The sequence below is a fragment of the Pseudomonas sp. Fl4BN1 genome (assembly GCF_009908285.1).
Classification (GTDB): Bacteria; Pseudomonadota; Gammaproteobacteria; order Pseudomonadales; family Pseudomonadaceae; genus Aquipseudomonas.
This window is the reverse complement of record NZ_JAAARM010000030.1, coordinates 1-57671: the sequence shown is the minus strand read 5'-3', so window position 1 is coordinate 57671 and position 57671 is coordinate 1. Positions and strand designations below refer to the sequence as shown.

General features: G+C 61.2%; 49 protein-coding genes, 1 tRNA gene and 2 pseudogenes. 29 read left to right on the top strand and 23 right to left on the bottom strand.

Annotated elements, in window-relative coordinates:
* Positions 1 to 146: 146 nt before the first annotated feature.
* The 6 genes from GV818_RS26120 to GV818_RS26095 all read right to left on the bottom strand — a co-directional run bounded on the left by GV818_RS26120 (position 147) and on the right by GV818_RS26095 (position 7410).
* A complete protein-coding gene (locus tag GV818_RS26120; RefSeq protein ID WP_161777893.1) occupies positions 147 to 1721 on the bottom strand; it encodes an ABC transporter ATP-binding protein in 1575 nt (524 codons plus the stop codon).
* 14 nt (positions 1722 to 1735) lie between these two features.
* Positions 1736 to 2758, bottom strand: coding sequence for an ABC transporter permease (locus GV818_RS26115; RefSeq protein ID WP_161759363.1), 1023 nt, complete (start codon positions 2756 to 2758; stop codon positions 1736 to 1738).
* On the bottom strand, positions 2758 to 3822 hold the full coding sequence (locus GV818_RS26110; protein ID WP_161777892.1) for a microcin C ABC transporter permease YejB: 1065 nt from the start codon (positions 3820 to 3822) through the stop codon (positions 2758 to 2760). Before GV818_RS26110 ends, GV818_RS26115 begins: the two co-directional genes overlap by 1 nt.
* Complete coding sequence (locus tag GV818_RS26105; RefSeq protein WP_161777891.1) at positions 3822 to 5684, bottom strand: extracellular solute-binding protein; 1863 nt, start codon at positions 5682 to 5684, stop codon at positions 3822 to 3824. The genes GV818_RS26110 and GV818_RS26105 overlap by 1 nt, the downstream gene beginning before the upstream one ends.
* A gap of 136 nt (positions 5685 to 5820) precedes the next feature.
* Positions 5821 to 6102 carry a peptidylprolyl isomerase gene (locus GV818_RS26100; protein ID WP_161759360.1) on the bottom strand — a complete coding sequence of 94 codons (282 nt, stop codon included), beginning with the start codon at positions 6100 to 6102 and terminating at the stop codon, positions 5821 to 5823.
* 216 nt (positions 6103 to 6318) lie between these two features.
* Positions 6319 to 7410 (bottom strand): 3-deoxy-7-phosphoheptulonate synthase, encoded by a 1092-nt coding sequence (locus GV818_RS26095; protein ID WP_161759359.1) that lies wholly within the window; start codon positions 7408 to 7410, stop codon positions 6319 to 6321.
* Positions 7411 to 8048: 638 nt separating this feature from the next.
* Between GV818_RS26095 and GV818_RS26090 the strand changes: the two genes are divergently transcribed.
* Positions 8049 to 8804, top strand: a complete 756-nt coding sequence (locus GV818_RS26090) for a carbon-nitrogen hydrolase family protein (protein ID WP_161777890.1) — start codon at positions 8049 to 8051, stop codon at positions 8802 to 8804.
* Positions 8804 to 9265 carry a GNAT family N-acetyltransferase gene (locus tag GV818_RS26085; protein ID WP_161759357.1) on the top strand — a complete coding sequence of 154 codons (462 nt, stop codon included), beginning with the start codon at positions 8804 to 8806 and terminating at the stop codon, positions 9263 to 9265. The genes GV818_RS26090 and GV818_RS26085 overlap by 1 nt, the downstream gene beginning before the upstream one ends.
* Before the next feature lie 18 nt (positions 9266 to 9283).
* Here GV818_RS26085 and GV818_RS26080 read toward each other — a convergent pair whose 3' ends face one another.
* Complete coding sequence (locus GV818_RS26080) at positions 9284 to 9514, bottom strand: DNA-binding protein (protein WP_161777889.1); 231 nt, start codon at positions 9512 to 9514, stop codon at positions 9284 to 9286.
* An 81-nt stretch (positions 9515 to 9595) separates the two neighbouring features.
* On the opposite strand from GV818_RS26080, the gene GV818_RS26075 reads away from it, so the two are divergent.
* The 6 genes from GV818_RS26075 to GV818_RS26045 all read left to right on the top strand — a co-directional run bounded on the left by GV818_RS26075 (position 9596) and on the right by GV818_RS26045 (position 14439).
* A complete protein-coding gene (locus GV818_RS26075) occupies positions 9596 to 9961 on the top strand; it encodes a helix-turn-helix domain-containing protein (RefSeq protein ID WP_161759355.1) in 366 nt (121 codons plus the stop codon).
* Between the two features lie 145 nt (positions 9962 to 10106).
* Positions 10107 to 10748, top strand: coding sequence for a response regulator transcription factor GacA (gacA, locus tag GV818_RS26070; protein WP_011061841.1), 642 nt, complete (start codon positions 10107 to 10109; stop codon positions 10746 to 10748).
* 1 nt (position 10749) lies between these two features.
* Positions 10750 to 12573, top strand: coding sequence for an excinuclease ABC subunit UvrC (gene uvrC, locus GV818_RS26065; protein ID WP_161777913.1), 1824 nt, complete (start codon positions 10750 to 10752; stop codon positions 12571 to 12573).
* Positions 12574 to 12605: 32 nt separating this feature from the next.
* On the top strand, positions 12606 to 13166 hold the full coding sequence (gene pgsA, locus GV818_RS26060) for a CDP-diacylglycerol--glycerol-3-phosphate 3-phosphatidyltransferase (RefSeq protein ID WP_161759354.1): 561 nt from the start codon (positions 12606 to 12608) through the stop codon (positions 13164 to 13166).
* Between the two features lie 64 nt (positions 13167 to 13230).
* Positions 13231 to 13306: transfer RNA gene (locus GV818_RS26055), tRNA-Gly, on the top strand.
* Positions 13307 to 13947: 641 nt separating this feature from the next.
* Positions 13948 to 14439, top strand: a complete 492-nt coding sequence (locus tag GV818_RS26045; RefSeq protein WP_161777887.1) for a phosphopantetheine-binding protein — start codon at positions 13948 to 13950, stop codon at positions 14437 to 14439.
* 92 nt (positions 14440 to 14531) lie between these two features.
* Here GV818_RS26045 and GV818_RS26040 read toward each other — a convergent pair whose 3' ends face one another.
* Positions 14532 to 15305 carry an alpha/beta fold hydrolase gene (locus GV818_RS26040; protein ID WP_161777886.1) on the bottom strand — a complete coding sequence of 258 codons (774 nt, stop codon included), beginning with the start codon at positions 15303 to 15305 and terminating at the stop codon, positions 14532 to 14534.
* 737 nt (positions 15306 to 16042) lie between these two features.
* Here GV818_RS26040 and GV818_RS26035 point away from each other — a divergent pair.
* The 4 genes from GV818_RS26035 to GV818_RS26020 all read left to right on the top strand — a co-directional run bounded on the left by GV818_RS26035 (position 16043) and on the right by GV818_RS26020 (position 20164).
* On the top strand, positions 16043 to 17050 hold the full coding sequence (locus tag GV818_RS26035) for a 2-keto-3-deoxygluconate permease (RefSeq protein ID WP_161759351.1): 1008 nt from the start codon (positions 16043 to 16045) through the stop codon (positions 17048 to 17050).
* Positions 17047 to 18327 carry a four-carbon acid sugar kinase family protein gene (locus GV818_RS26030; protein ID WP_161759350.1) on the top strand — a complete coding sequence of 427 codons (1281 nt, stop codon included), beginning with the start codon at positions 17047 to 17049 and terminating at the stop codon, positions 18325 to 18327. Before GV818_RS26035 ends, GV818_RS26030 begins: the two co-directional genes overlap by 4 nt.
* Positions 18324 to 19322, top strand: a complete 999-nt coding sequence (gene pdxA / locus GV818_RS26025) for a 4-hydroxythreonine-4-phosphate dehydrogenase PdxA (RefSeq protein ID WP_161759349.1) — start codon at positions 18324 to 18326, stop codon at positions 19320 to 19322. Before GV818_RS26030 ends, pdxA begins: the two co-directional genes overlap by 4 nt.
* Positions 19323 to 19396: 74 nt before the next feature.
* On the top strand, positions 19397 to 20164 hold the full coding sequence (locus GV818_RS26020) for a DeoR/GlpR family DNA-binding transcription regulator (protein WP_161759348.1): 768 nt from the start codon (positions 19397 to 19399) through the stop codon (positions 20162 to 20164).
* 170 nt (positions 20165 to 20334) lie between these two features.
* Here GV818_RS26020 and abaF read toward each other — a convergent pair whose 3' ends face one another.
* The 15 genes and pseudogenes from abaF to GV818_RS25945 all read right to left on the bottom strand — a co-directional run bounded on the left by abaF (position 20335) and on the right by GV818_RS25945 (position 35204).
* Positions 20335 to 21732 (bottom strand): fosfomycin efflux MFS transporter AbaF, encoded by a 1398-nt coding sequence (abaF, locus tag GV818_RS26015; RefSeq protein ID WP_161759347.1) that lies wholly within the window; start codon positions 21730 to 21732, stop codon positions 20335 to 20337.
* 53 nt (positions 21733 to 21785) lie between these two features.
* A complete protein-coding gene (locus GV818_RS26010) occupies positions 21786 to 22814 on the bottom strand; it encodes a trans-3-hydroxy-L-proline dehydratase (protein WP_161777885.1) in 1029 nt (342 codons plus the stop codon).
* Between the two features lie 9 nt (positions 22815 to 22823).
* Complete coding sequence (locus GV818_RS26005) at positions 22824 to 23546, bottom strand: amino acid ABC transporter ATP-binding protein (protein WP_161777884.1); 723 nt, start codon at positions 23544 to 23546, stop codon at positions 22824 to 22826.
* Complete coding sequence (locus GV818_RS26000) at positions 23539 to 24189, bottom strand: amino acid ABC transporter permease (protein WP_161759344.1); 651 nt, start codon at positions 24187 to 24189, stop codon at positions 23539 to 23541. Before GV818_RS26000 ends, GV818_RS26005 begins: the two co-directional genes overlap by 8 nt.
* A 10-nt stretch (positions 24190 to 24199) precedes the next feature.
* Positions 24200 to 24865 carry an amino acid ABC transporter permease gene (locus GV818_RS25995; RefSeq protein ID WP_161759343.1) on the bottom strand — a complete coding sequence of 222 codons (666 nt, stop codon included), beginning with the start codon at positions 24863 to 24865 and terminating at the stop codon, positions 24200 to 24202.
* On the bottom strand, positions 24858 to 26636 hold the full coding sequence (lhpI, locus tag GV818_RS25990) for a cis-3-hydroxy-L-proline dehydratase (protein WP_161777883.1): 1779 nt from the start codon (positions 26634 to 26636) through the stop codon (positions 24858 to 24860). Before lhpI ends, GV818_RS25995 begins: the two co-directional genes overlap by 8 nt.
* 14 nt (positions 26637 to 26650) lie before the next feature.
* Complete coding sequence (locus GV818_RS25985; protein WP_161759341.1) at positions 26651 to 27469, bottom strand: ABC transporter substrate-binding protein; 819 nt, start codon at positions 27467 to 27469, stop codon at positions 26651 to 26653.
* A gap of 243 nt (positions 27470 to 27712) precedes the next feature.
* Positions 27713 to 28009 (bottom strand): annotated as a pseudogene (locus GV818_RS25980) (helix-turn-helix domain-containing protein); the annotation flags it as partial.
* Positions 28002 to 29282 (bottom strand): NAD(P)/FAD-dependent oxidoreductase, encoded by a 1281-nt coding sequence (locus tag GV818_RS25975; protein WP_161777882.1) that lies wholly within the window; start codon positions 29280 to 29282, stop codon positions 28002 to 28004. The gene GV818_RS25975 and the pseudogene GV818_RS25980, both read right to left, overlap by 8 nt.
* Positions 29279 to 29515, bottom strand: a complete 237-nt coding sequence (locus GV818_RS25970; RefSeq protein WP_161777881.1) for a (2Fe-2S)-binding protein — start codon at positions 29513 to 29515, stop codon at positions 29279 to 29281. Before GV818_RS25970 ends, GV818_RS25975 begins: the two co-directional genes overlap by 4 nt.
* Entirely contained in the window at positions 29508 to 30623 is a 1116-nt protein-coding gene (locus GV818_RS25965) for an NAD(P)/FAD-dependent oxidoreductase (protein WP_161777880.1), read from the bottom strand. Before GV818_RS25965 ends, GV818_RS25970 begins: the two co-directional genes overlap by 8 nt.
* Entirely contained in the window at positions 30620 to 31552 is a 933-nt protein-coding gene (locus tag GV818_RS25960; RefSeq protein ID WP_161777879.1) for a 4-hydroxyproline epimerase, read from the bottom strand. The genes GV818_RS25965 and GV818_RS25960 overlap by 4 nt, the downstream gene beginning before the upstream one ends.
* Before the next feature lie 111 nt (positions 31553 to 31663).
* Positions 31664 to 32338 (bottom strand): GntR family transcriptional regulator, encoded by a 675-nt coding sequence (locus tag GV818_RS25955; RefSeq protein ID WP_161777878.1) that lies wholly within the window; start codon positions 32336 to 32338, stop codon positions 31664 to 31666.
* A gap of 203 nt (positions 32339 to 32541) precedes the next feature.
* Positions 32542 to 34122 (bottom strand): aldehyde dehydrogenase (NADP(+)), encoded by a 1581-nt coding sequence (locus GV818_RS25950; RefSeq protein ID WP_161777877.1) that lies wholly within the window; start codon positions 34120 to 34122, stop codon positions 32542 to 32544.
* Positions 34123 to 34256: 134 nt separating this feature from the next.
* Positions 34257 to 35204 carry a dihydrodipicolinate synthase family protein gene (locus tag GV818_RS25945; RefSeq protein WP_161777876.1) on the bottom strand — a complete coding sequence of 316 codons (948 nt, stop codon included), beginning with the start codon at positions 35202 to 35204 and terminating at the stop codon, positions 34257 to 34259.
* A gap of 357 nt (positions 35205 to 35561) precedes the next feature.
* On the opposite strand from GV818_RS25945, the pseudogene GV818_RS25940 reads away from it, so the two are divergent.
* From GV818_RS25940 to GV818_RS25860, 17 genes and pseudogenes are all read left to right on the top strand, one after another.
* Positions 35562 to 35850: pseudogene (locus GV818_RS25940) on the top strand (aldehyde dehydrogenase family protein); the annotation flags it as partial.
* A 934-nt stretch (positions 35851 to 36784) separates the two neighbouring features.
* On the top strand, positions 36785 to 38341 hold the full coding sequence (gene tssA / locus GV818_RS25935) for a type VI secretion system protein TssA (RefSeq protein ID WP_161777875.1): 1557 nt from the start codon (positions 36785 to 36787) through the stop codon (positions 38339 to 38341).
* Between the two features lie 33 nt (positions 38342 to 38374).
* Positions 38375 to 38878, top strand: a complete 504-nt coding sequence (gene tssB / locus GV818_RS25930) for a type VI secretion system contractile sheath small subunit (RefSeq protein ID WP_161759331.1) — start codon at positions 38375 to 38377, stop codon at positions 38876 to 38878.
* Positions 38879 to 38905: 27 nt separating this feature from the next.
* A complete protein-coding gene (gene tssC / locus GV818_RS25925; RefSeq protein ID WP_161759330.1) occupies positions 38906 to 40381 on the top strand; it encodes a type VI secretion system contractile sheath large subunit in 1476 nt (491 codons plus the stop codon).
* A gap of 14 nt (positions 40382 to 40395) precedes the next feature.
* Positions 40396 to 40803, top strand: a complete 408-nt coding sequence (gene tssE, locus GV818_RS25920) for a type VI secretion system baseplate subunit TssE (RefSeq protein ID WP_161759329.1) — start codon at positions 40396 to 40398, stop codon at positions 40801 to 40803.
* A 197-nt stretch (positions 40804 to 41000) separates the two neighbouring features.
* Positions 41001 to 42788: a type VI secretion system baseplate subunit TssF gene (tssF, locus tag GV818_RS25915; protein WP_161759328.1), complete on the top strand. Its 1788-nt coding sequence runs from the start codon at positions 41001 to 41003 to the stop codon at positions 42786 to 42788.
* Positions 42752 to 43759, top strand: a complete 1008-nt coding sequence (gene tssG, locus GV818_RS25910) for a type VI secretion system baseplate subunit TssG (RefSeq protein WP_161759327.1) — start codon at positions 42752 to 42754, stop codon at positions 43757 to 43759. The genes tssF and tssG overlap by 37 nt, the downstream gene beginning before the upstream one ends.
* A gap of 6 nt (positions 43760 to 43765) precedes the next feature.
* Entirely contained in the window at positions 43766 to 46426 is a 2661-nt protein-coding gene (gene tssH / locus GV818_RS25905) for a type VI secretion system ATPase TssH (protein WP_178125120.1), read from the top strand.
* Positions 46427 to 46436: 10 nt separating this feature from the next.
* Entirely contained in the window at positions 46437 to 47954 is a 1518-nt protein-coding gene (locus GV818_RS25900; protein WP_161759325.1) for a sigma-54 interaction domain-containing protein, read from the top strand.
* Between the two features lie 89 nt (positions 47955 to 48043).
* Positions 48044 to 48184, top strand: coding sequence for a type VI secretion protein (locus GV818_RS25895; RefSeq protein ID WP_161759324.1), 141 nt, complete (start codon positions 48044 to 48046; stop codon positions 48182 to 48184).
* 17 nt (positions 48185 to 48201) lie between these two features.
* The gene (gene tagH / locus GV818_RS25890; protein WP_161777874.1) at positions 48202 to 49398 is read left to right on the top strand and encodes a type VI secretion system-associated FHA domain protein TagH; all 1197 of its coding nucleotides are present in this window, start codon (positions 48202 to 48204) and stop codon (positions 49396 to 49398) included.
* A gap of 5 nt (positions 49399 to 49403) precedes the next feature.
* Positions 49404 to 49910, top strand: a complete 507-nt coding sequence (gene tssJ / locus GV818_RS25885; RefSeq protein WP_161759322.1) for a type VI secretion system lipoprotein TssJ — start codon at positions 49404 to 49406, stop codon at positions 49908 to 49910.
* Positions 49907 to 51238 (top strand): type VI secretion system baseplate subunit TssK, encoded by a 1332-nt coding sequence (gene tssK, locus GV818_RS25880; protein WP_161759321.1) that lies wholly within the window; start codon positions 49907 to 49909, stop codon positions 51236 to 51238. The genes tssJ and tssK overlap by 4 nt, the downstream gene beginning before the upstream one ends.
* A 5-nt stretch (positions 51239 to 51243) precedes the next feature.
* Positions 51244 to 52113 (top strand): type IVB secretion system protein IcmH/DotU, encoded by an 870-nt coding sequence (gene icmH / locus GV818_RS25875; RefSeq protein WP_161759320.1) that lies wholly within the window; start codon positions 51244 to 51246, stop codon positions 52111 to 52113.
* 14 nt (positions 52114 to 52127) lie between these two features.
* A complete protein-coding gene (gene tssM / locus GV818_RS25870; RefSeq protein WP_161777873.1) occupies positions 52128 to 55655 on the top strand; it encodes a type VI secretion system membrane subunit TssM in 3528 nt (1175 codons plus the stop codon).
* Positions 55655 to 56383 (top strand): PP2C family protein-serine/threonine phosphatase, encoded by a 729-nt coding sequence (locus tag GV818_RS25865; RefSeq protein ID WP_161759318.1) that lies wholly within the window; start codon positions 55655 to 55657, stop codon positions 56381 to 56383. The genes tssM and GV818_RS25865 overlap by 1 nt, the downstream gene beginning before the upstream one ends.
* A complete protein-coding gene (locus GV818_RS25860) occupies positions 56380 to 57441 on the top strand; it encodes a serine/threonine-protein kinase (protein ID WP_161759317.1) in 1062 nt (353 codons plus the stop codon). Before GV818_RS25865 ends, GV818_RS25860 begins: the two co-directional genes overlap by 4 nt.
* Positions 57442 to 57671 lie beyond the last annotated feature (230 nt).

The window sequence follows — 57671 nt, the reverse complement described above, 5'->3', positions numbered from 1 at the left end:
TTGCGGACGCCTTCGCTGGCAAGCCAGCTCCTACAGGTCGGGAGGTTGCCACGGATCTTGTAGGAGCCGGCTTGCCGGCGAAGGGGCCTTTGGATGGGGCGCTGGTCTTGCGGACGCCTTCGCTGGCAAGCCAGCTCCTGCAGCAGTCAGCCGGGCTGGGCGGCGGCGAGCAGCTCCTGGGTGTAGGGGTGTTGCGGTGCGTCGAACACTTCATGGCTGGGGCCGCGCTCCACGACTTTGCCGTCCTTGATCACGATCATGTCGTGGGCCAACGCTCGCACCACAGCCAGGTCATGGCTGATGAACAGGTAGGTCAGGCCGTACTTTTCCTGCAGTTGACGCAGGAGCAGCACCACTTGTTTTTGCACGGTGCGGTCCAGGGCCGAGGTCGGTTCGTCCAGCAGGATCAGCGCCGGCTTGAGCACCAGGGCCCGGGCAATGGCGATGCGCTGGCGTTGGCCGCCGGAAAACTCGTGGGGGTAGCGATGGCGACTCTCCGGGTCCAGGTCAACTTCTTCCAGGGCGCGGACCACTTGTTCATCACACTGCCTGGCATCGTACTGGCTGTGTACTTCCAGGCCTTCGCTGATGATCTGCGCCACCGACATGCGTGGGCTGAGGCTGCCGAACGGGTCCTGGAACACCACCTGCATCTGCTTGCGCCAAGGCCGTAGCTGTTTCTGATCGAGGCCATCCAGGGCCTGGCCCTGGAAGCGGATGCCGCCCTGGGAATCCAGCAAGCGCAGGATCGCCTGGCCCAGGGTCGATTTGCCCGAGCCGGACTCGCCGACAATTCCCAGGGTCTTGCCTTGCTGCACGCTGAGGCTGATGCCGTCTACTGCCCGCAGATACTCCTTGCGCCGGAACAGGCCGCCGGCAATCTGGAATTGGACGCTGAGGTGGTCCACTTCCAGCACGGTTTTCCGGGTGTCGAGGCACAGGGGTTCGCCCTCGGGTTCGGCGTGCAGCAGCTCGCAGCTGTAGGGATGTTGCGGGGTGTTGAACAGGGTTTCGCAATCGGCCTGTTCGACGATCTCCCCGGCCTTCATCACGCACACCCGCTGGGCGATGCGCCGCACCAGGTTGAGGTCGTGGCTGATCAGCAGCAGCGACATGCCCAGGCGCTGTTGCAGGGACTTGAGCAGCAGCAGGATCTTGCGTTGCACCGTGACGTCGAGGGCGGTGGTCGGCTCGTCGGCGATCAGCAGTTCCGGCTCGCAGGCCAGGGCCATGGCGATCATCACCCGTTGGCGCTGGCCGCCGGAGAGTTGGTGCGGGTAGGCTTTGAGGCGTTCCCTGGGTTTTTGAATGCCAACCAGCTCCAGCAGTTCGAGGATCCGTGCCTGGGCTTCCTTGCCGCCCAGGCCACGGTGCAGCAGCAGGGTCTCGCCGATCTGCTTCTCGATGCTGTGCAGCGGATTGAGCGAGGTCATCGGCTCCTGGAAGATCATCGCGATGCGGTTGCCCCGCAGCTTCTGCAGGGTCGCGGCGTCGGCGCCGATCAGTTCCTGGCCGCGATAGCGCACGCTGCCGCTGCTGCTGCAGCCGGTCTGCGGCAGCAGTTGCAGGATCGAGTGGGCGGTCACCGACTTGCCCGAGCCGGACTCGCCCACCAGCGCCAGGCATTCGCCGGGGCGGATATCCAGGTTCAGGTTGCGGACTACGCGTTGCTCGCCGAAGGCCACGTCGAGCTGGCGGATTTCAATCAGGTTGTCGGTCATTGGTTCAATCCGCTTCACGATCGTGGGTCAAAGGCATCACGCAGCGCCTCGCCGATAAACACCAGCAACGAGAGAATCAGCGCCAGGGTGAAGAACGCCGTCAGTCCCAGCCAGGGTGCCTGCAGGTTCTGCTTGCCCTGGCCGATCAGTTCGCCCAGGGAGGCGCTGCCGGCGGGCATGCCGAAGCCGAGGAAGTCCAGGGCGGTGAGGGTCGAGATGGCGCCGGTGAGGATGAACGGCAGGTAGCTCAGGGTCGCGTTCATGGCGTTGGGCAGGATGTGCCGCAGGATGATCTTGCGGTCGGTCAGGCCCAGGGCCCGGGCGGCCTTGACGTATTCCAGGTTGCGCCCGCGCAGGAACTCGGCACGCACCACGTCCACCAGGGCGAGCCAGGAGAACAGTGCCATGATTCCCAGCAGCCACCAGAAGTTCGGTTCGACGAACCCCGAGAGAATGATCAGCAGGTATAGCACCGGCAGCCCCGACCAGACCTCCAGCAGGCGCTGGCCGAGGAGGTCGATCCAGCCGCCGTAGTAGCCTTGCAGGGCGCCGGCGGCGATGCCGATCAGGGCGCTGATGGCGGTCAGCGCCAGGGCAAACAGGATCGATACCCGGGCACCGTAGATCACTCGCGCCAGTACATCCCGGGCCTGGTCGTCGGTGCCCAGCCAATTGACGGTGCTCGGCGGGCTGGGGGCGGGTTGGCTGAGGTCGTAGTTGGGCGTGTCCTCACTGAAGGGCACCGGTGGGAACAGCAGCCAGCCACCGTCCTTGCGGATCAGTTGCTGCACGTAGTCGCTGCGGTAGTCGGCCTGGAATGGCAGCTGGCCGCCGAATTCCTGCTCGGTGTAGCGCTTGAACACCGGGAAATACAGCGAGCCCTGGTAGCTGACCACCAGCGGTTTGTCGTTGGCGATCAGCTCGCCGCCGAGGGTGAGGATGAACAGGCCGATGAACAGCCACAGCGACCACCAGCCACGGCGGTTTTTCTTGAAACGCTCGAAGCGTCGGCGCGCCAGGGGAGAAAGCGTGAACATCAGACGTTCCTCGCGGCGAAGTCGATACGCGGGTCGACCAGGGTGTAGCACAGGTCGCCGATGAGTTTTATCAAGAGGCCGAACAGGGTGAAGATGAACAGCGAGCCAAACACCACCGGGTAGTCACGGGACACGGCGGCCTCGTAGCTCATGCGGCCCAGGCCATCGAGGGAGAAGATCACCTCGATCAGCAGCGAGCCGGCGAAGAACACACTGATGAAGGCCTGGGGAATCCCCGACACCACCAGCAGCATGGCGTTGCGGAATACGTGGCCATACAGCACCCGGCGTTCGCTCAGGCCCTTGGCCCGGGCGGTGACCACGTACTGGCGGGTGATCTCGTTGAGGAAGGAGTTCTTGGTGAGGATGGTCAGGGTAGCGAAGCCGCCGATCACCAGCGAGGTCACCGGCAGCACCAGGTGCCAGAAGTAGTCGGCGATCTTGCCCAGGGTGCTCAGTTGCTCGAAGTTGTCCGAGACCAGCCCGCGCACCGGGAACCAGTTCAGCGAGGTGCCACCGGCGAACAGCACGATCAGGAACATGGCGAACAGGAACGCCGGCATGGCGTAGCCGATGATGATCGCGGTGCTGCTCCAGATGTCGAAGTGGCTGCCGTGGTGCACCGCCTTGCGAATGCCCAGGGGGATCGACACCAGGTAGGTGATCAGGGTCGCCCAGAGGCCGAGGGAGATGGTCACCGGCATCTTTTCCAGGATCAGGTCGGTGACCGTGGCGCCGCGAAAGAAGCTCTTGCCGAAGTCCAGCCGGGCGTAGTTCTTGAGCATCAGCCATAGGCGTTCGTGGGCCGGTTTGTCGAAGCCGTATTGTTTCTCGATGTCCTCGATCAGCTTGGGATCCAGGCCGCGGCTGGCCCGGGAGCCGCTGCTGCTCATGACGTCGGCGGAACCGCCGACACTGCCACCGCCGCCGATGCCTTGCAGGCGAGCGATGGCCTGTTCCACCGGCCCGCCGGGGGCGGCCTGGACGATGACGAAATTCACCAGGAGGATGATCAACAGGGTCGGAATGATCAGCAGCAGGCGCCGCAGAATATAGGCCAGCATCAGTGGCGTCCTCCGGGTTTGCCACGGCGGATCTGCTCGGCGGCCATTTGTTCATCGGTCAGCGCAGTGCTGCTGACTTCCCACCAACTCTCGATGGCTTCATCGTTGCTTGCGGGCACCTTGGGGATGCCGAAGCGGTTCCACCATACGGTGGAGGTGCCCGGCGGGTAGTAGTTGGCGATCCAGTAGTAGTTCCACTGCAGCACTCGGTCCAGGGCGTGGGCATAGCGCAGCATCTCCGGTTGGCTGGTGGCTTTCACCAGGCCGTTGACCAGGGTGTCCACCGCCGGGTTCTTCAGCACCATGTAGTTGTTGGAGCCGGGGTCGTTGGCCGCGGCCGAGCCGAAGTAGTTGTACAGCTCCATGCCGGGCGAGGTGGTCACCGGGTAGCCGGTGACGATCATGTCGTAGTCCCTGGCCATCAGGCGGTTGACGTATTGCGAAGAGTCGATGCGGCGGATGTTCAGGCTGATGCCGATCTGCGCCAGGTTGCGCTTGTAGGGCAGCAACAGGCGTTCGATGGAGCTTTGGGTGATCAGGAAGGTGAAGCTCAGCGGCTCGCCCTGGGCATTCACCAGCTTATCGCCTTCGGCTTTCCAGCCCGCCTGTTCCAGCAGGGCCAGGGCTTGCAGCTGCTTGTCGCGAATATTGCCGCTGCCATCGGTCTTGGGGGCTTCGAAGACCTGGGTGAAGACTTCGTCGGGGATCTGCCCGCGCAGAGGTTCGAGGATCTTCAGCTCATCGGCGTCCGGCAGGCTGCGGGCCGCCAGCGAGGTGTTGGAGAAGAAGCTCTGCTGGCGGATGTACAGGTCGCGCATCATCTGCCGGTTGCTCCATTCGAAATCCCAGAGCATGGCCAGGGCCTGGCGCACCCGGCGGTCCTGGAACACCGGCCGGTCGAGGTTGAACACGTAGCCCTGGGCCGGCTGCGGCGCCGACTGGGCCAGGTGGGCCTTTTGCAGGCGGCCATCGCTCAGGGCCGGACTGCTGTAGCCGATGGAGTAGCCGGTGGCGGAAAATTCACGGTTGTAGTCGTAGGCGCCGCCGCGCAGCACCTGGCGGGCGACGTCGATGTCACCGAAGTACTCGACGCTGAAATGATCGAAGTTGTACAGGCCACGGCTTACTGGCAGGTCCTTGCCCCACCAGTCGGGGTTGCGGGCGAAAGTGATGCTGTTGCCCGAGTCGACCTTGCTTACCCGGTACGGCCCGCTGCCCAGGGGCGCTTCATAGCCGCCGCCATTGGCAAAGTCGCGACTCTTCCACCAGTGTTCGGGGAACACCGGCAGGGTCGCGATATCCAGGGGCAGGGTGCGGTTTTCATTGTTCTTGAAGTCGAAGCGCACCACCCGTGGCGATTCCACGGTGACGCCTTTGACGTCCTCGAACTGGGTGCGGTAGCGCATGCTGCCCTGGGTCATCAGCAGCTCGTAGCTGTAGCGTACGTCTTCGGCGGTGATCGGCGTGTTATCGGCAAAGCGAGCCTTGGGGTTGAGGTAGAAGCGCAGCCACAGGCCGTCTTCGGCGCGCTCCATCTTCTCGGCCACCAGGCCGTAGACGGTGTAGGGCTCGTCCAGGGAACGCAGGGCCAGGGGCGAATAGACCATGCCGTCGAGCTGGGACACGCCGATGCCTTTGTCGATATAGGGCAGCACATGGTCAAAGCGGCCGATCTCGATCGCCGAGCGGCGCAGGGTCCCGCCTTTCGGGGCCTGGGGGTTGACGTAGTCGAAGTGGCTGAAGCCCTGGGTGTACTTGGCCGGTTCGCCGTAGACGGTCATGGCGTGCTGCGGTGCGGCCTGGGTACTTGCGGCGCCCAGCAACAGGGCGGTGAGAAGCGCGGAGGAGGAAAGCAGTCGCATTGTCAGCCTTAGGAGCCGGGTGATCGATGACCACGATTTGTACGCTAGCGGCGCGTTGCTGGCCAGCCGCATCCTGTGTCACAAGCACAACGGCCCACCAGAAGGCGGGCCGTTGGCTGGAAAAATCGCGAGCGGATCAGTCCTGGCGGCTGGTGACTTCCAGCAGGTGATAACCGAATTGGGTCTTCACCGGACCTTGTACGACGTTGATCGGGGCGCTGAACACCACGGTGTCGAATTCCTTGACCATCTGGCCCGGGCCAAAGGAGCCTAGGTTGCCGCCGTCACGGCTGGACGGGCAGGTGGAGTTCTTTTTCGCGACTTCGGCGAAGTCGGCGCCGGCTTCGATCTCGGATTTGAGTTCGTTGCACTTGGCTTCGCTGGCAACCAGGATGTGACGGGCAGTGGCTTTGGCCATGGGTGTTGCTCCTTTCAAGAAAGTTGAGAGCCTACCGGATTCAGGTGGCTATTTCTTCTCAAAGTTCCTTCAAACCATTGCCGCCGGGCGGTTGCGGGGGGGATGGGTGGTGATAGTCCCGTAGGAGCCGGCTTGCCGGCGAAGAGGTCCTTGGAGGAGACGGTGCTCTTGAGGACGCCTTCGCTGGCAAGCCAGCTCCTACGGGGGCGCTGGTGCTCAGGCGGGGACGGCTGCGGCCTTGTGCGCGCGCTGCAGTTGCTGGGCGGCATTGCGCAACAGTTGCTCGGTGGCGTCCCAGCCCAGGCAACCGTCGGTCACCGATACGCCGTAGCGCAGGTTGGCGCTCAGGGGTTGGCAGCCTTCGAACAAGTGGCTCTCCAGCATTACCCCCATCAATGAGCGATCGCCCTGTAGGCGCTGTTCCAGCACCTCGTTGAATACCGCCGGCTGGCGCAGTGGGTCCTTGCCGCTGTTGGCGTGGCTGCAATCCACCATGATCCGCGCTGGAATCTTCAGCTTCTGCAGGTCGTGCTGGACCTGGGCCACGCTCTGGCGGTCGTAGTTCGGCCCGCGATGGCCGCCGCGCAGCACCAGATGGGTATCGGGGTTGCCCGGAGTCTGGATGATCGCCGGATGGCCTTGGCTGTCGACGCCGAAGTGGCGGTGCGGATGGCTCGCCGAGCGCATGGCATCGCAAGCGATGGCGACGCCGCCGTCGGTGCCGTTCTTGAAACCCACGGGCATCTCCAGGCCGCTGGCCATTTCGCGATGGATCTGCGATTCGGTGGTGCGCGCGCCGATGGCGACCCAGCTCAGCAGGTCATCGAAGTAGCCGGCGGCCATGGGCTGCAGCAGTTCGGTGGCAATCGGCAGGCCCAGGCGCAGCATTTCGCGCATCAGTTCGCGGGACAGGCTCAGGCCGCCGGCCATGTCGTCGCTGCCGTCCAGGTGCGGGTCATAGGCCAGGCCTTTCCAGCCGACAGTGGTGCGAGGTTTTTCCACGTAGGCGCGCATCACCAAGAGCATCTGGTCGCTCACTTGGCTGGCCAGGCGGGCCAGGTTGGCGGCGTATTCCAGGGCGGATTGCGGATCGTGGATGGAGCAGGGGCCGACCACCACCAGCAGGCGCTGGTCTTGACCTTCGAGAATGGCACGCACCGCTTGGCGGTGGGCAGCGACTTGCTGGCTCAGGGCCAGGGATAGCGGCAGTTGCTGCTTGAGCTCCAATGAGCTGGGCAGGCGCTGGGTCAGGGTTTCATTGGCACTGACGTGGGTGGACAGGGGCAGAGCGGATACGGACGAGTTCATGTTCGGTCTTCCTGGGCGGGCGGCGGGGTTTGTCCCGCTCGCGGCCCTACTGGGGTGTTCGACAATTGGCCGTACTGGCCATAAGTGTGCAATTGCCACCGGTAGGTGACCGATCGGAGGCGGCAGGCTGTCCCGAACGGAGGCTGCTAAATCGCCAGGCGGAAAACATGTCGTAGCGGTAATAGGTGGCGTAGTTCATGGGGCAATCCTCAATAAGTTCGGTGTGTCGCTGAAAGTCGTGGTTAAAAACGTCGAGCCTGAAAAAACAAAACCCCCGGTCGGGAAGCCGACCGGGGGTTGAGAAATCTCTGGTAGGCGACCCGTTTACATGGGCGCCGGTTGGGTATCAGGCGCGCCAGTGGCTAAACCAATACCCAAAATAAAAGTTGACCGGAGCGCAGGTGCCGTTGACCCAGGCAGCCGCAACCGAACGCAGTGCGCTGGCGGTGTGGCGATGCAAGGAAAGGGTCTGGGACAACATGTGGTTTCTCCGTGAAGTGGGGCGAGCTTACTAGAGGCTGGGGCCGTGATTCAATCAGTAATTGCTATGGGCATTGGTATGAGGGGCTATGGATTAAGTCACGAAGGGATTTATGCCACACTCGCCGCTCCCTCAGATTGTCCCGCCAGGAATGTCCATGACCATGCTGACCCTTGCTGCTGCCCAATCGGTGTCCGTCGCTGGTGACCTGCCGGCCAACCTGGATCGCCATCGGCGCTTGATGCAGCTGGCGGCGCAGCAGGGGGTGCAGTTGCTGGTTTTTCCCGAGCTGTCGCTGACCGGCTACGAGCCGCAACTGGCCGCTGACTTGGCGCTGGCGCCGGATTCACTGGCGTTGCAGTCGCTGCGGGATCTGGCTCGGGAGCTGGGGCTGACGGCGGTGGTGGGAATGCCGATCCGCCTGTCTGCCGATGGGCCGGTGTTGGTCGGGGCGTTGGTGCTTGGTGCTGATGGCTCACTGGCGGTGTACAGCAAGCAGCACCTGCATGCGGGAGAGGAGCGGGCGTTTGCTCCAGGCACTGGCGGTGCGCCGTTGAGCCTGGGCGGTGAAACCGTAGCCTTGGCCGTCTGTGCGGATTTTTGTCATGCCAGCCATGTGCAATCGGCGGTGGACGCCGGTGCCGGGGTCTATGCCGCCGGGGTACTGATCAGTGAAGGCGGTTACGCCACCGACAGCGCATTGTTGCAAGGCTATGCCCGTGACCACGGGATTCTGGTGATGATAGCCAACCATGGTGGTCCCAGTGGTGGTTGGGCCTGTGCCGGGCGCAGTGCGGTCTGGGGCACGCAGGGTGAGCTGCTGGGCGCTGTGGAAGGTGTCGGCGAGGCGCTACTGATTGCCCGGCGCGATGCTGGGCGGTGGCAGGCCGAAGTGTTGGCGATCGTGGATTGATGAGCGCCTTTGAACTGCGTCCGGCGACTGACATGGACCTGGCGTTCGCCCGGGACCTGACCCGTTCCACCATGCTCGGCTATTACATTCGCAATGATTTGCTGTGGCAGGATCAAGCTTTTGATGTGGCCTGGGCTGGACGCGAGAACCTGCTGATCTGCCAGGGCGTCGAGGTGCTGGGTTTCGTCAGCCTGAGCCGGGATCTGCGGGCGCTTTATGTTCGCGAGCTGCATGTGCTGCAAGCGTGGCGCGGGCAGGGCGCCGGGGCCTGGACGTTGGAGCAGGTGCTGGAAATGGCGCGCCAGGAACGACGGGGTTTGTTGCGCCTGACTGTGTTCAAGGGCAACCCGGCGCAGCAACTGTACGAGCGGATGGGGCTGCAGGTGGTAGGCGAGGATGATTGCTTCTGGCGCATGGAGCGCTCATCGGCTTCAACTGCGAAAGACTGCGCCGACAACTGAGTGATGGGCCTGGTGCTCTTACAGCCGGGCTGGGTCCACTGGCGGGACCTGGTCCGGAATGATCCCGTCCTTCATCCCCAGCAATACTGCCACTTTGTGGGCTTCCCCCCGTTTGCCTTTCTTGCGGCCTGCCAGTACCTGATAGGTAGTGGCCGGATCAACTCCGTGTTCGCGTGCGAACTGTTGAACCGATTTACCTTGATGTTCCAGCCAGGCCTTGGCTTGTGCGGCAGTGCGGATACCGGGCATAGTTCAATACCGTTCAATTTTGTTCAATGCTTGAAGAGTATGACACCCCTAGGGGTGTATCTGACGGGATCATACATCCAAATGAGTGGAATCGGTTCGCGGTTGAGGCAGGAGCGAGAACGCCTTGGACTGTCGCAAAAAGTTTTTGGCGAAATCGGCGGCGTTGAAGCCAACGCCCAAGGTAAATATGAAAGTGGAGACCGTGCACCCAAGGCGGACTACCTGTCGCGGGTGGCGGCAAAAGACGTGGACGTGCTGTATGTGCTGACAGGCAGCCGCACGCCGATCCAGGTCGGCAAGCTGAGTCAGTCGGAGGCCAAGGTGCTCGACGGTTATCGGGCATTGTTCAAGGAGGACCAGGAGGCAATCTGTCGCCTGACCACCACCCTGGCCGAGTTGTCGCAGGGCCAGGGTGCACGGAAAAAGCCCCAGGCCGCTGAGTCCTGAGGCCGGGACACTTTCTACTAACAGGTCGGCAGCGTCTCTTATCGCTCGTCGATGAATTTTATATAGCGCTTCTGATTAGGTTTGTACGGTGCTTTTTTGCTAAGGTGTCCGGCAACCTTTAAAGACCATATCGCGAGGTGTCTGCTTGATTAGGGTGCTAGTAGTCGATGACCATGATCTCGTTCGTACGGGCATTACACGAATGTTGGCTGACATCGATGGCCTGCAAGTAGTCGGGCAGGCAGAGTCAGGGGAAGAATCCTTGCTCAAGGCGCGGGAGCTGAAGCCCGATGTGGTCCTGATGGACGTCAAGATGCCCGGGATCGGAGGTCTTGAAGCGACGCGCAAATTGCTGCGCAGCCATCCGGATATCAAAGTCGTCGCGGTGACTGTCTGCGAGGAAGATCCGTTTCCGACTCGCTTGCTGCAAGCAGGCGCGGCGGGCTACCTGACCAAGGGCGCCGGTCTCAATGAAATGGTCCAGGCCATTCGCCTGGTATTTGCCGGTCAGCGCTACATCAGCCCGCAGATCGCTCAGCAACTGGTATTCAAATCATTCCAGCCTTCCAGTGATTCGCCGTTCGACGCCTTGTCGGAACGGGAGATCCAGATTGCGTTGATGATTGTCGGCTGCCAGAAAGTGCAGATCATCTCCGACAAGCTGTGCCTGTCGCCCAAGACCGTGAACACCTACCGCTATCGTATTTTCGAGAAGCTTTCGATCAGCAGCGATGTCGAGTTGACGCTGTTGGCAGTTCGCCATGGCATGGTTGATGCCAGCCTCTGAAATGACCGACCTGTTTGATCCCAGTGCCTTTCTTTCTACCTGCAGTGGCCGTCCCGGTGTGTATCGCATGTTCGACAGCGATGCACGCCTGCTCTACGTCGGTAAAGCCAAGAACCTGAAGAGCCGCCTGTCGAGCTATTTCCGCAAGACTGGCCATGCGCCGAAGACCGCTGCCCTGGTGGCGCGCATCGCGCAGATCGAAACCACCATCACCGCCAACGAAACCGAAGCCCTGCTGCTGGAGCAGACGCTGATCAAGGAGTGGCGGCCGCCGTACAACATCCTCCTGCGCGACGATAAGTCATATCCCTACGTGTTTCTTTCGGACGGCGACTTTCCGCGTTTCAGCATTCATCGCGGGGCAAAGAAGCAAAAGGGCAAGTACTTCGGACCTTACCCCAGCGCCGGTGCCATTCGTGAGAGCCTCAGCCTGCTGCAGAAGACCTTCATGGTCCGGCAGTGTGAGGACAGCTATTACAAGAACCGCACGCGGCCTTGCCTGCAGTACCAGATTAAGCGCTGCAAGGCGCCTTGCGTCGGCCTGGTGGAGCCCGAGGTCTATGCCGAAGACGTGCGCCACTCGGTGATGTTCCTGGAAGGGCGCAGCAACGCCCTGACGGATGAGCTCTCCAGTGCCATGGAGGCCGCTGCCGGCACCCTGGATTTTGAAAGGGCCGCCGAGTTGCGCGATCAGATCTCCCTGCTGCGCCGGGTCCAGGACCAGCAGAGCATGGAGGGTGGCACCGGCGATGTCGACGTGGTGGCGGCCTTCGTCAACCCGGGCGGCGCCTGTGTGCACCTGATCAGCGTGCGTGGCGGGCGGGTGCTGGGCAGCAAGAATTTCTTTCCCCAGGTGGGCATCGAGGAGGACGTTTCCGAGGTCATGCTGGCCTTTCTTGGCCAGTACTTCGTCAGCAGCCCCGAGCGCGACCTGCCGGCGGAATTGATCGTCAATGTGCTCCATGAGGACTTCCCGGTCCTGATCGCCGCCATCGATGAGTTGCGCGGTCGTGAATTGACCATCAGTCACCGAGTGCGCGGCACCCGTGCCCGCTGGCAGCAACTGGCAGTGACCAACGCCGAGCAGGCCTTGAGCGCGCGCTTGGCCAACCGCCAGCACGTGGCCGCCCGTTTTGAAGCCCTGGCCGAGGTGCTGAACCTGGACGAGTCCCCGCAGCGCCTGGAGTGCTACGACATCAGCCACTCCAGCGGCGAGGCGACGGTAGCCTCCTGCGTGGTCTTCGGGCCGGAAGGGCCGCTGAAATCCGATTACCGCCGCTACAACATCGAAGGCGTTACAGCCGGCGATGATTACGCGGCCATGCACCAGGCCCTGACACGACGCTTCAGCAAGCTCAAGGACGGAGAGGGCAAGCTGCCAGATATCCTCCTGGTGGACGGTGGCAAGGGCCAGTTGTCCATGGCTCGTGATGTGCTCAATGAACTGGCAGTGCCGGACCTGATTCTCCTCGGCGTGGCCAAGGGGGCGACCCGCAAGGCCGGTTTCGAAACCCTGTACCTGAATGATGCCGCCCATGAGTTCACCCTGAAGGGGGACTCGCCGGCGTTGCACCTGATCCAGCAAATCCGCGATGAGGCTCACCGCTTCGCGATCACCGGTCACCGCGCCCGACGTGGCAAGACCCGGCGCACCTCGACCCTGGAAGGGGTGGCGGGCGTCGGCCCGAAACGTCGGCGTGACCTCCTTAAACATTTTGGTGGATTGCAAGAACTGTCCCGTGCAAGCATCGACGAGATTGCCAAAGCACCGGGAATCAGTAAAAAGCTCGCAGAGTTGATTTATGCAAATCTGCACAGCGAGTAGAATGCCCAATCACCTCGTAGCCAGTTGTGCCGATGAATATCCCTAATCTGATCACCGTTCTACGCGTCCTGCTCATCCCGATTTTCATATTGCTGTTCTATTTGCCGTATAGCTGGAGCTACATGGCTGCCAGTTCGGTCTTTGCCTTCGCGGCCGCCACGGACTGGCTGGATGGGTACCTAGCGCGACGCCTGCAACAGAGCACGCCGTTTGGCGCGTTCCTCGATCCTGTGGCCGACAAGCTGATGGTGGCGGTGGCCTTGGTCTTGCTGGTTCAGGAGCACCACAATCTGTGGCTGACCTTGCCGGCCGCGGTGATCATCGGTCGTGAGATCGTGATTTCGGCGCTGCGTGAATGGATGGCCGAACTGGGCGCCCGTGCCCAGGTAGCGGTGTCCAGCATGGGCAAATGGAAAACCGCGGCGCAGATGCTTGCACTGGTGATCCTCCTGGCCAACCCGTCGGATTTCAGTTTCTGGGTGCTGGTGGGCTACGCCTTGCTGCTGGCAGCAGCGGGCCTGACCCTGTGGTCGATGCTGCAGTATCTGCGCGCTGCCTGGCCGCATCTGAAAATCGACAATGAAAAAAAATAACTTTTTTGAATCAAAGGCTTGACGCGCATTCTAATTTCTATAGAATGCGCATCACCAAGACGTTGCGGGAATAGCTCAGTTGGTAGAGCACGACCTTGCCAAGGTCGGGGTCGCGAGTTCGAGTCTCGTTTCCCGCTCCAAACATAGCGCTGCAGAGTTCAACTGAACTTTGCAGCGATCGCAAAAAGGACCTTCGGGTCCTTTTTTCGTTTCTGCGGATTTCGCTGAAATCCAGCATCCTCCAGTGCTTTAAGTCCAGAGCGGAGCCCTGATTGGGAGCCTTGAGTCTGGACAGGTGCTGCTTCTCCTCGGCAAAACTGATGGGCTTGCGCTCAATGGCCGCCTAAGGCTCTATCCGCTGAATGATGACCGAGCCTTGCGCAAGATCGAGGCGTTGCTGTCTGCATACTGGTGCTGGTGGGATAGGCGAGCCGTTACGCAATACCTATCTGCATGTCCTTGATGACACCTTGCAACCGTGCAGCCAAGGCGACCTCTGCATCTCGGGTGCCGGTTTGGCGCAAGAGTACCTGGGGGATCCCGATGCGACTGCTGCGGCATTCAGACGGCACCCCGATACCGGCACCTTGATTTACCGCAGTGGCGACAAGGTTCGGATGCATGAGGGGGGAGTCCTGGAGTGGATTGGCCGTGGGGAGGCCGAGTTGAAGATTCGCGGCAACCGCATCGGTTCTCGCGAGGTGGAGCGCGAGCTGGAAAGTATCAACGGGCTCGATGCTGCGGTAGTCGCTGCGTGCGGCTTCGAGGGCCGGGGGAAGACATGTTGGCGGCTTACATCGTCGTCAGTCGGCCGTTTAGCAAAGAAGAGCTGAATCTCATGTTAAGCCGGCATCTGCCGGAGTACATGATTCCTGATCTGTATGTCGTGCTGCCGGAGTTTCCGCTGTTGCCCAATGGCAAGTTTGATCGATCGAGTCTTCCCGTTCCATCGCGCAGCAACACATTGAGCAGTGAAAAGCGCGTACTTGCGTCATTGCCATTTTCCCCTGCTTCCCTTGCGGAACACCGGTTACGGGTGGAGCAGATCTGCCAGGTCTTTGCCCAAGTGCTGGGACGCGATCACTTTGATGAGCATGACGACTTTTTCGACCTGGGAGGCAATTCGGCGTTGCTGGTCATCGCTGCGGGGTTACTCAGTGTGAAACTCAAGTCAAAGGTTTCTGGAGCCATTGTCTTGGAGTCGCGCACTCCTACGCGAATGGCAGAGGTGCTGACCAGCAGTGACAAGGACCTCAAAACCACACTGGCCTGATGACTGATAGCTGGGTTTATAACCCAGGGCTGGTTGCACATCCTGGAATGGACAACCAGCCGCTAGCTGAAGGAGAGTGAGTTGCAAGGGGTTCAAGTGTTGATGAATTCATTCAGGCTTGCGATGAACACTTCGCATTTTTCTTCATGGGCGCAGTGGCCGGCAAACGGAATATTCATCAGCCGGGCTTCAGGAACCTGATTGGCCAGTTCAACTGAGTTGATCCTTGAGACCAGCATGTCATCGTCGCCGCGAACCACGAGCAACGGGCAACGAATGTGCCTGACACTGGCATTGGGATATCCGCTGTTGCTTGAGTCGAGCCAAAGGTCGACCAGAGCCTTGGACAGCGCGTCGAATTCAGGCGTCGGGTTGAGTGTCATATAACGGTCGTAGCTGGCGGGAAACATCGTATGCCAGCTGTTGGCGGTAATGTCGGCATACACCTTGCGCGTCGGATCATTGGCCTTCAACGTCCAATGGGCACCGATGGTGACGAGCCTTTTGATCTTGATCCGATTGTCGGCTGCCAATCTGAGTGCGGCAATGCCGCCGTCGCTGTGGCCGATCAGGATGATATCGTCGAGCCCAAGGTGGTGGATGACCGCCTCGACATCATCCTGGATTCTTTTGTAGGTCAGCGCGGCTGTGCCCAGTGTCGATTTGCCGTGGCCTCTGCTATCGATGCCTATGAGCCGATAGTCCTTGCTCAGGTAAGGCGTGATGGGGTTGAAATCTTCAATGTTTCCAAAGCCGCCGTGGAGGAGAACAATCACCGGGCCGGCATCATTGCCCTGGGTTTCGAAATAGATATTCGCCCCGCCAATTTCCAGGAACTGACCATCCTGATGGTTGAATACATTCATTTACATCCGTCCTGTGTAATGACTTCCTTGACCTGGCTGGCGACCGTGACCGTCAAGGCTCGGGGTCCTCAAGGCCACGCGGCAAGCGCCAGGCCTCCATGGTAGCGCAAGGCTGTGAGTTGGTTTCTGCTTTGTTAGTGCGATGACCGAGCCATACCAACGTTTAAAGTTGGAATCACCTAGCCGATGATTTCTTTAGCCACGTAGCTTCGGGCAAGCATGCCTTCACGGGCCGCACGATATGGCTGTTGTGTTTTTTGCTGATGCCGATCTTGGGTCTCTTTTGCCGGCGCTGACGTGGTGCGCAGACTTGCCGGATAGCTGCCAGACCTTGTTGCAGGATGAAGGTATGAAGGCCGCTGCACGGCGAACCATCAGCTTCGACCTCCTGACTGCCTTGCGCCCTTGCGCAGCCGACAGCCAATCTGGCTCAGCCAGGACCTGCCGGGTTCTGTGGGCGGCGCGCTTTAACTGATCCGACCAGGCAGTGCCGCGAGCGCGCGCCTGCCTGTTGCCGCGCCCTTGCTATCCGGTATCGAGAGCCACCGCCAGTTGTGGCTCGAGAGGGGGCAGATGCGCTCGATTCAGCGGACTTCATGATTGAATTGATCATTGATTGATTGAGTTGCGCATTATTGAGTCTTGTTTTAAGGTGCGATTGATCGAGTCAATCATTTCGTGATTGTTTCGATCAGGTCAGAGCCGTGTTGCGCACCATAAAAATAAGGAGTTACCGGATGATCCAGATTCCAATCAAGCGCTCCATCGAGCGTGTTCCTGGCGGCATGATGATTGTTCCGTTACTGATCGGTTCACTCATCGCCACCTTCCTCCCGGACATGCCAAAGTACTTTGGCTCGTTCACCAATGCGCTGTTCAGCGGTTCACTGCCGATTCTCGCGGTGTTCTACGTCTGCATGGGCGCCAGCATCAATATCAAGACCACGCCCTATCTGTTGAAAAAGGGGGGTGTGCTGTTCGCCACCAAGGTTGGAACGGCCATGATCATGGGGTTGGTCATGGGGCACTTTCTGGGCGAGCAACCGATTTCCTCGGGATTCTTTGCCGGACTGTCCACCCTGGCCGTGGTGGCGGCGATGAACGATACCAACGGTGGTCTGTACATGGCGCTCATGGGGCAGTACGGACGCCCCGCCGATGTCGGTGCCTATTCGGTCATGTCCCTGGAGTCCGGTCCATTCCTGACCATGATCACCCTGGGTGTTGCAGGTTTGTCGGCCTTTCCCTGGCCCACCCTGGTGGGCGCGATTCTGCCGCTGATGCTCGGCATGCTGCTGGGCAATCTTGATCGGGAGATGCGTGATTTTCTGGCCAAGGCGGTGCCGGTGCTGATTCCGTTCTTCGCCTTGGCCCTGGGGGCCAGCCTGGATCTGTTCAAAGTCTGGCAAGCCGGTTTACTGGGCATCGCCCTCGGCGTGGCCGTGGTGGTGGTCACCGGCATTCCGTTGTATTTCGCCGATCGCCTGTCCGGTGGCACTGGGGTGGCCGGGGCTGCGGCGGCGACCACGGCTGGCAATGCCGCCGCCGTACCGGCGCTGATTGCCGCGGCCAATCCCGCCTATGCCGAGGCGGCAAGCAGCGCGACACTGCTGGTCGCCGCTTGCGTGGTGGTGACGGCGATCCTGGCGCCGATTCTGGTGTCGTCGCTGGCCAAGCGGCAAAAGGCCAGGGAAGTGTCGGCCACCGAACAAGCGGGTCTGCACCGACAGGAGACGCAACCATGAACCTGTTGATTATTGCCGATGACCTGTCTGGGGCCGCGGATTGCGCGATCGGTTTTGCCAGCGCCGGGCTGCACACCGTGGTGGCGCTCGATACCTCGACGGACACCCTTGGGGCTCAGGTCATTGCGATCGATACCGACTCCCGGCGCCTGGCGCCGACGGACGCGGCGGCGCTGACCCTGCGTGCGTTCGACGCGCTGAACCGTCCAGGAGGTCGCCTGTACAAGAAGATCGACTCGACCCTGCGTGGCAACTGGGCAGCCGAAGTGGCTGTTCTGCAACCGCGGGCCGGGCTGGCCATCATCGCCCCGGCATTTCCTGCCACCGGCCGGACCTTGCGCGAGGGCCGGGTTCTGGTGGCCGGTGCGCCCCTGGAAAGCACAGACACCTGGCGTTTGGAAAATGCCGATCGAGAGGCGGATATCGAGGCCATGCTGCTGGGGGCCGGGCTGACCTCCGCACGCCTGGATCTACAAGGGCTGCGGGTTGATCCCCGGCAGCTCGCCCAGCACCTGCTGAACGTCAAGGAGAGCGGTGTACAGGCATTGATCGTCGACAGTGAAACCAGCGATGACCTGCGCACCCTGGCGCTGGCGACCATTGACCTGGAGCGGGAGGTTTTCTGGGTCGGTTCCGGAGGCTTGGCGCGGGAGATCAGCGCCTTGCTGCAACCTGGCACTTTTTCAGCAGCGGACGCTGCCCTGGCGCCGGAGCCAAGCGGCTCGATCCTGGTCATGGTCGGTAGCCTGTCTGCTGTGTCGGACCGTCAATGCGCCTTGCTCAAATCCCAGAGCGGCATTGCCGAACTGTTGGTGCCGCCTGCGGTTCTGCGTGCCGGTCCGGAACACCACGACTGGCGACTGTGGCAGGCGTGCATGATCCAGGCACTGGATGGCGGTTCGGACCTGCTGCTGCGCATCGGTCGTGACGCGGTCTTTGCGCCAGCCGAGGGTGAGCGCCTGTGCACGGCGCTGGCGGCCATGACCGCGCCGTATTTCGGGCAGGTGGCGGGGCTGGTCGCCACCGGTGGCGAAACCGCTCGGGCCATGCTCAGTGCCGCAGCGATTGGCGGCCTGCAGATACATCAGGAAATAGAGGCCGGTGTGGTGCTCGGCAAACCATTGCTCCGGGCCCAAGACCGCTGTCCCCGCATCGTCACCAAGGCCGGGGCCTTTGGCAGCGATCAGGCGCTTTACCGGGCTTGGCAGTATTTGAACCAGGCGGGCGGTAACCACGCGTCTGCACACCCAGTTAAGGCATCGAGGTCAACTTTATGAGTAACACGCTTCCCGTCATTGGCATCACCATGGGTGACGCCACCGGTGTCGGGCCGGAAATCATTGTCAAAAGCCTGACTCATGCAGTGGTCTATCAACAGTGCCGGCCACTGGTGATCGGAGATGCCCGGCGTCTGGAGCAGGCCAACCGCATTGTTGGTGGCCAGCTGGTGATTCGCCGGATCAAGGATGCATCCGAGGCGTTGTATCAGCCTGGCAGCATCGATTGCATCGACCTGGGGCTGATTCCCCAGGACCTGCCATTCGGCGTGCTCTCAGCCATAGCGGGTGATGCGGCCTACCAGTACATTGCCCGCGCCGTGGAGCTGGCGAACGCGCAGCAGATCGACGCGATCTGTACTGCGCCGCTGAACAAGGAAGCACTGCACGCGGGAGGGCACAAGTACCCGGGGCACACGGAGATGCTTGCCCACCTGACTCACGTCGACGAGGTGTCGATGATGCTGGTGGCGCCGCAGTTGCGGGTGATCCACGTGACGACTCACATCGGCATCATCGACGCTATCCGCAAGATCGAGCCGGGTCTGGTACAGCGCACCATCGAGCGCGGCAACGCGACCTTGATCAAGGCCGGGATCGCTCGTCCGCGCATTGGCGTCTGCGGGATCAATCCCCATGCGGGGGAGAATGGTCTGTTTGGCTATGGCGAGGAAGAGGAGAAAATCATTCCCGCCGTGCAGCGCTTGCAGGCCCTCGGCCTGGACGTGACCGGCCCCTTGCCTGCTGACACCCTGTTTTTTCGCGCCGGGCGAGGTGATTTCGACCTGGTGGTGGCGATGTATCACGACCAGGGCCATGGCCCGGTGAAGGTCCTTGGCCTGGAGGCGGGGGTCAACGTCACGGTGGGGCTGGAAGTGATTCGTACCTCGGTGGATCATGGCACCGCGTTCGATATCGCCGGCCAGGGCATCGCTGATGAACGCAGCCTGTTGGAAGCGTTGCGCCAGGGTGCCGAGTTGGCCACTCGACGCTGAGATCGCAGTGAAGGCTACAAGGCACTGATGGGCTGCTGTATAAGATCAGCGCCCACCAGACAAGGAGCCCGTGCATGAAACCCGTCGACCGCCACCGCCTTATCCTCGATCTCGTTCGGACCCACGACACCAGCGTCGAGGAGTTGAGTTCGGCGCTGAATGTGTCGGAAGCCACGGTACGCCGTGACCTGACCCTGCTGGGCAAGCAACGCCTGCTGGTGCGTACCCATGGCGGCGCCACGGCGTTGATCGGCGTGCACGAGCCAGAGGCTTCACTGGAAGAGCGCAAGGCCAGTCGGGGGGATGAAAAGGCCGCGATCGCCAGGGCCGCCATTGCCCACATTCAGGATGGAGACACGGTATTCCTGGATGGCGGCACCACTTGTAGTGCACTGGCGGCACTGCTGTATTCGCACGGCAATATCCAGGTGGTTACCAACAATTTGTTGGCGGTCATGACGCTGGCCACGGCCCCGGGTGTCCGACTGACCCTGATCGGTGGCGATCTGCGGGAATCCAGCATGAGTACCCTTGGGCCTCTCGCCGAGCTGGCGATCAGCCGGCTCAGCGTTGATCGGGCTTTTCTCGGTGCCGACGGTGTGGTCGCCGAATTCGGTCTTTGTGAGGCCAGTGCACAACAGGCCTACCTCAAGGAATGCATCATCAAAAGGGCCGCGCAGGTATTCGTCCTGGCCGATTCGGAAAAGCTGGGCAGGGCACGTCAACAGCACTGGACGCCGCTGGAGCGGGAATGGCGGTTGATTACCTCGGCGGTTGATGAGGTGGAACTGCAACCGTTCCAGGATCTGGCCATGGCCACCGTGGAGACCGTTGAGCTATAGGTGCCCTAACGGTCGCTGTCAGTCGGTAATGCTTGCGAGCCGGTCGGCATGCTTGCCGCGAGAAAATCGAGGGCGACGCACTCAAGTCGCACCCCGATCGCCGGCCTGTGTTGCTGAAATGATGGGAGGCGGGCGTCGTGGCGCCCACCCGAAACGCTTGTGAGGCTGGATCAGGCCCGCGCGTTGCCCTGGTATGCATTGGCGGGTTCGGCACTGCCTTGGCTGGCGATCCGCGCAGCCGCCTCGGCGTCGACCTGGTGCAGTGATTTGCCACGGGTTTCGCGGGTCAGGCCTACGGCGACAATCGAGATCAGCGCGGCGCCGACCAGGTACCAGGCGATCGGGGTTGAGCTGTGGTATTTGTTGAGCAGGGTGAGCGCAATCAACGGTGCCAGGGAGCCGGCAAAGATAGGTGCAACCTGATAGCACAGCGACAACGCGGTATAGCGGACATGGGTGGGGAACATCTCGGCCATCAGCGCCGAGTACGGGGCATAGGTCATCGATTCGATGGCCAGGCCCAAGGTAATGGCCGTCATGATCAGCCAACTGTTACCCGTGTCCATCATCGGGAAGCCAATGAACCCCCAGAAGGCTGTCAGCACTGCACCGGTCAGATACACCGGTTTGCGCCCGACGATATCGGACAGGTAACCCATCAGCGGGATCAGGAAGAAATGCAGCAGGTGTGCACCGAACATCAACAGCAGAATCTGCGATGTGTCCTTGTGCACGACCAGCTTCAGGTACGTAATCGAGAACGTCACCACGGTGTAGTAGAGGATGTTTTCGGCGAATCGCGCCCCGATCCCGACCAGCACGGCACGCCAGTGGTGACGCAGCACTTCGACCACGCCCAGTTGCTGCGAGGTGTTCTGCGCTTGGCGTGCCTGGGCCTCCTTGAAGATCGGCGCATCATCGACGCTGGTGCGAATCCAGTAGCCGATCAATACCACGACGGCCGAGAACCAGAACGCTACGCGCCAGCCCCAGGCCAGGAACTGTTCCTCAGTCAGGCTCGAGGACAACAGCAGCAAGGCAACGGTGGCGACCAGATTACCGGCGGGTACCCCGGCTTGCGGCCAACTGGCCCAAAAGCCTCGGCGGTTGTCCGGGCAGTGCTCGGAGACCAGCAGGATGGCCCCGCCCCATTCGCCGCCAAAGGCGAACCCCTGGATCAGGCGCAAGAGCACCAGCAACAACGGCGCGGCATAGCCGATGCTGTCGAACCCCGGCAGGCAGCCCATCAGGAAGGTGGTAATTCCGACCACCACCAGGCTCAGTTGCAGCAGCCGCTTGCGGCCGAACTTGTCGCCATAATGACCGAACACCAATCCGCCCAGCGGGCGGGCCAGAAAACCGACGGCGTACAGGGCAAAGGCGGCAATGATGCCATCGACCGGGCTGTCGGTCTGACGGAAGAACAGCTGGCCGAAGACCAGTGCCGAGGCGGTGCCATAGAGAAAAAACTCGTACCACTCGGCCACGGTGCCCGCCATGGCGGCAGCCACGACGCGTTTCAATCCGGAGGGCGTGGTGGAGCTGGAAGCATGCGGGTGAGTAGGCATGGGATGTCCTTTCAAGGCACGAAGAGAGGAGGGGCGATTATCGGTAAATCCACTCAGGCACCTGGCCAGGTGTCTGACAGTCGATAGCCCTGGGGCCATGGGTCCGTTGGGTCGAGTAACAACTGGTGTGTTCCGGTGATCCAGGCTTGGCCGGATATGCACGGGTAGATTGCTGCGCGTCCGGCCACCTCGGTCAGTGAGTCGATGCGGCAGTGGAACTCGGAGCCAATGATCGAGCGCCCGATAAAACGATCTCCCACGTTCATCAAGCCTTTGGCCTGGAGCACTGCCATGCGTGCCGAGCAGCCGGTACCTGTGGGTGAGCGGTCGATCTTGCCGGGTTGGATGACCACGGCATTGGCGCCGGTGGCAACGCCGCGTTCACTCACGATAGGTGCGGCGATCTGGCAAAACGAGATATGCGACCACTCGGGGTTCAGCGGGTGCACGAAGCCCAACTGCTCATTGGCTGCCCGAGTGATTTTCAGCCCCGCCTCGACCAGATCCGCGGCCTCGTCGGCCTGGATGGCAAACCCCAGGCGCTTGGCGTCGGCGATCACGAAACTGTCACCGCCATAAGCCGTGTCGACTTGTAGCGTGCCAATGCCCTCGACCTCGATCCAGGCATCAAGGTGGTCGGCGAACGAGGGCACGTTCTTGATTTCCACACGTTCGACCTTGCCATTACGGCAGTCGGCTACCGCTTCAATCAGGCCGCCTGGCGCCTCGAGCACCAGATGGGTTTGCGGTTCGGTCATCGGCAGGATGCCGCTTTCGAGCAGCACGGTGGCCACGCAGAGTGAGTTCGAGCCGGACATCGGCGGTGTGTCGGCTGGCTCCATGATAATCCAGGCCATCTGTGCCCGCGGGTCTTTGGGCGGCACCAGCAGATTGACGTGGCGAAAGACGCCGCCACGCGGTTCATTGAGGACGAAATTGCGCAGGGTCTGATCGTTGGCAATCCAGCGAGACTGCTCCCACACAGTGGCACCAGGTGGCGGCGCGACGCCGCCAACAATCACGTCGCCCACTTCGCCTTCGGCATGGCAACTGACGACATGAATCACTTTTGAAGAGCGCATGGTGTACTCCTATTTGACTGATTTGAGGAACGCAGCGGTTTCAGGCTGGAGAGGGTTGCCAATCACCTGATCGGGCGATCCGATTTCATGCACCAATCCATTGCGAAAGAACGCCACGCGATCCGAAACGTCGCGGGCAAAGCGGATCTCGTGGGTGACCAGCACCATGGTCATGCCGTCTTCGGCGAGCGTGCGCATGGTGTCGAGCACTTCGCCAACCAGTTGTGGATCAAGTGCCGAGGTGGCTTCGTCGAACAGCATGTAATCCGGCGACATGGCCAGTGCACGGGCAATCGCCATGCGCTGTTGCTGGCCGCCCGAGAGCTTGCCGGGAAACACCTTGAGCTTGTCCCTCAGGCCCACGTGCGTCAGTTGCTTTACTGCCAGCGCTTCAGCTTCTTCGCGGCTTTTGCCCAGCACTTTGCGGGGCGACAACATCACGTTTTCCAGCACGGTCAGGTGGGGGAAGGCGTTCCACTGCTGAAAGACAATGCCGATTTTCTGGCGCAGTCGATTGAGGTCGATGGCCTTGTTGTGCACTTCGACCCCGTCCACGCGAATGCTGCCTTTCTGGATCGGCTCAAGACCGTTGATGCACATCAGCAGGGTGGACTTTCCCGAGCCGGAGCCGCCGATGATCGATACCACTTCGCCCTTGTTGACGGTCAGGCTGACGCCCTTGACCACTTCGAGTTCACCGAAGGATTTGTGTACGTTGTCGATCTCAATCATTTTCTTGCCACCTTGCTTCCAGGCGAGCCCCCAGACGTGCGACCGCCAGGCTCATGAGGTAATAGATAAGGCCCGCGATGCACAGCACCAGAAGCGGCTCCTGGATGCGGGTCACGATGGTTTGCGAGGCGCGAAGCAGTTCAACGATGCCGATCCACATCACCAATGCGGTGTCTTTCATCACCCCCAGCACCAGGTTCAGCCAGCCGGGGAAGGCCACCCGCGTCGCCATGGGCAGGACGATCCAGCGCAAGTCCTGGAAGTAACTCAGGCCCAGCGAACGACTGGCCCGGCGCAGCGTGAAAGGCACCGACAGCACGCCGCCGCGCACAATTTCGGTGAAGTACGCGGCGGTGTAGATGCCGAGTACGATGCAGCCGACGCTGAAGGCGCTGATATTCAGGCCGACGATGCTTTTGAACGAGTTGAACAAGACGAACTGGATCAGCAGCGGCACGCTGCGAAAGATGTCCAGGACCCAGGCCAGCGGCAGGCTGGCGAGTGGCATCAGAGCCCGTAGCAAGCCGAACACCAGGCCGGCGATGGTGCCCAGGATGATTGCCCAGAAGGTCAGCTGCAGGGTGACCCAGGCACCGTCGAGCAGGAACAGCAGGTCGTTCCAGGTAAAGCTGGTGGTTAGCATGAAGAGGTCCTCAATAGCGGAACAGCCGCCAGGCCATGAGCCGGGCTACCGCGACGATCGACTTGGCGATCAGGTAATACAGAACCGCCGCGAGCGCGAAATATTCAAAGGTCCGGAACGTTTTGACGTTGAAGTCCTGGGTCACGCCGGTGAGGTCGTTGTTCAGCCCGACGATCACCCCCAGCGACGTCATCAGCACTGCCCAGACCATCTGGTTGCTCAAGGGATAGAACACCACCCGGAGCAGCTGCGGAACGATGATCATCCGGTACGTCTGAAAAGCGCTCATGCCCAGCGAACGGGCGGCGCGCATTTGGGTGCTGGGAACGGCCTTCAGGCCACCGCGAAAGTTCTCCGCCAGGTAACCGGCATTGTTGAAGGTGATACCGGCCAGCAAGGCCAGCCATGAGCTGACGTGCAGCCCCAGCGAACCGAGGCCGAAGTACAGGATGTAGATCTGGAACAGAGAAGGCGTATTGCGGGCGATCGATACCCAGCCATTGGCAAAGCCGCGGATCAGCGGTTGCGGGGCTTCACGCATCACCGTCAAGGCCAGGGCAATCAGCACCCCGAGAATCATCGACAAGGCCGCGGTCTCGAACGTGACCCAGGCCCCAGCGAGCATGTCTGGCAGCGCACGCAGCGCTGAGCGCCACTGGAAGGTGTAATCAAACATGCGCAGGTTTCTCCTGTTGAATGGCAGGTTGCAGCCAACGTGGCAGGCGGCCGCTGGCCGTGGTGGTGCAGGCGCTGTCGACACATTCGGCAAGGCTTGCGAAGTGCACCAGGCGCCCCACCAGCCCCGGCGCGTAATGGGCGTACTTGCCCGAGTTGGTCATGAGCGTACGGGCCCCCGGTGGCATCACCGGCTCACCGACCATGCACCAGCAGGTATCGGTGATCAGGGTCGCGCCGAAGCGTTCAAGCACGTCCAGGTATCCCGCGTCTCGGGCCTGCTCCAGTACGGCCCGCCCACAGGTGATCGCCAGCACCATGTCAGGGTGTTTGCGTCGGCCGTGGCAGAGGTGTGCCAGCTGAGCAAACTCACTCAGTGAAAAATGCGGATTGCCCAGCGAGACAATGTCCACATGCGGGTCGTTGGCACTGTTGAGCTCGCACCAGGCGTCATACAGGTGCTCAAGGCGAATGCGGATAACCTCGGGCGCGTTCCCAGGCGCCAGCACGTGCGCGGGCTCCAGCGCCTCCGGGGTGACTCCGCCGATATGAAACAAGGGCGCGGCCGACGTGGTGGCAAATGCCGCACCGAAGGCTTTCAAGTCGTCCAGGCTCGGGGAGGCGCTTTGCAGCCCCAGCACCAGCGGGATTCGGGAGCCTGCCAGGGCACCGATGTGATAGCCCAGCAGTGGGTAGAAGGCGTCGTCCAGATCCTCCAGCGGCGGCACTTCGACAATCATCCGGGCCTTGCGTTGGGCTTGCAGGTGGCAGCCAGCCAGGGGTGCCCGGCCAGTCAGGGCAATACATATATCCAGGTAATCCGGGTATTTCTGGGTGTGTGCCCCCAACACGCTGTTGGCATAGACCACGGCATTGGATTCGGCCCAGACGATCTGTTCTCCGGCCTTGGGGGCGCTGTCGAGCAGGTACGGTGCGCAGGTGTAGCTCAGTTGCGCACCCATGGCCATGTAGGCATCCCCCAGCGCACTGGCAGGTTCGCCAAGTGCCGGGTCGACGCCCAACTCACGCCAGCGGCGCTGATCAACGGATATCGAGTTGAGGGTGGTTGGCACGCGTACGCGAGCTCCCCACTTAACCAACTGCTCGGCAAACTGCAGGCTGGCGGGCCCGGTATAAATGCAGCCATCGATGTGCGCCTGGCTGATAGTGACCAGGCTGCTAGCGCCTTGCAGTTCGGCCATGCGCACCACCAGTTGCATGGCTACTTGGGCGGCCTTGCCATGCTGGCCGTCGAGCTGCGCCTGGTCTTCAGCGCTCAGCTCCAGTGACGCGCCAGGCACTGGTTCGGCCAGTGTGTTGCTCGCTTGGCAGTCGCTGTCGGGGGCGTGCTCGAATAACGTCAGCGCCTGCCCCTCCACCCGGGCGAACGCCGCACCGCGCAGTGCGCCGAAGGCTTCCCTGCCGATGCACAACACCGGCAGGGAACGTTCAAACAGGGTGTGAGCCACGAGCACGCCAAGGGTCAGAATTTCATCGACATCCGCCAGCACCAGTGCGGCCGGTGCATGACCATTGCTGATCAACTCCATCAGGACGCTGCTGCCTGTGCATGAGCCGCGACCGCTGGGGATGGCCAGCACGCGACCGGCCATATGCTGCCCGCTGAGCGGATGATGGCGATCAATGACTTCGCCACTGACGGGATCGACGCCACCCCAGAAGCTCAGACCGACATCGGCAAATAACAGTGCACCTTGTGCAGCACCACCGACCAAGGGGCGACCGGTCAGCGTCATGGGAGTACTTGGCATACCGGACACCTTGCTCAGTAGTAGACGTGCGGTACGGTCAACTCGGTCGGAGCAATCTCGGTCCCGACCCATTTAGCGAACAGTTCCTGGTAACGGCCAGTGCGCACTTGTTGGTTGATGAACAGATTGAGGTAGTTGATCAGGCCATACTCATTGCGCTTGGCGCCCAACGAAACGAAATCGACCACATACGGGGCATTGCCGGCGACCTTCAGGTTCTTGTACTTACCGGATTTCAAGGTGGCGGCGGCGACGGTATTGGTCACCACCGTGGCATCGATATGGCCTTGGGCGACGGCCAGGATGGTGTCGCTTTGCGATTGGTAGGCGCGGAAACTACCGTTGCCCCAGCTCTTCACGTCTTTTTCCAGCGCGATGGCTTCGTAGGTGCCACTGGTATTGCCCATGGCTTTGCCCTTGATGTCGTTGAAGCTGTTGATGCCGGTGTCATCGCGAGTCAGCACGACCATCTGGAAGGCAAAGTAGGGCACGGTCAGCCCGACCGTTTTGGCGCGCTCAAGGGTGTCTGAGGTGGACGCCACGATGACGTCGGCACGGCCTGATACCAATGCGGGAATGCGGTCGGGAAAGGGCGTTTCGACCACTTCGGCATCAACCCCAAGCACCTTTGCCAAATCATGGCAGTAGTCCACATCGAACCCGGCCGGGCTGTTGCTGGCATCGCGAAAACCCATCGGAGGGAAGTCCAGCGTCACCGCGCAACGCAGCTTGCCGGAGCTGATGATGTCGTCGAGCTTGTCGGCGTGGGCGGTGCTCATAATGGTGGAGCCCAGAACAGCGGTGAGGGATACGGCAAGGATCGAATGTTTCATGAGTGCCTCGTGTCGTAATGGTCTTTGAATATCGTATTGTGAATTTCGTATACGATATTAAATAAGCAATCGGCATGCCTATTCCCTGGCAGGCTCTGCAAATATTTCTGGATCGTTGTGGGGCATGCCTTCGGGCCGCTGGGCACGCGACCGCGGTATTGTTCCGGCTCGAAACTGTGCGAGGTAATGTTACATAAGGGAGCAGTAGCGTTAGTTGGTGCCTCCAAACGGGAACGCGGGGTGCTACCGCGGGGTGCGATTGGTTTTGCGATAGGGGCTCGGGGAGCGCTCGGTCAACGCAGAAGCTTGCCGGCTGAAGGCACTGTGATTGGTGTAACCGCAACGCAGGGCAATCTCGGTGATGGCGAGCTCGTGCTCCAGCAACAGTCGAGACGCCTCTGCAAGGCGTGCTTGATGAATCTGTTGCCGGGGCGTGAGTTGAAAGACTTCCTTGCCGTGACGCTCCAGTTGGGCGACAGATACGCTGGCCTTGGTCACCCGCGCGGCAAGGCTGATGGTGCGTGCGAACTCGTTATGAATAGATTGGCGAAAGCGATTCAGGCAGGGGAGTGTCGTCCAGGCACATCAGGGTTTCGATGCGTGCGGGGCTAAAGGGGGGACGTGGCGCTGAGGGTTGCCAGCCGAACAGGTGATGGACCGCGCCACCACAAATCCGCCCCTGGCAGGCGCCCATGCCACAGCGGCTGGCGAGTTTGGCTTCGCGCCAGTTGTCATGCCCAGCCAGTGCGGAATAGGCAACGTCTTCGCATCGGCAGACCAGGGTATCGGGTTCGGCGAGCGTTTTTAGTCCAGGTGTCAGGGTAAAAGCCTGGTTCAATGCATCGGCAAATCCTTGCCAGCGTGCCCGGCGCGGCCAAAGTCGCTTGGCGAGGTCAAGCTCGCCGACCGCTGCATATCCGGCAATTGCCCCTTCGACCAGTGCCAGTTCGCTGCCGCCAAAGCCCGTGCATTCGCCGGCGGCGTAATGGTCAGGGCGGCTGCCGGCTTGCCAGGCATCGACGGCGATGGCTTGTCCCGCCAGTTCGTAACCCAGTGCCTGGCCGAGTTGGCTATTGGGGATCAGACCAAATCCGCAGGCCAGCCGGTCACAGTCGATTTCGACTATCTTGCCCTGCTGTAGCAGGCGCACTGCCTCCAGCCGGCCATTGCCCAGTGCAGCGAGAACGTGGCTCTGCGGGCGGTAGTGGCGGTCGAACAGGTTGAATGACTGCACAAGCTTGTGGGGCCAGCGGGGCAGTTGCGAGGCAAACCGGGCGATCGCGCCCAGCGATGCCTGTTCGGCAATGCGCAGCACCTTGGCTGCGTTTTTCTTCGCCGTGGCGGCGCTGGCCAAGAGTAGAGGCCCGCTACCGGCAATCACGATACGTTGCTCATGCACCGTCAGGCCGCTCTTGATCAAGGCCTGCAGGCCGCCGGCGCCGGTGACACCGGGCAGGGTCCAGCCTGGAAACGGCAGAAGTAATTCCCGCGCACCGGTGCACAGAATCAGGCGGTCATAGTTGATCTGCCAGCCACGCTCGGCGTTCTCCAACAGCAGGGACTTGGGACCCGCACTGGCAATCACCCGGGTACCGCTGTGGAGGCGGACGTTGGTGCAGGCCAGCAAGCGCTCACGTAGTTCACGTGCCTGGTCCGGTAGACTGGCTTGTGGCCCATCGCGCCAGATTTGCCCGCCGGTAAAGGGGTTGTCGTCAACCAATACAATCTGCGTGGCATAGGGGGCGGCAGCAATGGCTGCTGCCATACCCGCTGGGCCGCTGCCGATAATCAGCAGTTGCGTGTCTTCGTTCATGACCGGGTCTCCACGCGCATGTCATCACGGCACAAGGTCTGGCAGGCCAGGCGCCGGAAACCGTCGATGCTGACTCGACACTCCTGGCAGATACCCATGCCGCACAACGGTGCGCGGCGCTGGCCGCTGACCGAAGTCCGGCAGCAGCCATCGTCATTCAACGCCAGCGCTGCGGCGACGCTGGTACCATCGGCGACGCGCAGCTTGCGACCGTCCAGGAACAATTCAGGCATACAGGGCTTCTCCCAGATAACGGTGGGGCAGATACGGTTGTGGGGGCAAAGGCGGGGCCTCATCGAACAATTGCGCGACCAGCAAATCAGCGGTGCCCGGTGCCGTCGTTACGCCAAGACCTTCATGCCCGACTGCCAGCCACAAGCCCTTGCGCTGCGGATGCGGGCCAACCAGGGGCAGGCCATCGGGGCTGGCGGCACGAAAGCCGGTCCAGGCGCGAATGCCATTGAGTTGTGCAAGCGCCGGCATGTACTCGGCAGCACGCTTGAGCATCTTGGCCAACATCCAGCTCTCGACCTCAGGGGCCACGGTGCCGAATTGTCGTGAGGCACCGATAAAGAGCTGGCCGGTGGGCCGCGGCTGAATATTGCAGGCTGTCGATGGGCCACTGGTGGTGTGGGCGCTGGTGACATAGCCCAGTTCGACGAGGGTATGTGTCACCGTCCCGGGATAACGGTCGGTGATCAGCAGGTGGCCTTTTTTCGGTTCGATCGGTAGCTCCGGGCACAGATCATTCGCCTGAATGCCATTGGCCATCACCACCGCTTGCGCGCTGAGCCACTGGCCGTCCTCGAGCTTGACCCGGTTGCCATCGACTTCGACAACTTGCGCCTTACGCTGGCGGATGTTCGGGGTGTCGAGCATCCAGCGGGCCGTTGCCGGCGCATAAAGAATGCCATCGCCGTTTATCAGCAGGCCGCCTTCCAGGCCTTCGCGTAAGTGCGGCTCACGTTCGCGCAGGCTCTGGCGACCGACCAGTTCGCAGCGGACACCGTGGGCTTTCAGGTTGTTGTATTTGCTTTGGGCAACCGCCATTTCTTCCGGGTTGGCCGCGAGCCAGAGCGTACCGTTGCTGCGGTAAGCGCAGTCGTCAGGCAACTCGCTGGCGGCATCGCGCCAACGTTGCAGCGAGTATTGGCTCAAGGCCAATTCAGCCGGGTTGTCATCGAGTACCAACAGATGGCCCATGCCGGCCGCCGTGGCGCCGGACAGGCCGGCATCCAGTACCAGCACGCTCAGGCCACGGCGCGCCAGGCCCTGGGCGCAGGCCGCGCCGATGATACCTGCACCGATCACGATGATGTCGGCGACCGCTGTTGGGGTCACAGGTGAATGCCCCAGGCGAAAGGATCATCCTGTTCAATCACCAGGGTGGCTTCGGCGCTGATATGGGCACGTCCACGAATGGTTGGCACAATCCGATCCCCCAGGTGTTCGTAGGAGCCTTCGAATTCGCTACCGATCACGCTGGCCTGGCGCCAGATCTGCCCGGCCTGCAATTTACCGTCGGCGGCCAGGCATGCCAGTTTGGCGCTGGTACCTGTCCCGCAGGGGGAGCGGTCATAGGCCTTGCCTGGGCAGAGTACGAAGTTGCGGCTATCGGCGTGCTCGTCGTCGGCGAACAGCTCGATATGATCGATCAGCCCACCGTCTTCGCCGCGAATGCTTTGGGTCTGCAGGGCGTGTTGTACGGCGCAGGTGTAGGTGGTCAAGGCCTCGAGATTATGACTGGCCACGGCCAGCCCATGGTCGGCGATCAGAAAGAACCAATTGCCGCCCCAGGCAATATCCCCGACGACCAGGCCCACTCCGGGCACCTCGACGGTCACGGCTTTTCTATAGCGATAGGCGGGTACATTACGCACGCTCACCGACCGATCTTCATGCAAGGTGGCTTGCACGGTGCCGACCGGCGTTTCAATACGGTGAACGCCAGGGCCGATCTTGCCCAGGTGCGCCAGCGATACCACCAGGCCGATGGTGCCGTGGCCACACATGCCCAAATAGCCGCTGTTGTTGAAAAATATGACACCGGCACAGGCGCTTGGATCTACCGGTTCGCAGAGCAGGGCGCCGACCAGTACATCGCTGCCACGGGGTTCGAGCATGCAGGTGGCGCGCCATGGATCGTACTGTTCGGCCAGCCGCTGCCGGCGCTCTGCCATGCTGCCGTTGCCCAGGTCAGGAAAGCCGTCAGTTACCAGGCGGGTCGGTTCGCCGCCAGTGTGAGAGTCGATCACGGTAATACGTTTCATCAGAAGGCCACGTCCGTTCAGATTGGTAGACGAAAGAGTGGCCTGTACCGCGGTGTGTCGGCTTGATGTATTTGTCAGTCGTGGATGACGAAATTAGCACAGTCGGTTGAATCAGGGCTTGGCCGATGGCAAGTGCTCGAACAAGGTTTTACACACCCCGGCAATGTGTTCGTCAAGCAGGCCCGCAGCCCGCTCTACATCGCCGTCTCGACATGCCTGGAGGATTTCGTGGTGCTCATGGTCGGCCCGCTCCTTGCCTGCTGACAGGCTCATTTGCATGCGCAGGTAGCGTTCCAGTTTGTCGTTGACTGAGCGGATCATGCTGATCAGGAAGGGGCGTTGCGCGGGCTCGTAGAGACACGCGTGCAGTTCCCAGTTGAGTTCGGCCCAGCGACCCACGTTGTTTTCGCCGATAAATTCCTGGCAAATGCGTTCTGCGCGGGCAAAGGTGGCTTCTGTCATGTTGGGTATGGCCAAGCGCAGGGCCTTGTCTTCGAGCAGCATGCGCACTTCGAACATTTGCGCCAGTTCCGATTCCGACATGCGTGTCACCATGGCGCCACGATTGCGTTGGAACATGACCAGGCCTTCGGCTTCCAGGCGCTTGAGTGCTTCGCGGACCGGGATCTTGCTGACGTTGAACTGGCGCGCGATATCGTCTTGGCGAATAGGTTCGTCTTCGGCGAATTGCCCGGCAACGATGGCGTCGCGCAGATGCCGGGTGATGATTTCCGAAGTGGAAGGTATGTTGCCGAGGTCCGGGGCGTTGAGGCGAGGTATGTTCACGGTATGCAGTCGTTTTAATTGAATTCAGCATATGGTATACGAGATTTCTGGCGTCCACCTGCCTTTGCCCGTTAACACTCACAGGGCTTGAGAGTGCCTGTGTCAGGGCTCCAATCGTCCTGGCCAGACGCATCCCGCAGGCGCTGAACGCCCCTTGGAGCTCAGCGCTTGCGGGATGTGGGTTTTTTGGCAGCGGTAGCTCTCTACGAGTGTTCCCGCTGACCGTCGACCAAGCGACTGAGCTTTAGCGGATTATCGCCCCTGATCGCTGATGGCAACAAAGCGTCCGGCAAATTCTGGTAGCAGACCGGGCGAAGGAAGCGAGCGATTGCGGCGGTGCCGACAGACGTCGAGCGAGAATCGGACGTGGCGGGGAACGGCCCACCATGAACCATCGCATCGCACACCTCGACACCTGTTGGCCAGCTGTTAACCAGGATGCGACCGGCTTTGCGCTCCAGGGTCGGGAGCAGGCCTCTCACAGCTTCAAGGTCGCCTTCGTCCATGTGAATCGTCGCGGTCAACTGACCCTCCAGGTGCTCGGCAACCTGGTGGAGCTCGGCCATGTCAGCGCATTGCACAATCAGCGAGGCTGCGCCGAAGACTTCGACCTGCAACTGTTCTTCACGAAGAAAATCCGCGGCCTGTGCCGTGAAAAGGCGGGACTGGCATTGGTTGGGGCCATCACCTTTCGAACCGGCGGCAACCAGGACGGCTTTTGCGCTTTGAAGCAACGCGCCGACACCCTCTTCAAAGGCATTGAAGAGGGTCGGGGTAAGCATGGTTTGAGCGGGGCTGCACATGACTGCGTTTGCAGCGGCGGCGGTGAACGCGTCCAGGGCGGCTCCTTTGACAGCGATAACCAACCCGGGATTGGTGCAGAACTGCCCGGCCCCCTGGTTGAGGGAGCTGACGAACGCTTGCGCCAGAGGCTGGTGCTGAGACTCAAGGGCTGCTGAAAACAAAAACACTGGATTGATTGAGCTCATTTCGGCGTACACCGGAATGGGCTCATGGCGCGCCTGGGCAGCCTTGCACAAGGCCATGCCGCCACTGCGCGATCCGGTGAAGCCAACGGCCTTGATGCGTCGGTCGCTGACCAGCGCCAAGCCTACTTCGCGGCCTGCGCCGAACAGCAACGAGAACACTCCGTCGGGCAGTTTGCATTTCTTGACCGCGGCCTGAACGGCTCGACCAACGAGCTCACTGGTACCAGGATGTGCGCCGTGTGCTTTGACCACTACCGGACAACCCGCAGCGAGGGCTGAGGCGGTGTCGCCACCGGCCACCGAGAATGCCAAGGGGAAATTGCTGGCGCCAAATACCACCACCGGGCCCAGTGCCACGTGCTGCTGACGCAGGTCCAGGCGCGGCAAGGGCTGACGTTCCGGCAACGCATTATCGACTCGAACGTCCAGCCATTCACCCGCGCGCACCGTCCGCGCAAACATTCTGAGTTGGCTGCAGGTGCGGCCACGTTCGCCTTGAATGCGCGCACGCGGCAAGCCTGTTTCAGCGCTGGCTCGTTCGATCAGAGTGTCGCCGAGCGCTTCGATTTCATCAGCAATGGCCTGCAGGAAATCGGCCCGGAGCTCCGGCGAGGTTTCACGGTAGCGATCGAAGGCCGCCCACGCCAATCCGCAAGCCTGATCCACGTGTTCTTGAGTGCCGCCCAGGTAGGGGGGCTCGAGAGTCTCGTTGGTGGCCGGGTTGATCGCCCAGACTGCTTCACGGGTACCCTTTACGGCCTGTTGGCCAATCAGCATTTCACCTGTCAGATTCATGTGGCTTCCTGAGGATCAAAAGATGCTATGCCCGCTCAATCCCCGGATGAAAACAGTTCATCGAGGGATTGCGGGGCACGCGGTAGATCGGGGCGGTCGCGCAGGAGGGGCCGCCTCTGATAGACGTTTGCGACTCAGGCCTTGTTCAGCTCTGCAGACCAGTTGCGGTACCACTCACGGAACAGTGCGTACTGGTTTTCGACGTACTTGCGCTGGGCATCGCTGAGCACGTCGGTTTCGTTGAAGTGCAGGGTGTATTCCGTGTCGCCGTTGAGCACCATCAAATGCTTGTAGTACAGCACCAAGTCGGTGCCTTCGTCGAAGGAGGAAAGTACGGCCAGGGCCGACTCCAGCTCCAAGGCTTGGCGGCGGGCGCAGGCATTGCCTTTGGCGGCTTTCCGGCTCAGGTCGACCAGTTGCAATATTTCACGCGGCAAGGCGTTGCCGATACCGGTGATAGCGCCGGTGGCACCGCAGTTTACGAAGCCGTGGAACACTTGGGTGTCGACGCCGGCCATCAGGATGACGTTCTCATCTTGGGAGGTGATGTGCTCAGCGGCGTAACGCATGTCGACAGCGCCGCCGAACTCTTTGAAGCCGATCAGGCTTGGGTATTGACGGCGCAATTCGAAGAACAGGTCGGCACGGGTAGCGAAGCCATAGTGCGGGCTGTTGTAGATCACCGCCGGCAAGTTGGGGGCAGCTTCGAGAATGGCAGCGAAGTGGGCTTTCTGGGCGGTAAGCGAAGTGCCGCGGGAGAGCACGCGGGGAATGACCATCAAACCATGGGCGCCGACCTTGGCCGCATGTGCAGCGTGGGAAACGGCTTCTTTAGAGTTCACGGCGCCAGTCCCGACAATGGTCGGAACCCCCGCAGCGACCAGGCGGCTGACGCCTTCCTGACGTTGCGCCTCACTCAGTAGTGGCCAGTCGCCCATCGAGCCGCAATAAACCACAGCGCTCATACCGAGTTCGATCATTTCGCGGCCTTTGGCCACGAGCTTATCGAAGTCTGGCTTGCGATCAGCGGTGCACGGGGTCATGAGTGCAGGAATGGTGCCGGTGAAGATGTTGTCGCTCATTGTGACCTCTCGAATATTCGTTTTGTAAGTGCCTCCTTTCAGGGAGGGCAGTCGCTCGCAATGCAAGGCCACCTGAAAACCCTGATTTGCGAATATCGTATACGTTATTTCTTATTCCGCATGTTGTAAAGGGTGATTGAGAGGACGGTTGGTGGCTGTCGCTGAGAAAGCTCGGGAATGTGCGTGGCCATTCAGATGGCAAGCCCGCTGGGTTGTCAGCGATCTTAAAAAAATCATCACGACCGGAAGAGATCGCTGGCGCTGGCGCAGGCGACGCGCGTCGCCTTTGCCCTTAACTGTGCGGCGCCACTGATTGATCGAGCGGTTTTGGAGATTGCGATGAGTGGCAGTGGGTCGGTGCGCGCATTCGACAGCGAAGCCGAAGCGATACGCTTGGCCAATGATTCGCCGTTTGGCCTGGCAGCGGCCGTCATGTCCCGTGATATTCCACGCTGCGAATCGGTTGCCCGGCGTTTTCGCGCCGGGGTTGCCTGGATCAATTGCTCGCAAGCGACTTTTGTCCAAGCCCCTTGGGGGCGGTTACAAGCAGAACGGTATCGGCCGCGAGCTGGGTGAGTGGGGCTACAACAACTACCTGGAAACCAAGCAGATCACGCGCTACAGCGGCGAGGCCTGGGGCTGGTAGTTGAGCTGAAGTGTCCTTTTTCAGCCATGGAAGCCCCGCGGCAGGCGAGTTGCTTGTGGGGTTTTTCAGCGCGGTTGGTGCTAATCAACAACGACATCATGCTTGATCTGGGGGCGCGACTGCGCTCGATGGAAGCGCACGCAGTCGATTGCGATTCAGGATGGGAGTGTGAACTTGAAGAGGAACTCGATGGTATGGACGCTGATGCGGGATGAAGCTGTGTAACTGTAGTCCGCGGTTTGAAGTGATGTTCAAGTGGTTAGGAGCAGAGTTCAGTAACTTGTCTTGGGACTTTCAACTGTTTGTTGTTGATGAATGCTGAAAACAAACTCATGACTAATACTTTCTGCAGTGGAAGAAACTCCTTTGAATTCAATGGGCCAGTGCTGGATATACGCCTTGTTTCTGCTCGGGGCTTTACTGGATGTGCTGCGCAGAATGGACCGACGCAAAGTAGTTAGTTGCTGCTGAATAATATCGAGTTTGATTTAATCCGCTTTTCCTATGCCCGCTGGTTGATACCCAAGAGCTTGAACGGAATCCGGCGCGGACCTTGAAGCTGTGACGCTGCCAAATCCCCCTGTTACGAATCATTGATTCTTGTGCATGTACAAGCTGCGAGCAGCATTGGCTGCTGTATTGGCGCCAGTCCGCCGGTGAGGTTGTAGCCGCTCGACGTTACTTCCTACGTATCGTACTGATTTGCGCAGGCGCATCATTGAAAGCCGTCTGGGCCTGGCATTACAGCGAGGTATATCAACTGAATAAGGGCGACAAATTTTAGCACGGAGGAGACTTTTGGAAGAAAGTCGACTTGATTAAGGAATTGTTTCCCTCAGTTTAGGAATTTTCTTAAGTTAATACTTGTCGCTTAGCGGTTATATTTTTAGCGCATTTGCTGCTTATTCAGCAGGAAGCTCTAAACAGGTCATGGATGAACTACTCAAATAAACTCTCCGCTCATTATCTTGAGCTCGCCAAATCCTCTGTTTCCAAAGGGGATTTTGCGGGCACGGATGTTCGTTTTTCGAGCGAGTACGAGGCCCTTGAGAGTGAGTTGGGCAAAGCCCAGTCCATGCACGAAAGCGGTCAGATCGACTGGCTGAAAGTGCTCGAAAGCAGTGAGACGCTGCTGCGCATGCAGTCCAAGGACCTGCGGGTGGCGGCCTGGCTCACCTGGGCGTTGTATCAGCGGGAGTCCTTCTCTGGCCTGCTGGCCGGTTCTGGCCTCCTGCAGTGCTTGTGTGAGCAGCATTGGCTTGAGGTCTACCCCAGTAAACTGCGTACCCGGGGTGCAGCCATCAGTTGGCTGGTGCCGCGACTGGAGCAGGTCTTCAGCGAGAACATCGCGATCAAGGAGCAGTTGCCGCTGTTTCGCCGTTTGCTGCTGAATCTGGAAAAACTCGACGCTGTGCTGACCCAGCACCTCGGCGATGACGCACCCCTGTTGCTGCCAATCTGTCGACGGCTGTCGAGCATGATCCAGCGCACCGTCGAGCATCAGCCGGAATCCGGCGCGGTGGGCGCGGTGGTGGCCCAGGTCAAGCAGGCCGCGACCCAGCTCTTCTCATCGGCGTCTGCCATCGACAATGAAAAGGACGCGCAGAAGGTCCTGCGTGCCTTGCAGGAACACTCCCGGCCGCTATGCGCCTGGTGGCTCAAGCAGAAGTCCACGGATATGCGCTCCTTGCGCCTTAACCGCACCATGCTGTGGTTACCCATCGACGCGGTTCCCGAGCGCAATGCCGAGCAGGTCACGGCATTGCGCGGGCTCCCGGCGGACAAGCTCAAGACTTACCAGGAACGCTATGCCAGCGGGCAGTTCGCCGATCTGCTGCTGGAACTCGAGGCCAGCCTGGCCAGGGCACCGTTCTGGTTCGACGGGCAGCGCCTGGTCTGGGAATGCCTGCAGGAGCTGAACGCCGACCAGGCGATGCGCGAAGTCGAATTTCACTTTGCGCTGTTGCTGCAGCGCCTGCCAGGTGTGGTCGAGTTGCGCTTTCACGACGGTAGCCCCTTTGCCGATCCAGCCACTCGCGCCTGGATCAGTGCCCATGTCATGCCCCATCTGTCCAGCACCAGTGCGCCGCGCCAGGTCGAAGCCAGCGCCAGCCAGCCGGTGTGGGAAGAGGCCCTGGAAGAGGTCTTGCCGATCCTGCGCAAGGATGGTCTCAAGGCTGCGGTTCAGGTGCTCAAGCCGGGCTTGCAGAGCGCTCGAGGCGGTCGTGTGAAGTTCTTCTGGCATTTCAGCCTGGCGCGGCTGTGTTTCATCGCCAAGAAGTACGAGCTGGCCAAGACCCAGCTGGAAACCCTGGATCAACAATTACAAAGCTCGGGCCTGCACGCCTGGGAGCCGGATCTTGCGTTGGAAGTGCTGCACCTCCTGTATAGCTGCTGTGAGTTGTTGCCGCAGAACCACGCAGTGCGAGAACGCAAGGAAGAGATTTATCGCAGGCTGTGCCACCTCGATCTCGAAGTGGTACTCGAATAGGCCCCAGGGCCAATCATCGCAAGGAGAAAACCCATGGCCAAAGAAGGCTCGGTAGCCCCCAAGGAACGCATCAACGTCACCTTCAAACCCGCAACCGGCGGTGCTCAGGAGGAGATTGAGCTACCGCTGAAGCTATTGGCGATAGGCGATTACACCCAGCGTGTGGACGAGCGCAAGGTAGAGGATCGCAAGCCGATCAGCATCGACAAAATGACCTTCGATGAAGTGTTGGCCAAGCAAGAGCTGAGCCTGACGCTGAGCGTGCCTAACCGTCTTCAGGAGAACAGTGACACCGATGAGCTGGCGGTGAGCCTGCGGGTCAGTTCGATGAAGGACTTCAACCCGGCCAGCCTGGTAGAGCAGGTGCCCGAGCTGAAAAAACTGATGGAGCTGCGCGATGCCTTGGTGGCACTCAAGGGACCGCTGGGTAACGCCCCGGCATTTCGCAAAGCCATCGAAGGCGTTCTCGCTGACGACGAAGCCCGCGTTCGTGTACTTGGCGAACTGGGCCTGAACGCCGCAGCCGCAGACGCCTGACCCAATCAGCCAAGGAAGCCAACACCCATGACTACCCGTGCCGCACAACAGAAAAGCAATGAGAATGGCGAGTACAGCATTCTCGACGGCATCATCGCCGAAACCCGCCTGACGCCGAACGACGAAGCCTACAACATCGCCAAGCGCGGTGTATCAGCCTTCATCGAGGAGTTGCTCAAGCCGCAGAACAGCGGTGAGCCGGTCAAGAAGGCCATGGTTGATCGGATGATCGCCGAGATTGATGCCAAGCTCAGCCACCAGATGGATGAGATTCTCCACCACCCGAGCTTCCAGTCGCTGGAGTCGGCGTGGCGCGGCCTGCAACTGCTGGTGGATCGCACAAACTTCCGTGAAAACATCAAGATAGAAATCCTCAACGTCTCCAAGCAGGATCTGTTGGACGACTTCGAAGATTCGCCGGAAGTGATGCAGGCTGGCCTCTACAAGCACATCTACACCGCTGAGTACGGCCAGTTCGGTGGCCAGCCGGTGGGTGCGATCATCGCCAACTACTTCATGTCGCCCAGCTCCCCTGACGTGAAACTGATGCAGTACGTGTCCAGCGTTTCCTGCATGTCCCATGCGCCGTTCATCGCCGCCGCCGGTTCGGATTTCTTCGGCCTGGAAAGCTTCACTGGCCTGCCGGACCTGAAGGATCTGAAGGACCATTTCGAAGGCCCGCAATTCGCCAAGTGGCAGAGCTTCCGTCAATCGGAAGACGCGCGCTACATCGCCCTGACCTTGCCGCGTTTCCTCCTGCGCAACCCGTACGACCCGGAGGAGAACCCGGTCAAGTCCTTCGTCTACAAGGAAACCGTTGCCAATCACCACGAGCACTACCTGTGGGGCAATACCGCGTATGCGTTCGGTACCAAGCTGACCGATAGCTTCGCCAAGTTCCGCTGGTGCCCGAACATCATCGGCCCGCAGAGCGGTGGCGCGGTGGAAGACCTGCCGTTGCACCACTTCGAAAGCATGGGCGAAATCGAAACCAAGATTCCCACCGAAGTCCTGGTTTCAGACCGTCGTGAGTACGAACTGGCGGAGGAAGGCTTTATCTCCCTGACCATGCGCAAGGGCAGTGACAACGCGGCGTTCTTTTCCGCCAACTCGGTACAGAAGCCGAAATTCTTTGGCATCAGCGCTGAAGGCAAGACCGCCGAGTTGAACTACAAGCTCGGCACCCAACTGCCGTACATGATGATCGTCAACCGTCTGGCTCATTACCTGAAAGTACTGCAGCGCGAACAACTCGGTTCGTGGAAGGAGCGCACCGATCTTGAGCTGGAACTCAACAAGTGGATCCGTCAATACGTTGCCGACCAGGAAAACCCAAGCTCCGAGGTCCGTGGCCGGCGGCCACTGCGTGCAGCACAGATCATCGTCAGCGATGTGGAAGGTGAGCCGGGTTGGTATCGCGTCAGCCTGAACGTGCGCCCGCACTTCAAGTACATGGGGGCTGATTTCACCCTCTCTCTGGTTGGCAAGCTGGACAAAGAGTAACCGGGAGCCCGCTCATGAACGGATACGGCAGCCTGTTTGAACGCTTGAACGCAGAGGCCGACCAGCGCGTCGGCTGGAGCCGCGAGGCCTGCGCGATGGCATCGGTGGCTGCCCATCTGGGCAAGATGCTCAGCACCCGTGCGGGCAGCGTGCAGACGCTGTCCGATTACGGGTTGCCCGATCTCAACGACATGCGCTTGAGCTTGCACGACGCCCTGAGCCAGGCCCGCCAGGCCATCGAGCATTTCATCGAGGCCTACGAGCCGCGGCTCAGTCAGGTGCGTGTCGTTTCCCTGCCGCGTGATCATGACCCGCTCAAGTTGGCGTTCAGCATTGAAGGCTCGCTTGAGGTCGACGGGATCAAGCGTCAGGTCAGTTTTTCCGCCTGCCTGGATGGCAGCGGACAGGTCAAGGTCAGTTAAGGAAACCACGATGACAGGAAACCCCGAAGTCTGCGCCAGTGCTCCTTGCGACTGCCCAGGCCACGACCTTGGTTGGATGCCCCGTATCCGCTGCGAAAGCCGGCGGGATCACTGGCGAGTGGGATGACTCTGGGTGCGTACCGGCAACTGCGTTGCACCGAGGTTATCCACGACTCTTACTACCAGGCATTCAGCCCATGTCCTTTAACCACTATTACCAAAGTGAACTCACGGCGTTGCGCCAGTTGGGTCGCCGCTTCGCCGAGCGTAGTCCGGCGCTGGCACCCTTCCTGGGACAGGCCGGGCGGGATCCGGATGTGGAGCGCCTGCTCGAAGGGTTTGCGTTTCTGACGGGGCGTTTGCGCCAGAAACTCGATGACGAACTGCCTGAACTGAGCCATTCGCTGATGCATCTGCTGTGGCCGAACTACATGCGGCCATTGCCAGCCTTCAGCATCTTGCAGTTCGAGCCCTTGCAGCAGTCCGGGCCCGCTCAGCGGGTAGCGCGAGATACGCCGGTGGAGAGCCAACCGATCGATGAGGTTCGCTGTCGCTTTCGCACCTGCTACCCGACTGAAGTCCTGCCTCTTGACCTGACGGCGCTGAGCTACTCGGTCAAGGGCGATGGCGCATTGCTCAGCCTGCGGTTGCAGATGAGCTGCGACGGTCATCTCGGTGAGCTGAATCTGAGCCGCCTGCGCCTGCACCTGGCCGGTGAGCGCTACATCAGCCAGATGCTTTACCTCGGCCTGTTGCGCAACCTCGAGGGCATTGAACTGGTGCCGCTGGGGACGGGGGGTGTAGCGCTGCCCGGGGTCAATGGCGATCCCATGTCGTTCAAGATAGCGGGCAGCCATGTGCAGCCCGTGGGCTTCGCTGAAGAAGAGGCGTTGATCCCGTATCCGCTGAACACCTTCCGCGGTTATCGCTACTTGCAGGAGTATTTTGCCTTCCAGGACAAGTTCCTGTTCGTCGATCTCACCGGCCTGGACCTGCTGCAGGCATTGCCGCAAGACATCCTCAAGCAGATGCATGGCCTGGAACTGCGCTTTGACATTCGCAACAGCGGCGCCCAGCGCCTGCGTCCGACCCTGGACAACGTGAAACTCTACTGCACGCCTATCGTCAACCTGTTCAAGCACGATGCCTTGCCGATTCGCCTCGATGGCAAGCAGGACGAGTACCTGTTGCTGCCCGGCAAATACGACCTGAAAAACTGCGGTGTATTTTCCATTGAGAGCGTCACCGGCTGGAAACCGGGCGGCCTGGGTTACCAGGCGTATGTACCGTTTGAGTCCTTCGAGCATGATCCGAGTTTCGACGTGCCGCAGAGCCGTCCGCACTACAGCATCCGCCAGCGCTCTTCGTTGTTGCACGACGGCCTCGACACTTACCTGAGCTTCGGCACCCGCCACACCGACGCCCAGGAAACCCTGTCGATCGAGCTGATGTGCACCAACCAGAACCTGCCGCGCCAGCTCAAGCTCGGCGACATCAACCAGTTGTGCGAGGAAACTCCGGAGTTCCTCAGCTTTCGCAACATCACCCCGGTCACGTCGAGCTACGCACCACCGCTGAACCGCGACTTCCTGTGGCGACTCATCAGCAACATGTCGCTCAACTACCTGTCGCTGGCCAACGTTGATGCGTTGAAGGTGATCCTCGAAACCTACGACTTGCCGCGCTACTACGACCAGCACCTGGAAAAGGTCAGCAAGCGTTTGCTCGGTGGGCTCAAGTCGATACGTCACCAACACGTCGACCGCCTGCACCGAGGCTTGCCGCTGCGAGGCTTGCGCACCGAGCTGAGTATCGATCCGCAAGGTTATATCGGCGAAGGCGATCTGTTCGTTTTCGCGTCGGTTCTTAACGAGTTTTTTGCTCTTTACGCCAGTCTCAATTCCTACCACGAGCTGCGAGTAAAAAGTACACAGGGAGAGGTGTACAAATGGGCACCACGCATGGGGCTGCAGCCCCTGCTTTAAGCCGGCTGAGCGAGGGAATACGCGAGTATTCGCTGTTTCAGGCGGTGCTGCTGGTGGTCGATCGATTACGCGACGCCCATCCGTACCTGAGCGAAGAGGAACTCTATGATCAGCTGGAGTTCCAGGCCAATCCGAGCCTGGGTTTTCCTGGCAGTGACGTCGATCGCGTGGAGTTTTTCGAAGAGTGCGGCCTGCTGCGCGCACGCCTGCGTTTCAACCTGATCGGGCTGTTCGGCGCGAGTTCGCCGCTGCCGGCCTTCTATGGCGAACAGGCCCTGGGCGATAGCGAGGAGGGTAACCCGACGCGCAATTTCCTCGATCTGTTCCACCACCGCCTGCAACGCCTGATGCTGCCGATCTGGCGTAAATACCGCTACCGCGCCAGTTTCAAGAGCGGTGCCCTCGACCCGTTTTCCGCCCAGTTGTTTGCCTTGATCGGCCTGGGTGGCGAAGACATCCGCCAGGCCCGGGAACTGAACTGGAAACGCTTGCTGCCGTACCTCGGGCTGCTCAGTTTGCGCGCGCATTCGGCGGCGCTGATCGAAGCCGTGCTGCGTTACTACTTCAAGCACGCGGACCTGGTGATCGAGCAGTGCATCGAGCGCCGGGTAGCGATTCTCGACGAGCAGCGCAACCGCCTGGGCCAGGCCAACAGCCAGCTCGGCGAGGACCTGGTGTTGGGCGAACGGGTACGCGACCGCAGTGGCAAGTTTCGCATTCATATCCGCCAGCTTGACTGGCAACGCTTCCACGAATTCCTGCCGATCGGTTTCGGTTATCAGCCGCTGTGCGCGCTGGTGCGCTTCACCCTGCGTGACCCGCTGGACTACGACATTCGCCTGGTGCTGCGCCAGGAGGAAATTCGTGAACTGCGCATTGGCGAGCAAAACGCTTGCCGCCTGGGCTGGACCAGCTGGCTGGGCCATGAACACGCCGATGGCGTGGTGACCCTGGGTAGCAAAATTCATTAAGGACGGATGAACATGATCAACGTGGACCTGCAACAACTGATTCAGGCACTGGACGCCGAAACCCGCCGTGACCTGGAGCATTGCGCCGAGCGTTGTGTGGCCCGTGGCGGCAGCAAGATCCTCGTCGAAGACCTGCTGCTGGGCTTGCTTGAGCGCCCTCAGGGCCTGCTCGCCCGTGCCTTGCAGGATGCTGAAGTAGACGCGGGCGAATTGAGCGCGGCGTTGCAGGCGCAGGTCGAGCACAGCGCTTCGCGCAACCCGGTGTTCGCCCCGGAACTGGTGCAGTGGCTGCAGGATGCGTTGCTGGTGGCCAACCTCGAATTGGGGCAGACCCAGGTCGAACAGGCGGCGTTGATTCTGGCGCTGTTGCGTAACCCGATGCGCTACGCGGGCAGCCGTTATCAAACGTTGCTGGCTCGGCTGGATATCGAACGGCTGAAGGCCTTTGCCTTGGCGCAGAGCGCCCCGGCGGCGACGGGTGTGAAGGCGGCCCAGGGCGAGTCGTTGTTGCAGCGCTTCACTCACAACCTCACCCAACAGGCCCGCGATGGCCAACTGGACCCGGTGCTGTGCCGCGATGATGCGATCCGCCAGATGATCGACATCCTCGCTCGTCGCCGCAAGAACAACCCGATCGTGGTCGGTGAGGCTGGAGTCGGCAAAACCGCCATCGTCGAAGGCCTGGCCTCGCGTATCGCCGCCGGTGAAGTGCCCCCGGTGCTCAAGGGCATTGAGCTGCTTGCCCTGGACATGGGCCTGCTGCAAGCGGGCGCCAGCGTCAAAGGTGAATTCGAGCGGCGCCTGAAAGGGGTGATTGACGAGGTCAAGGCCTCGCCAAAACCGATCATTCTGTTCATCGACGAAGCTCACACCTTGATCGGTGCGGGCGGCAATGCCGGCGGCTCCGATGCGGCCAACCTGCTCAAGCCGGCCCTGGCCCGCGGTGAGTTGCGCACCATCGCGGCGACTACCTGGACCGAGTACAAAAAATACTTTGAGAAAGATCCGGCCCTGGCCCGTCGCTTCCAACCCGTGCAACTGCACGAGCCGACCGTTGCCGAGGCGGTGACCATCCTGCGTGGCCTGGCCCAGGTCTACGAGAAAAGCCATGGCATCTACCTGCGGGATGATGCAGTGGTGGCGGCAGCCGAACTGTCCGCCCGTTACCTTGCGGGTCGCCAGCTTCCGGACAAGGCCGTCGATGTGCTCGACACCGCCTGTGCCCGGGTCCGCATCAGCCTCGCTGCGGCGCCGGAAAGCCTGGAGCGCCTGCGCGGCGAACTGGCTGAAGGCGGCCGGCAGTGCCAGGCCCTGCGTCGCGATGCCGAAGCCGGTCTGGTCATCGACCAAGAGGCGCTGGATACCCTCGAGGCGCGTCTGGTTGACGCCGAGGATGAGCAGCAGGCACTGGAAAAACTCTGGAGCGAACAGCGTGGGTTGGCCGAGCGTTTGCTGGCACTGCGTCAGCAACTGGCCAAGGCCCGCGATTCGGCCAACCAAGAACCTGTGCTATCGGTGGCAGAAGACGCCGCAGGCACCGTGATCGAAATCCTCGAAGCACCTGTACCGGAAGGTCAAAGCGTGGAAGCGCTGGAAGCGGCGCTAAAGCAAACCCATCGTGCCCTGGGTGATGCACAAGTCCGCGAGCGTCTGGTCAGCTTCGAAGTCTGCCCGCGCCTGGTGGCTGAGGTGATCAGTGCCTGGACTGGCGTGCCCCTGGCGCAACTGGCCCGTGAGCACAACGCCAAGGTGGCGAGTTTCGCCACGGACCTGCGCCGCCGTATTCGCGGCCAGGAACAGGCCGTGCATGCGCTGGACCGTTCGATGCGGGCCACCGCGGCCGGGTTGAACAAACCGGATGGGCCCGTCGGGGTGTTTCTGCTGGTGGGGCCGAGCGGGGTCGGCAAGACTGAAACCGCCCTGGCCCTGGCCGACCTGCTGTACGGCGGCGAACGTTTTATCACCACCATCAACATGTCCGAGTTCCAGGAAAAACACACCGTGTCGCGGCTGATCGGCGCGCCGCCGGGTTACGTCGGCTATGGCGAAGGCGGCATGCTCACTGAGGCGGTGCGGCAGAAACCGTACTCGGTGGTGCTGCTCGACGAGGTGGAGAAGGCTGACCCGGATGTGCTCAACCTGTTCTATCAAATCTTCGACAAGGGCGTGGCCAACGACGGCGAGGGGCGTGAAATCGACTTTCGCAACACCCTGATCCTGATGACCTCGAACCTGGCCAGTGAACACATCAGCGCCTTGTGCGAGAGCGGTGAGCGACCGAGCGCCGAGCATCTGGAAGCGACCATCCGCCCGGTACTGAGCAAGCACTTCAAACCGGCCTTGCTGGCGCGCATGCGCGTGGTGCCGTACTACCCGGTGAGTGGCCCGGTACTGCGCGAGCTGATCGAAATGAAACTCGGTCGTTTGGGCGAGCGCCTGAACCGGCGTCAGCTCGACTTCAGCCATTGCCAGGACCTGGTTGATCACTTGGCCGAGCGTTGTACTCAAAGTGAGAGTGGCGCGCGCCTGATCGACCATTTGCTCGACCTGCACGTACTGCCGTTGGTGGCCGACCGCCTGCTGGATGCGATGGCCACTGGCGAGCACCTCAAGCGTGTGCACGCAACGCTCGATAGCAGCGGCAGCGTGGCCTGTGAGTTCGCCTGAGGTGGGGCTGATGTTCAGGCGCGTGCCGCAGCCGCTGGTTTATGCAGAGGCACTGCTGGCGCAATTTGCCGACTTGTCCCGTGCCGCGGAAGGTACGGTGCTGCTTGACGACTTTGTCCGCGCCGTGGCGCAGCTCAGTGGTTGTGAGCTGAGCCAGCTGTACCTGCTCGATGCCAGCCACACCTGTCTACAGCTCAGTGCCGAATGCCTGGACGGCTTATTGCAGCCGCGTGAAGTGACGAGCCAGCCGGCAGACTACAGCGCTGAGCCACTGCTGCAGTTCGCTCTGTGCCAGAACCGCGTGGTGAGCCTGGTGGGCTTGAGCCACAGCGTTCACGAAACCAGCTTCCTGCCAGCCCGCAGTGCGTCGTGGCAGTCGCTGTTGTGCGTACCGCTGGTCAACTCGCGCAAGGCCGTCGAAGGCCTGCTGCTGTGTGCCAGCCCTGAACATGACGACCTGCAGGTTTTTGCCGACTCGCTGGGGCAACTGGGGTCATTTGTCCTGGGGCAGTTGGCATTGCTGCGACGTTTGCGTTGCCCCCTGGGTGAGCCGGCTGTGGCTCTCCCGCCCGAGGTCATCACCAGCGGTTATGGCTTGATCGGCAACAGTTCGGCAATGCGCCAGACCTATCAACTGATCAGCAAGGTGCTGCACAGCCCTTACACCGTGTTGCTGCGGGGCGAGACCGGCACCGGCAAGGAGGTGGTGGCGCGCGCCATTCATGACTACGGTCCGCGTCGCTCCCAGGCATTCATCGTGCAGAACTGCGCGGCGTTCCCGGAGAACCTGCTGGAGAGTGAGTTGTTCGGTTATCGCAAGGGTGCGTTCACCGGCGCCGACGGCGATCGACCCGGGCTGTTCGACGCAGCCAATGGCGGCACCCTGTTGCTGGATGAAATCGGCGACATGCCGCTGTCCCTGCAAGCCAAATTGCTCCGTGTGCTGCAGGACGGCGAGATCCGCCCGCTGGGCTGCAATGACACGCACAGGATCGACGTGCGAATCATTGCCGCCACCCACCGCGATCTGGTCGCGTTGGTCGGCGAAGGCAAGTTCCGCGAAGACTTGTACTACCGCCTGGCTCAGTTTCCGATCGAGTTGCCGGCCTTGCGTCAACGTGAAGGCGACATTCTCGAGCTGGCCCGGCACTTCGCCGACAAAGCCTGTGCCTTTCTCCAGCGCGACCCGCTGAGCTGGTCCCCCATGGCCCTCAACCATCTGTCTGGCTACGCCTTTCCAGGCAACGTGCGCGAGCTCAAGGGCCAGGTGGAGCGTGCGGTCCTGCTCTGTGAAGGCGGCGAGCTTCTGGCTGAACATTTTTCCCTGAGCATTGAAGTCCTGCCGCAGGACCTGAGCCTCAACCTGCGCGAGCAACTGGAACACGTCGAGCGTCATCTGTTGCTCGATTGCCTGCGCAAGAACGCCGGCAATCAAACCCTGGCGGCCCGCGAGCTGGGCTTGCCCAGACGCACGCTGCTGTACCGCCTGGGGCGCCTGAATATCAATCTTGGCGACTTCGAGGTGTAGCCATGCATGACGCATTCAGCCCTTTTTCGTACTGCTCGGCGCGCCCGCAAGGGCGGGCGTTTTGTGCACTTACCTATGGAGACCTTCTGATGTCTGTTCGTCACTGGCAAGCCGTCCTCTTGGCCCTGGTTGTTCTTGTTGGCCTCGGCGGCTGTAGCGGCAATTACAAATTCAACGACAGCACCTATCGCCCACTGGGTGATCCGCAGGCGGTCAATCGCGGTAAGTGAGCGCAAGGAGCATCACCATGGAACTGGTTTTTGAAATGCTGAATACCAAGCAGTTCGTGCCAGCGCAGTTGAGCAGCAAAACCTTCGGGCAGGCTGGCGGAGTCATCGGCCGGGGCGAGGATTGCGAGTGGGTGATTCCTGATCGCCGGCGCCATTTGTCCAACCATCATGCGTTGGTCAGTTATCGTGATGGGCGGTTTTTCCTCACCGATACCAGTAGCAATGGCATCCAGGACAGTGGCAGCGGTGCGCGCCTGCGCAAGGGTGAACCCCAGCGTATCGAGCAGGGCAGTGTCTACGTGCTGGGGGATTTCGAGATCCGTGCGCGGCTGCTGCAAGCCCCGGAGACCTTCGAGCTTGAAGCCGGTCGCCCGCAGGCTGCCGGCAGCATCATTCCGGATAACGCTTTCTTTGATCTTGACCCACTCAAGGCGTTGCAACAGCAGGAGCAGAGCGGGGCGCAGCTTGACGAGCTGAGTGCGCTCAACCTGCAGCACCAGGAGTCCGCACCGCGAGCCGACTATGCCCGCATCGATATGGAACGCTTGCTGGTGCCGGAGCTGGTGGCGCCACCTGAGCCGCAGGCCGTGCCGGAAGCCCAGGAGGTGGCGCGTCAGAGTGAAGCTTTCTGGCAGCGTTTCGCTGCAGTTCTGGGTGTCGATCTCAAGGGGCTTGATGATGACCAACGTGAGGCATTGGCAATCAATGCCGCGCGCCTGCTCAAGCAGAGCATTGCTGGCTTGCAGCAGAGTCTGCGGACGCGCCGCGAGCTGAAAAACGAGCTGCGCCTGCCCCTCACCACGGCCCAGGACCACAGTAAGAACCCGCTCAAGCTGGCTGCGGATGCCGAAACGGTACTGGGCATCCTGCTGCAGGGTAACAAGCCCGGGCAACTGCCCGCCGAGCAAGCAATTTCCCGTGCGTTCCGCGATCTGCAGGCGCATCAGGTGGCACTGCTCAGCGCCAGTCGCGCCGCGGTACGCAGCACCCTCGAACACTTTTCGCCGCAGCTGTTGACCCTGCGTTTCGAGCGCGATGGTCGCCAGCCGTGGCTGGCGACTTCCGGCAGTCGCTGGAGAGCTTACCGCCGCTATCACCAGACGCTGTGCCAGGACGCTGACTGGAATGAGCGCCTGTTGGCGCGGGATTTCGCCCAGGCCTATGAAGAACAGGTCCGTCTGATCTCCACCCTTCACATCGACGATCAAGGATGACCTGCATGTCTCACCGTACCCACCTGCTAAGCAAAGCCCTGGCTGCGTTGATGGCGCTGGCGCTGTTGGCTGGCTGTTCATCAATGTCGCCGTATTCGACCGTGACCAAGCTGAACCTGAAGCTGATCGCCAGCGACAAGCTCAACCCCGACCTCAATGGGCGTCCGTCGCCGATCGTGGTACGGCTGATGGAACTCAAGCATCCGGTAGCGTTTGAGAACGCCGACTTTTTCAGCCTCTACGAGCGCGCCAAGGAATCTCTGGCGCCGGACCTGGTGGCCAGCGAAGAGCTGGAGCTGCGTCCGGGCGAAAGCGTCGAACTCAAGCTGCGGGTCGAAAACGGCAGCCGTTTCGTCGGCGTGCTTGCGGCCTATCGCGACCTGCCGGAAAGCCAATGGCGCTATGTGGTGCAACTCACTCCGGTGGAGGTCACCGAGGCCAGTCTGACCCTCGACCAGTCCGGTATCCGCAACAGCCACGAAGTGTTCGCCCAAGCGGATGACAACTCATGAACGTGCATAAAATCATTTGGCAGGAAGGCATGTTGCTGCGGCCCCAGCATTTCCAGCACAACGATCGTTACTACGACTACCAGATGAAAACCCGCACCCAGTTGCTGAGCAGCTACAGCTGGGGGTTCCTGGCGCTGGAGATCGACCTGCAGTTTCTCAACATGGGCAAACTGGTGATCAGCCAGGCCTCCGGGATCCTGCCCGACGGCAGTCTGTTCGAGCTGGGGGGCGACACCGAGCCGCTGGCCCTGGATGTGCCGCCCAATACGGGGAATACGCCGGTCTACCTGGCACTGCCGCTGGTCACTGGCAACCATATCGAGTCACGTCGTCCAGAGCAGTCCGATGTGCTGGCGCGCTACACCGTCTACGAGGCGGAAATCGCCGACTCCAACGCCGGTGACGACTCCAGCAGCCAACTCAGCTGTGCTCGCCCGGACTTCCGTTTGTTGCTGGGTGAGCAGCAGAGCGAGCAGGCCTACGTCAAATTGAAGATCTGTGAAGTGCTGGACGCGACCCCCGATGGCGTGATCAGCCTTGATGCGGATTTTGTGCCGACCTTCCTGCACACCCATTCCTCCGCCTATCTGCTGTCGTGCCTGAAAGAAATCATCAGCATGCTCAGCCATCGGGGCGACACTATCGCCGAGCGCATTCGCTCCAACGGCAAGGTGGGTGGCGCCGAGGTTGGCGACTTCATGATGCTGCAACTGATCAACCGCACCGAGTTGCTGTTGCGGCATTACCTGGAGCTTCAGCATGTCCACCCGGAGGAACTCTATCGCACGCTGCTGAGCATGCTTGGCGAGCTGGCGACGTTCGCCAGCGACAGCAAGCGCCCGCGACTGGACAGCCGCTATCAGCACAGCGACCAGGGCTTGAGCTTCCGCAAACTGATGGATGCGATTCGCCAGGTGCTGTCGATGGTGCTCGAGCAGCACGCCATCGAGCTGCTGCTGCAACCCCGCCAATACGGGGTGCTGGTGTCGCCGCTGCATGACCACAAACTGCTGGGCTCGGCCTCGTTTGTGCTCGCCGCCAGTGCCAACTGCGACTCCGAAGAACTGCGGCATCGCTTGCCGGCGCACCTCAAGGTCGGGCCGGTGGAAAGCATTCGTCAGTTGGTCAACCTGCACCTGCCGGGGATCAAGGTCCGGCCCTTGCCAGTGGCCCCGCGGCAGATCGCTTTCCACTCCAATAAAACCTATTTCATCCTCGAACTCAGCCCCGAGGACTTGGCACAACTGGAGCGCTCGGGTGGTTTCGCCTTTCACGTGTCCGGTGAGTTCGCCGAGCTTGAATTGAAATTCTGGGCCATTAGGAACTGACCGACATGATCAAGGACATGGAACACCCTCAGGACGAAAAGACCGTCCTGCTTGACCGTCATGGACATGGCCCGGCGCAAAGCCCGCTGACCGACTTCGCTGAACCACCGCGTTTCGAACAGCTGGAAGAGCGGATGATCTATGCCGCGCGCCTGGGCCCCGCACAATCCTTCAGCGTCGGCCTCAACGCACTGGTGGCGGCGGCGTCCGACCTGCTGTCGGAAGTGGTTCGACTCAAGCACAGCGACACCGCTGAAGACCTGCCGGCGCTCAACGCGCGCCTGAGCGCCAGCCTCAAGCAGTTCGATGTGCGGGCCCTGCAAAACGGTGCGCAAAGCAGCCAGGTGATGGCCGCACGCTATGTGCTGTGTACGGTGGTCGACGAGGCGGTGGTGACCACCTCCTGGGGCAACGAAAGCAAGTGGTCGCAAATGAGCCTGCTCAGCAGCTTCCACAACGAAACCTTTGGCGGCGAGAAGTTCTTCCAGTTGCTGGATCGTTTGTCGAAGAACCCGGTCAAGCACCTGCCGATGCTGGAACTGATGTACCTGTGCCTGTCGCTGGGCTTCGAGGGCAAGTACCGAGTCATATCCCGCGGCATGCTCGAACTCGAAGGGATTCGCGATGCGCTGTACCGGCAGATTCGGCAGTTGCGTGGCGATGTGCCCCGTGAGCTTTCGCCGCGCTGGGAAGGGCTGCGCGATCAGCGTCGCAGCCTGGTGCGCATCGTGCCTTGGTGGACGGTTGCGCTGTTCACGGTGGTGTGCCTGGTGGTGATGTACTCGGGGTTCGCCTGGGTACTTGGCCAGCAGCGCGAAAGCGTATTGCAGACTTATCAGCCGCTTGACTCGGTGGCGGTCCAGCCCCAGCAGTAAGACAGGGACGTGTGATGAATAATTTCTTCAAGAAAGCCGGCGCCTTCCTGCGCAAGACCTGGGTCTGGACGCTGCTGTTGGTGCTTTTCGTGGCCGTGCTGGTGTGGTTCGTCGGGCCGCTGCTGGCGGTCAACGACTATAAGTTCTGGGCCGGCGCAACCTCGCGCCTGCTGACCATCAGCCTGTCGTTCCTGCTCTGGGGCTTGGCGATGGTCTTCGTCAGTTGGCGCTCCGGAGTGCGCAAGAAAGCCGTCGAGGACAGCGAGGCAGGGCAGGAGCGCATCCATCGTGACGAGTTGATCGACCAGGAGCACAAGGAGTTGCATGAGCGCTTCAAGGACGCAATGCGCACCCTCAAGAGCTCAAGCCTGTATCGCGGCCGCAGCGAGCGCTGGCGCAATGATTTGCCCTGGTACCTGCTGATCGGTCCGCCAGACAGCGGCAAGACCAGCCTGCTGGACTTTTCGGGCCTGGAATTCCCACTCAACAAGATGGGCCGCAAGCTGACCCGCGACACCGTCGGTACTCGTCACTGTGACTGGTACTTCGCCGAGCATGGCGTACTGATCGACACCGCAGGCCGTTACCTGACCCAAGCGGCTGCCGAGGTCGACGCCAGTGCCTGGAGCACCTTGCTCGGCCTGTTGCGCAGGCGTCATCGCGGTCGTCCACTGAATGGCGTGCTGGTGACCCTCCCGGTGGAGACACTGCTGAGCGATGATGAGCAGGCGCTGGATACCCTGGCGCACCAGGTGCGCATGCGCTTGCAGGAGATTCATCAGAAGCTGCACGTCGATGTGCCGGTCTACCTGGTACTCAGCAAGGCTGACCAACTGTCGGGGTTTGATGAGTTCTTTGACCAGATGAGTCGCGAGGAAAGCGATCAGGTACTCGGCACCAGTTTTGGCCAGGAACAAAGCGGCACCGATGTAGCGGTACTGCGCCAGGAGTTCGAGGAGTTGCTGCGGCGCTTGAACAGCCAGGTGATCATGCGCATGCACCAGGAGCGAGACACCCAGCGCCGTGGCCGCATCCTCGACTTCCCGCACCAACTGGGGCAGATCGGTGAGCGCCTGTGCCTGTTCGTCGACATGGCGTTCACCGGCAATCGCTATCAGCGGCCCACCCAGCTACGTGGTTTTTACCTGACCAGTGCGCCCCACCTGCTTGAACAACTCGATCAGGATACCGCCAGTATCGGTTCTAACCTGGGCATGGCGGCCGCTGTCCTGCCGACCCTGCGCAGCGGTCGGGCGCGGTTCATTCACCACTTGCTGAGTCGGGTGATCTTCCCCGAGGCCAACCTGGCCGGCCTGGACCAGCGTGAGCGCCGACGCATTCACTGGGGCCAGCGCGCCATGTATATCGGCGCCCTGGCAGCCCTGGCGGTGTTTGGCCTGCTGTGGACGGGGAGCTTCTCGGCCAACCACGGGCGCCTGGAGCAATTGCGTTCCCTGGCGCAGGCCTGGACCGAGCAACGCACGAGCCTGACTGCGCGTGACGATGCACCGACACTGCTCAAGCTTCTCGACACCCGCTATGCGGCCACTCAGGTCTTTGCGCCCGAGGGCAATGTGTCGTTGCATGAGCGTGGCGGACTGTATCAAGGCGACGCTAGCAATCCGCTGGTCCTGAGTGCCTATGAGCGTGAGTTGCAGGAGCAACTGCTGCCAAGAGTCGCGCAGATGCTCGAAGGGCAGATTCGAACCAACATGCGCGACCGCGAGCGCCTGCTCAACAGCCTGCGGGCCTACCTGATGCTGAACATGCAGGATCGCCGGGATCCGTCCCTGCTCAAGGACTGGGTGGCTCGAGACTGGTCCAGCCGCTATGCCGGCAACACGGCTTTGCAGAACGGCCTGAATGGGCACTTCGAGCGCCTGCTCGAGTTGCCGTTCAGTTACCCGCTCAACGATGCACTGGTGGGCCAGGCCCGTCAGGTGCTGCGCAGCGAATCGCTGGCCAACGTGGTCTACCGGGTGCTGCGCGAACAAGCCCGCAGATTGCCGCAATACCGTCTGAGCCAGCACCTGGGGCCACAAGGTGGCCTGTTTGTCGGTACCGACTATGTGATTCCCGGTTTTTATACCCAGCAGGGTTATCAGCAGTATTTCTCGATCCAGGGCTCGGCCCTGGTCACCGATATCCTGCGGGACAACTGGGTGCTGGGCGAAGGCTCGGGAATCAGCGGCATGGATTTGCATCGGCTGATGGTCGAGCTGGAGCAACTGTACTTTCGCGACTACGCCAACCACTGGAGCGAAGCCGTGGGCCAGGTCAGCCTGCCGCCGTTCAGCGATGCCGGTGAAGGGGCCGAACAGCTGGCCAGTCTGACCGCGGCCAACTCGCCGTTGTTGCAGTTGCTGGTGGAGATCCGTGAGAACACCCGTTTCCAGAGCATTGTCGAGCCTGCTGACGAGGTCGCCGCGTCCGCGGACAAGGCGGCGGACCAGGGCGGCGTGCAGGGCAAGGTGCTGGCCGCCGTCGCGGGGAAGGCCCAGCAGGCGCTTGCCAAGAGCCTGCCGGATACGGCAAAGAAGGCGCTGCAACGGCGTTTCGAACCCCTGCATCGCTTGCTGGATGACAACAACGGCCCGGCGGCTGACCTGACCCCGGCGCTACAGGCGCTGAACGACCTGCAACTGCAGCTGTCCAGCCTGGCCAGGGCCAGCCAGCCTGACCAGGCCGCGTTCGAGATGGCCAAGGTGCGCATGAGTGGCCAGCGCGATGCTTTGAGCAGTCTGCGCAATGCCTCTGGGCGTCTGCCACGGCCGGTGAGCCTGTGGTTCAACATGTTGGCCGAAGACACCTGGCGTCTGGTGCTCAACGACTCGTACCAGTACCTCAATCAGCGTTATCAGAGCGAGTTGTACAGCTTCTACGGCAAGGCGATCAGCAAGCGTTATCCGTTCAACGCCCATAGCAGCAGCGATGTGGCGATCAACGATTTTCGCGAGTTCTTCAAGGCCCAGGGCATCGCCGAGCGTTTCTTCGACACCTACATCCGCGCTTTCGTCAGCGGTGATCCAGGCAGCTACCGCCTGCGCAGCATCGATGGCCAAAGCCTGCCGATCAACAAGGCCTACCTTGAGCAGATGGTCGCCGCGCAAGTGATTCGCCAGGGGTTCTTTGCCCAGAATCCGGCCGAGCCGCAGGTGCAGTTCAGGCTTGAGCCGTACACCCTCGATCCAGCGGTCAGCCGGGCCGAGTTCCGCTTCGGCAACCAGCAACTGGAATACCGCCACGGACCGATTGTGCCGATGTCCTTCAAGTGGCCGACCGATGCCGAAGAGGGTCGAGCCAGCCTGGTGCTGGACAAGATAGCCGGCCGGCCGATCGGTATCGAGAAAAACACCGGGCCCTGGTCATTGTTCCGTCTGTTCGACCTGATGCAGACCGAATACCTGACCGGTCGTGATGTACTGGTGCTCAAGGCTGAACTGGGTGGCTTGCGGGCCAATTATCTGTTGCTGAGCCAACGCACGCCGAACCCGTTCGAGATGAGCGTGCTGCGCTCCTTCCGTATGCCGGCGCAGCTCTGATGTGGGTTGCCAGTACCTGGCGCAGCGCCGCGCGGACCGATCCGGGCAAGGTTCGGCTGCGCAATGAAGATGCCTTTCTCGATTGCCCGGAGCAGGGGCTCTGGGTGGTCGCGGATGGCATGGGCGGTCATCAGAGCGGTGACGTTGCCAGCCAGTTGATTGTCGCCAGCCTGGCGGACCTGGCGCGGCATGACAGTTTCGAGGGCCGGCTCAACGACTTGCGCCAGTGCCTGCATTGGCTCAACCGGCGTCTGGGCCAAGAGTTGACGGTCACTGCCGGGCGGCATGACAGCATCGTTGGCAGTACCGTGGTCGCGCTGTTGCTGGAGGGCAACCGCGCAGCCTGTATCTGGGCCGGTGACAGTCGCTGTTATCTGTGGCGCGGGCAGTGCCTGTACCAACTGTCCAGGGACCACTCGTTGATGCAGCAACTGGTTGACGAGCAACAGCTGAGCCCGGAACAGGCCAGCGCCCACCCCGACGCCAATGCCCTGACTCGTGCGGTGGGTGCCAGCGAGCGCTTGACCCTGGATGTGCTGGAGTTCGAGGTCCGTGCGGGTGATGTTTTCCTGCTGTGCAGCGACGGCCTGTACCAGGGGCTGACCCGGGATGCGTTGGGCAGGGCCTTGAGCCTGGCGTCGCCGCGGATTGCCCTGGAACGCCTGTTCGAGGGGGCATTGCGCGGCTCGGCCCGAGACAATCTGACGGCTGTGGTGATTCGCCAATGAGTGATCTGAAACCCGATGGGGAGGATATTCTGGTCAGCGAGGCAGAGGCCAATGACTTGACCTATTTCGCCTTCGTCAAACCCAAGCCCGTTTCAGTCGCCGTGGCGCAGCCCAAGGGCAAGGGCCGCAGCCGGCGGAGGAAAGGTTCCAGGCCCAAGCCTGTGGAAGCTGCCCCGGTCGCCGCGGTGCCGGTGCTGCTGGCGGGTCGCTATCGACTTGAGCGTCTGTTGGGGGCAGGGGGCATGGGCACGGTCTATCGGGCGCGTGACCTGCTGCATGAGCAGTTTGGTGATCCCGATCCTTACATCGCGCTCAAGGTCTTGAGCGAAGAGTTTGCCGAGTCACCGGATGCAGGCCTGGTGCTTTACAGCGAGTTCGCCCTGACTCGACGCCTGTGTCACCCGAACATCGTGCGTCTGCACAGCTTTGAAGTGGATGCTCAATGTCAGTGCGCGTTCATCACCATGGAGCTGATGCGGGGGCTGACGCTGGACAAGCTGCTCTGCGAACACCCGAGCGGACTGCCGTGGAAAGCCCTGCAGGAGGTAGTCGTGCCGTTACTCGACGCCCTGGCCTATAGCCACGGACGTGGCGTGCTGCATGGGGATCTGAAGCCGAGCAACGTGATGCTCAGCGAAGAAGGCGTGCGCTTGTTCGACTTCGGCCTGGGCCAGGCCGAGGCGGGTGTCTTGCCTGGTTTGCCTCACCTGAGCCGCACCCGCTTCAATGCCTGGACCCTTGGCTACGCGGCGCCCGAATTGTTGGAAGGCGGTGCCTTGTCGGCCGCTGCCGATCTGTACGCCGTTGCTTGTGTGATCTTTGAACTGGCCACTGGCAAACATCCCTTCCGGAGGTTGCCGTCGACCCAGGCCCGTGATCAACGCCTGGATCGCACGCTGCAGGCGCCAAAGCATCTTCCCCGGCATTGCTGGCCGGTGCTGCGCTCGGCGCTGGCTTTCAATGTGCAAGAGCGCAGCGCCACCCTTGATGCACTAGTTGCCGCGATGCGTGGGGAGTCGCCCTGGTGGTCACGCTGGTGGTCTCGGTGCAGAGCTTAGGCCTTGAGCAACGGAGTCTTGATTGCTGTCTCCAGGTTGCCGGTCCAAGAACGATTATTGCCCTTGATGGCTTTTGGCCTTGATGCGCAAGAAGTTGCGCACTCCAATGGGGATAACCCTGTGGGTACATGGCTGTAGGCGAGATGGCTGGGGCTGTACAGAGGAGTGCGCAAGAAGTTGCGCAGTACTGCGCAACTTCTTGCGCACTTTCCATGGGATCTCGGGCCTGA

Bases quoted from the DNA above. Each gene is read 5' to 3' on its own strand.
- GV818_RS25970 (WP_161777881.1), bottom strand. From the start codon at position 29,515: ATGCCTGAATTGTTCCTGGACGGTCGCAAGCTGCGCGTCGCCGATGGT.
- tssF (WP_161759328.1), top strand. From the start codon at position 41,001: ATGTCCTTTAACCACTATTACCAAAGTGAACTCACGGCGTTGCGCCAG.
- pdxA (WP_161759349.1), top strand. From the start codon at position 18,324: ATGAGTAACACGCTTCCCGTCATTGGCATCACCATGGGTGACGCCACC.
- tssA (WP_161777875.1), top strand. From the start codon at position 36,785: ATGAACTACTCAAATAAACTCTCCGCTCATTATCTTGAGCTCGCCAAA.
- tssC (WP_161759330.1), top strand. From the start codon at position 38,906: ATGACTACCCGTGCCGCACAACAGAAAAGCAATGAGAATGGCGAGTAC.
- GV818_RS26005 (WP_161777884.1), bottom strand. From the start codon at position 23,546: ATGATTGAGATCGACAACGTACACAAATCCTTCGGTGAACTCGAAGTG.
- GV818_RS25960 (WP_161777879.1), bottom strand. From the start codon at position 31,552: ATGAAACGTATTACCGTGATCGACTCTCACACTGGCGGCGAACCGACC.
- GV818_RS26110 (WP_161777892.1), bottom strand. From the start codon at position 3,822: ATGCTGGCCTATATTCTGCGGCGCCTGCTGCTGATCATTCCGACCCTG.
- GV818_RS26105 (WP_161777891.1), bottom strand. From the start codon at position 5,684: ATGCGACTGCTTTCCTCCTCCGCGCTTCTCACCGCCCTGTTGCTGGGC.
- GV818_RS25900 (WP_161759325.1), top strand. From the start codon at position 46,437: ATGTTCAGGCGCGTGCCGCAGCCGCTGGTTTATGCAGAGGCACTGCTG.
- GV818_RS25995 (WP_161759343.1), bottom strand. From the start codon at position 24,865: ATGTTTGATTACACCTTCCAGTGGCGCTCAGCGCTGCGTGCGCTGCCA.
- GV818_RS26115 (WP_161759363.1), bottom strand. From the start codon at position 2,758: ATGTTCACGCTTTCTCCCCTGGCGCGCCGACGCTTCGAGCGTTTCAAG.
- GV818_RS26000 (WP_161759344.1), bottom strand. From the start codon at position 24,189: ATGCTAACCACCAGCTTTACCTGGAACGACCTGCTGTTCCTGCTCGAC.
- pgsA (WP_161759354.1), top strand. From the start codon at position 12,606: ATGAATATCCCTAATCTGATCACCGTTCTACGCGTCCTGCTCATCCCG.
- GV818_RS26100 (WP_161759360.1), bottom strand. From the start codon at position 6,102: ATGGCCAAAGCCACTGCCCGTCACATCCTGGTTGCCAGCGAAGCCAAG.
- GV818_RS25950 (WP_161777877.1), bottom strand. From the start codon at position 34,122: ATGAATCTGACAGGTGAAATGCTGATTGGCCAACAGGCCGTAAAGGGT.
- GV818_RS26090 (WP_161777890.1), top strand. From the start codon at position 8,049: ATGACCATGCTGACCCTTGCTGCTGCCCAATCGGTGTCCGTCGCTGGT.
- GV818_RS25865 (WP_161759318.1), top strand. From the start codon at position 55,655: ATGTGGGTTGCCAGTACCTGGCGCAGCGCCGCGCGGACCGATCCGGGC.
- uvrC (WP_161777913.1), top strand. From the start codon at position 10,750: ATGACCGACCTGTTTGATCCCAGTGCCTTTCTTTCTACCTGCAGTGGC.
- GV818_RS26085 (WP_161759357.1), top strand. From the start codon at position 8,804: ATGAGCGCCTTTGAACTGCGTCCGGCGACTGACATGGACCTGGCGTTC.
- GV818_RS26035 (WP_161759351.1), top strand. From the start codon at position 16,043: ATGATCCAGATTCCAATCAAGCGCTCCATCGAGCGTGTTCCTGGCGGC.
- GV818_RS26040 (WP_161777886.1), bottom strand. From the start codon at position 15,305: ATGAATGTATTCAACCATCAGGATGGTCAGTTCCTGGAAATTGGCGGG.
- lhpI (WP_161777883.1), bottom strand. From the start codon at position 26,636: ATGCCAAGTACTCCCATGACGCTGACCGGTCGCCCCTTGGTCGGTGGT.
- abaF (WP_161759347.1), bottom strand. From the start codon at position 21,732: ATGCCTACTCACCCGCATGCTTCCAGCTCCACCACGCCCTCCGGATTG.
- tagH (WP_161777874.1), top strand. From the start codon at position 48,202: ATGGAACTGGTTTTTGAAATGCTGAATACCAAGCAGTTCGTGCCAGCG.
- tssB (WP_161759331.1), top strand. From the start codon at position 38,375: ATGGCCAAAGAAGGCTCGGTAGCCCCCAAGGAACGCATCAACGTCACC.
- tssH (WP_178125120.1), top strand. From the start codon at position 43,766: ATGAACATGATCAACGTGGACCTGCAACAACTGATTCAGGCACTGGAC.
- GV818_RS25895 (WP_161759324.1), top strand. From the start codon at position 48,044: ATGTCTGTTCGTCACTGGCAAGCCGTCCTCTTGGCCCTGGTTGTTCTT.
- GV818_RS26020 (WP_161759348.1), top strand. From the start codon at position 19,397: ATGAAACCCGTCGACCGCCACCGCCTTATCCTCGATCTCGTTCGGACC.
- GV818_RS25985 (WP_161759341.1), bottom strand. From the start codon at position 27,469: ATGAAACATTCGATCCTTGCCGTATCCCTCACCGCTGTTCTGGGCTCC.
- GV818_RS26045 (WP_161777887.1), top strand. From the start codon at position 13,948: ATGTTGGCGGCTTACATCGTCGTCAGTCGGCCGTTTAGCAAAGAAGAG.
- tssK (WP_161759321.1), top strand. From the start codon at position 49,907: ATGAACGTGCATAAAATCATTTGGCAGGAAGGCATGTTGCTGCGGCCC.
- tssG (WP_161759327.1), top strand. From the start codon at position 42,752: ATGGGCACCACGCATGGGGCTGCAGCCCCTGCTTTAAGCCGGCTGAGC.
- tssM (WP_161777873.1), top strand. From the start codon at position 52,128: ATGAATAATTTCTTCAAGAAAGCCGGCGCCTTCCTGCGCAAGACCTGG.
- tssJ (WP_161759322.1), top strand. From the start codon at position 49,404: ATGTCTCACCGTACCCACCTGCTAAGCAAAGCCCTGGCTGCGTTGATG.
- GV818_RS26030 (WP_161759350.1), top strand. From the start codon at position 17,047: ATGAACCTGTTGATTATTGCCGATGACCTGTCTGGGGCCGCGGATTGC.
- GV818_RS26075 (WP_161759355.1), top strand. From the start codon at position 9,596: ATGAGTGGAATCGGTTCGCGGTTGAGGCAGGAGCGAGAACGCCTTGGA.
- GV818_RS25975 (WP_161777882.1), bottom strand. From the start codon at position 29,282: ATGAACGAAGACACGCAACTGCTGATTATCGGCAGCGGCCCAGCGGGT.
- GV818_RS26095 (WP_161759359.1), bottom strand. From the start codon at position 7,410: ATGAACTCGTCCGTATCCGCTCTGCCCCTGTCCACCCACGTCAGTGCC.
- icmH (WP_161759320.1), top strand. From the start codon at position 51,244: ATGATCAAGGACATGGAACACCCTCAGGACGAAAAGACCGTCCTGCTT.
- GV818_RS26120 (WP_161777893.1), bottom strand. From the start codon at position 1,721: ATGACCGACAACCTGATTGAAATCCGCCAGCTCGACGTGGCCTTCGGC.
- tssE (WP_161759329.1), top strand. From the start codon at position 40,396: ATGAACGGATACGGCAGCCTGTTTGAACGCTTGAACGCAGAGGCCGAC.
- GV818_RS26010 (WP_161777885.1), bottom strand. From the start codon at position 22,814: ATGCGCTCTTCAAAAGTGATTCATGTCGTCAGTTGCCATGCCGAAGGC.
- GV818_RS26080 (WP_161777889.1), bottom strand. From the start codon at position 9,514: ATGCCCGGTATCCGCACTGCCGCACAAGCCAAGGCCTGGCTGGAACAT.
- GV818_RS25860 (WP_161759317.1), top strand. From the start codon at position 56,380: ATGAGTGATCTGAAACCCGATGGGGAGGATATTCTGGTCAGCGAGGCA.
- GV818_RS25945 (WP_161777876.1), bottom strand. From the start codon at position 35,204: ATGAGCGACAACATCTTCACCGGCACCATTCCTGCACTCATGACCCCG.